The sequence below is a fragment of the Acidobacteriota bacterium genome, assembly GCA_018268895.1.
GTDB lineage: Bacteria > Acidobacteriota > Terriglobia > Terriglobales > Acidobacteriaceae > Edaphobacter.
In genome coordinates, this window is sequence record JAFDVP010000009.1 from 173,014 (window position 1) to 230,684 (window position 57,671).

The 57,671-nt window shown below is 58.9% G+C and carries 47 protein-coding genes (1 of these 47 running past the window's edge); 28 read left to right on the top strand and 19 right to left on the bottom strand.

All coding sequences use genetic code 11. The features are described 5' to 3' along the window. A protein-coding gene (locus JSS95_12585; protein MBS1800648.1) for an amidase crosses the window boundary here: on the bottom strand, nucleotides 1-1,113 show its 5' portion. Its footprint begins 747 nt before the window's first position; the window shows 1,113 of its 1,860 coding nt (coding positions 1-1,113); it begins with the start codon at nucleotides 1,111-1,113; its stop codon lies beyond the left edge, outside the window. 348 nt (nucleotides 1,114-1,461) lie between these two features. Between JSS95_12585 and JSS95_12590 the strand changes: the two genes are divergently transcribed. Beyond that, on the top strand, nucleotides 1,462-2,061 hold the full coding sequence (locus JSS95_12590) for a PEP-CTERM sorting domain-containing protein (GenBank protein ID MBS1800649.1): 600 nt from the start codon (nucleotides 1,462-1,464) through the stop codon (nucleotides 2,059-2,061). Between the two features lie 129 nt (nucleotides 2,062-2,190). On the opposite strand, the gene gyrB is transcribed toward JSS95_12590, so the two are convergent. Beyond that, nucleotides 2,191-4,836, bottom strand: coding sequence for a DNA topoisomerase (ATP-hydrolyzing) subunit B (gene gyrB / locus JSS95_12595; GenBank protein MBS1800650.1), 2,646 nt, complete (start codon nucleotides 4,834-4,836; stop codon nucleotides 2,191-2,193). Nucleotides 4,837-5,207: 371 nt separating this feature from the next. On the opposite strand from gyrB, the gene JSS95_12600 reads away from it, so the two are divergent. From JSS95_12600 to rplT, 3 genes are all read left to right on the top strand, one after another. Then, nucleotides 5,208-5,522, top strand: a complete 315-nt coding sequence (locus JSS95_12600) for a hypothetical protein (protein MBS1800651.1) — start codon at nucleotides 5,208-5,210, stop codon at nucleotides 5,520-5,522. A 315-nt stretch (nucleotides 5,523-5,837) separates the two neighbouring features. Then, the gene (gene rpmI, locus JSS95_12605; protein ID MBS1800652.1) at nucleotides 5,838-6,035 is read left to right on the top strand and encodes a 50S ribosomal protein L35; all 198 of its coding nucleotides are present in this window, start codon (nucleotides 5,838-5,840) and stop codon (nucleotides 6,033-6,035) included. 186 nt (nucleotides 6,036-6,221) lie between these two features. After that, on the top strand, nucleotides 6,222-6,605 hold the full coding sequence (gene rplT, locus JSS95_12610; GenBank protein ID MBS1800653.1) for a 50S ribosomal protein L20: 384 nt from the start codon (nucleotides 6,222-6,224) through the stop codon (nucleotides 6,603-6,605). A 95-nt stretch (nucleotides 6,606-6,700) separates the two neighbouring features. Here the strand turns inward: rplT and JSS95_12615 are convergent, their stop codons facing one another. Then, nucleotides 6,701-7,921 (bottom strand): metallophosphoesterase family protein, encoded by a 1,221-nt coding sequence (locus JSS95_12615; protein ID MBS1800654.1) that lies wholly within the window; start codon nucleotides 7,919-7,921, stop codon nucleotides 6,701-6,703. Between the two features lie 163 nt (nucleotides 7,922-8,084). On the opposite strand from JSS95_12615, the gene JSS95_12620 reads away from it, so the two are divergent. Genes JSS95_12620 through JSS95_12630 form a run of 3 tightly spaced genes read left to right on the top strand, consistent with a single transcriptional unit; the run spans nucleotide 8,085 to nucleotide 11,196 of the window. After that, nucleotides 8,085-9,002, top strand: a complete 918-nt coding sequence (locus JSS95_12620; protein ID MBS1800655.1) for a polysaccharide deacetylase family protein — start codon at nucleotides 8,085-8,087, stop codon at nucleotides 9,000-9,002. Nucleotides 9,003-9,049: 47 nt separating this feature from the next. Further along, a complete protein-coding gene (locus JSS95_12625; GenBank protein MBS1800656.1) occupies nucleotides 9,050-10,438 on the top strand; it encodes an FAD-binding oxidoreductase in 1,389 nt (462 codons plus the stop codon). Then, nucleotides 10,435-11,196, top strand: a complete 762-nt coding sequence (locus JSS95_12630; protein MBS1800657.1) for an SDR family oxidoreductase — start codon at nucleotides 10,435-10,437, stop codon at nucleotides 11,194-11,196. The genes JSS95_12625 and JSS95_12630 overlap by 4 nt, the downstream gene beginning before the upstream one ends. A gap of 18 nt (nucleotides 11,197-11,214) precedes the next feature. Here JSS95_12630 and JSS95_12635 read toward each other — a convergent pair whose 3' ends face one another. Beyond that, nucleotides 11,215-11,850: a cysteine dioxygenase family protein gene (locus tag JSS95_12635; GenBank protein ID MBS1800658.1), complete on the bottom strand. Its 636-nt coding sequence runs from the start codon at nucleotides 11,848-11,850 to the stop codon at nucleotides 11,215-11,217. 208 nt (nucleotides 11,851-12,058) lie between these two features. On the opposite strand from JSS95_12635, the gene typA reads away from it, so the two are divergent. Further along, the gene (gene typA / locus JSS95_12640; protein MBS1800659.1) at nucleotides 12,059-13,870 is read left to right on the top strand and encodes a translational GTPase TypA; all 1,812 of its coding nucleotides are present in this window, start codon (nucleotides 12,059-12,061) and stop codon (nucleotides 13,868-13,870) included. Here typA and JSS95_12645 read toward each other — a convergent pair. Next, nucleotides 13,794-14,324, bottom strand: a complete 531-nt coding sequence (locus tag JSS95_12645; protein MBS1800660.1) for a hypothetical protein — start codon at nucleotides 14,322-14,324, stop codon at nucleotides 13,794-13,796. The genes typA and JSS95_12645 overlap by 77 nt on opposite strands. A gap of 264 nt (nucleotides 14,325-14,588) precedes the next feature. Between JSS95_12645 and JSS95_12650 the strand changes: the two genes are divergently transcribed. Then, nucleotides 14,589-15,908: an acetylxylan esterase gene (locus JSS95_12650; protein MBS1800661.1), complete on the top strand. Its 1,320-nt coding sequence runs from the start codon at nucleotides 14,589-14,591 to the stop codon at nucleotides 15,906-15,908. A gap of 687 nt (nucleotides 15,909-16,595) precedes the next feature. Here the strand turns inward: JSS95_12650 and JSS95_12655 are convergent. Next, the gene (locus tag JSS95_12655) at nucleotides 16,596-17,213 is read right to left on the bottom strand and encodes a superoxide dismutase (GenBank protein MBS1800662.1); all 618 of its coding nucleotides are present in this window, start codon (nucleotides 17,211-17,213) and stop codon (nucleotides 16,596-16,598) included. A 223-nt stretch (nucleotides 17,214-17,436) separates the two neighbouring features. Between JSS95_12655 and JSS95_12660 the strand changes: the two genes are divergently transcribed. From JSS95_12660 to JSS95_12720, 13 genes are all read left to right on the top strand, one after another. Continuing rightward, nucleotides 17,437-19,875 carry a glucan 1,4-alpha-glucosidase gene (locus tag JSS95_12660; GenBank protein ID MBS1800663.1) on the top strand — a complete coding sequence of 813 codons (2,439 nt, stop codon included), beginning with the start codon at nucleotides 17,437-17,439 and terminating at the stop codon, nucleotides 19,873-19,875. A gap of 153 nt (nucleotides 19,876-20,028) precedes the next feature. Continuing rightward, a complete protein-coding gene (gene tkt / locus JSS95_12665) occupies nucleotides 20,029-22,032 on the top strand; it encodes a transketolase (protein MBS1800664.1) in 2,004 nt (667 codons plus the stop codon). 24 nt (nucleotides 22,033-22,056) lie between these two features. Then, nucleotides 22,057-22,734 carry a ribose-5-phosphate isomerase RpiA gene (gene rpiA / locus JSS95_12670; GenBank protein ID MBS1800665.1) on the top strand — a complete coding sequence of 226 codons (678 nt, stop codon included), beginning with the start codon at nucleotides 22,057-22,059 and terminating at the stop codon, nucleotides 22,732-22,734. A 70-nt stretch (nucleotides 22,735-22,804) separates the two neighbouring features. After that, nucleotides 22,805-23,677: an SDR family NAD(P)-dependent oxidoreductase gene (locus JSS95_12675; GenBank protein MBS1800666.1), complete on the top strand. Its 873-nt coding sequence runs from the start codon at nucleotides 22,805-22,807 to the stop codon at nucleotides 23,675-23,677. A 91-nt stretch (nucleotides 23,678-23,768) separates the two neighbouring features. Continuing rightward, nucleotides 23,769-24,677, top strand: coding sequence for a decarboxylating 6-phosphogluconate dehydrogenase (gene gnd / locus JSS95_12680; protein MBS1800667.1), 909 nt, complete (start codon nucleotides 23,769-23,771; stop codon nucleotides 24,675-24,677). A gap of 41 nt (nucleotides 24,678-24,718) precedes the next feature. After that, nucleotides 24,719-26,272, top strand: coding sequence for a glucose-6-phosphate dehydrogenase (gene zwf, locus JSS95_12685; GenBank protein ID MBS1800668.1), 1,554 nt, complete (start codon nucleotides 24,719-24,721; stop codon nucleotides 26,270-26,272). A 112-nt stretch (nucleotides 26,273-26,384) separates the two neighbouring features. Continuing rightward, nucleotides 26,385-27,173: a 6-phosphogluconolactonase gene (gene pgl, locus JSS95_12690; GenBank protein MBS1800669.1), complete on the top strand. Its 789-nt coding sequence runs from the start codon at nucleotides 26,385-26,387 to the stop codon at nucleotides 27,171-27,173. Beyond that, nucleotides 27,170-28,213, top strand: coding sequence for a glucokinase (gene glk / locus JSS95_12695; protein MBS1800670.1), 1,044 nt, complete (start codon nucleotides 27,170-27,172; stop codon nucleotides 28,211-28,213). Before pgl ends, glk begins: the two co-directional genes overlap by 4 nt. An 84-nt stretch (nucleotides 28,214-28,297) precedes the next feature. After that, a complete protein-coding gene (locus tag JSS95_12700) occupies nucleotides 28,298-30,907 on the top strand; it encodes a M1 family metallopeptidase (protein ID MBS1800671.1) in 2,610 nt (869 codons plus the stop codon). Then, nucleotides 30,904-32,175 (top strand): MFS transporter, encoded by a 1,272-nt coding sequence (locus JSS95_12705; protein ID MBS1800672.1) that lies wholly within the window; start codon nucleotides 30,904-30,906, stop codon nucleotides 32,173-32,175. The genes JSS95_12700 and JSS95_12705 overlap by 4 nt, the downstream gene beginning before the upstream one ends. Before the next feature lie 154 nt (nucleotides 32,176-32,329). Beyond that, nucleotides 32,330-32,554: a PExPT-CTERM protein gene (locus tag JSS95_12710; GenBank protein MBS1800673.1), complete on the top strand. Its 225-nt coding sequence runs from the start codon at nucleotides 32,330-32,332 to the stop codon at nucleotides 32,552-32,554. Between the two features lie 42 nt (nucleotides 32,555-32,596). Beyond that, nucleotides 32,597-34,249, top strand: a complete 1,653-nt coding sequence (gene xrtJ / locus JSS95_12715) for an exosortase J (protein ID MBS1800674.1) — start codon at nucleotides 32,597-32,599, stop codon at nucleotides 34,247-34,249. Nucleotides 34,250-34,281: 32 nt separating this feature from the next. Then, a complete protein-coding gene (locus JSS95_12720) occupies nucleotides 34,282-36,183 on the top strand; it encodes an NHL repeat-containing protein (protein MBS1800675.1) in 1,902 nt (633 codons plus the stop codon). Between the two features lies 1 nt (nucleotide 36,184). Here JSS95_12720 and JSS95_12725 read toward each other — a convergent pair whose 3' ends face one another. From JSS95_12725 to nadC, 7 genes are all read right to left on the bottom strand, one after another. Continuing rightward, a complete protein-coding gene (locus tag JSS95_12725; protein MBS1800676.1) occupies nucleotides 36,185-36,472 on the bottom strand; it encodes a hypothetical protein in 288 nt (95 codons plus the stop codon). A gap of 109 nt (nucleotides 36,473-36,581) precedes the next feature. Further along, nucleotides 36,582-39,224 (bottom strand): ComEC/Rec2 family competence protein, encoded by a 2,643-nt coding sequence (locus JSS95_12730; protein ID MBS1800677.1) that lies wholly within the window; start codon nucleotides 39,222-39,224, stop codon nucleotides 36,582-36,584. An 81-nt stretch (nucleotides 39,225-39,305) separates the two neighbouring features. After that, a complete protein-coding gene (rlmD, locus tag JSS95_12735; protein MBS1800678.1) occupies nucleotides 39,306-40,607 on the bottom strand; it encodes a 23S rRNA (uracil(1939)-C(5))-methyltransferase RlmD in 1,302 nt (433 codons plus the stop codon). A gap of 10 nt (nucleotides 40,608-40,617) precedes the next feature. Beyond that, nucleotides 40,618-41,334: a hypothetical protein gene (locus JSS95_12740; GenBank protein MBS1800679.1), complete on the bottom strand. Its 717-nt coding sequence runs from the start codon at nucleotides 41,332-41,334 to the stop codon at nucleotides 40,618-40,620. 8 nt (nucleotides 41,335-41,342) lie between these two features. Then, a complete protein-coding gene (locus JSS95_12745) occupies nucleotides 41,343-42,149 on the bottom strand; it encodes a type III pantothenate kinase (GenBank protein ID MBS1800680.1) in 807 nt (268 codons plus the stop codon). A 25-nt stretch (nucleotides 42,150-42,174) separates the two neighbouring features. After that, nucleotides 42,175-42,978: a biotin--[acetyl-CoA-carboxylase] ligase gene (locus JSS95_12750; GenBank protein MBS1800681.1), complete on the bottom strand. Its 804-nt coding sequence runs from the start codon at nucleotides 42,976-42,978 to the stop codon at nucleotides 42,175-42,177. Between the two features lie 5 nt (nucleotides 42,979-42,983). Then, nucleotides 42,984-43,868 carry a carboxylating nicotinate-nucleotide diphosphorylase gene (nadC, locus tag JSS95_12755; protein MBS1800682.1) on the bottom strand — a complete coding sequence of 295 codons (885 nt, stop codon included), beginning with the start codon at nucleotides 43,866-43,868 and terminating at the stop codon, nucleotides 42,984-42,986. 117 nt (nucleotides 43,869-43,985) lie between these two features. Here nadC and JSS95_12760 point away from each other — a divergent pair, with 117 nt between their 5' ends. After that, the gene (locus tag JSS95_12760; GenBank protein ID MBS1800683.1) at nucleotides 43,986-44,441 is read left to right on the top strand and encodes an ester cyclase; all 456 of its coding nucleotides are present in this window, start codon (nucleotides 43,986-43,988) and stop codon (nucleotides 44,439-44,441) included. Nucleotides 44,442-44,488: 47 nt separating this feature from the next. Here the strand turns inward: JSS95_12760 and JSS95_12765 are convergent, their stop codons facing one another. Continuing rightward, on the bottom strand, nucleotides 44,489-47,281 hold the full coding sequence (locus JSS95_12765) for a valine--tRNA ligase (protein ID MBS1800684.1): 2,793 nt from the start codon (nucleotides 47,279-47,281) through the stop codon (nucleotides 44,489-44,491). 102 nt (nucleotides 47,282-47,383) lie between these two features. On the opposite strand from JSS95_12765, the gene JSS95_12770 reads away from it, so the two are divergent. Continuing rightward, nucleotides 47,384-47,926, top strand: coding sequence for a hypothetical protein (locus JSS95_12770; GenBank protein MBS1800685.1), 543 nt, complete (start codon nucleotides 47,384-47,386; stop codon nucleotides 47,924-47,926). A 125-nt stretch (nucleotides 47,927-48,051) separates the two neighbouring features. Continuing rightward, nucleotides 48,052-48,567, top strand: coding sequence for a hypothetical protein (locus JSS95_12775; GenBank protein MBS1800686.1), 516 nt, complete (start codon nucleotides 48,052-48,054; stop codon nucleotides 48,565-48,567). A gap of 64 nt (nucleotides 48,568-48,631) precedes the next feature. Here the strand turns inward: JSS95_12775 and bamD are convergent, their stop codons facing one another. From bamD to JSS95_12795, 4 genes are read right to left on the bottom strand one after another with little or no spacing between them, the layout of a single operon-like run. Beyond that, nucleotides 48,632-50,410, bottom strand: coding sequence for an outer membrane protein assembly factor BamD (bamD, locus tag JSS95_12780; protein ID MBS1800687.1), 1,779 nt, complete (start codon nucleotides 50,408-50,410; stop codon nucleotides 48,632-48,634). Between the two features lie 57 nt (nucleotides 50,411-50,467). Continuing rightward, nucleotides 50,468-51,151 carry a ribulose-phosphate 3-epimerase gene (locus JSS95_12785; GenBank protein ID MBS1800688.1) on the bottom strand — a complete coding sequence of 228 codons (684 nt, stop codon included), beginning with the start codon at nucleotides 51,149-51,151 and terminating at the stop codon, nucleotides 50,468-50,470. Nucleotides 51,152-51,203: 52 nt separating this feature from the next. Next, the gene (locus tag JSS95_12790) at nucleotides 51,204-52,583 is read right to left on the bottom strand and encodes an excinuclease ABC subunit C (GenBank protein ID MBS1800689.1); all 1,380 of its coding nucleotides are present in this window, start codon (nucleotides 52,581-52,583) and stop codon (nucleotides 51,204-51,206) included. Between the two features lie 42 nt (nucleotides 52,584-52,625). Continuing rightward, entirely contained in the window at nucleotides 52,626-54,008 is a 1,383-nt protein-coding gene (locus JSS95_12795; GenBank protein MBS1800690.1) for a TldD/PmbA family protein, read from the bottom strand. Between the two features lie 73 nt (nucleotides 54,009-54,081). Here JSS95_12795 and JSS95_12800 point away from each other — a divergent pair, with 73 nt between their 5' ends. The 3 genes from JSS95_12800 to JSS95_12810 all read left to right on the top strand — a co-directional run bounded on the left by JSS95_12800 (nucleotide 54,082) and on the right by JSS95_12810 (nucleotide 56,420). Next, nucleotides 54,082-54,654, top strand: a complete 573-nt coding sequence (locus JSS95_12800; GenBank protein ID MBS1800691.1) for a dihydrofolate reductase family protein — start codon at nucleotides 54,082-54,084, stop codon at nucleotides 54,652-54,654. Between the two features lie 253 nt (nucleotides 54,655-54,907). Continuing rightward, on the top strand, nucleotides 54,908-56,074 hold the full coding sequence (locus tag JSS95_12805; protein MBS1800692.1) for a sulfite oxidase: 1,167 nt from the start codon (nucleotides 54,908-54,910) through the stop codon (nucleotides 56,072-56,074). Then, complete coding sequence (locus tag JSS95_12810) at nucleotides 56,061-56,420, top strand: hypothetical protein (protein ID MBS1800693.1); 360 nt, start codon at nucleotides 56,061-56,063, stop codon at nucleotides 56,418-56,420. The genes JSS95_12805 and JSS95_12810 overlap by 14 nt, the downstream gene beginning before the upstream one ends. Before the next feature lie 131 nt (nucleotides 56,421-56,551). On the opposite strand, the gene JSS95_12815 is transcribed toward JSS95_12810, so the two are convergent. After that, complete coding sequence (locus JSS95_12815) at nucleotides 56,552-57,394, bottom strand: hypothetical protein (protein ID MBS1800694.1); 843 nt, start codon at nucleotides 57,392-57,394, stop codon at nucleotides 56,552-56,554. Nucleotides 57,395-57,671 lie beyond the last annotated feature (277 nt).

The window sequence follows — 57,671 nt, forward strand, 5'->3', positions numbered from 1 at the left end:
GATGGCGTTCATCACAAGAGCGCAATCTTCTACGCTCCGGCAGATCGGCCCGATCTTGTCCATCGTCCAGCTCAGCGCCATCGCACCTGTGCGCGGTACAAAACCAAACGTCGGCCGCAGCCCCGTCGTCCCGCACCGCGTGCTCGGCGACGAGATAGACCCCAGCGTCTCCGTCCCGATCGCAAACCCGACGCATCCCGCGCTTACGGCGCTCGCGCTCCCTGCCGAAGACCCGCTCGACCCCTGTTTTGGGTTCCACGGGTTCCGTGTCCTGCCTCCAAACCAGAGGTCGCCTTGTGCCAGCGCCCCCATCGTCAGCTTGGCGACGAGCACGGCTCCGGCTGCATCCAGCCTCTCGACCACGGTCGCGTCGTAATCGAAGCTCTGCTTCTCGAACCCCGCCGCCCCCCAGGTCGTGGGGTATCCCTTCACCGCCAGCAGGTCCTTCGCCCCCCACGGAATCCCATGCAGCGGCCCTCTATATTTACCTCCGGCTATCTCCTTGTCAGCCTCAGCCGCCTGTTTCAGGGCGCGCTCCTCGGTCAGCGTGATCGCAAAGTGCAGTTGGGGATCGTACCTCTTCAAACGAGCGAGATACATCTTCGTCAACTCCAGCGAGCCGACTTTTCTGGTCTTTACAAGCTCAGCCAGCACTCTCACGGAGCCGAAAGCAAGCCCTGCCTCTCCTCCTGCTACGAGTCCGTTTACTTCTGGCGATTTGCTCATCCGCATCGGCTTGCGTACCGTATCCAGCTTCATTCCCGCCGGCACCGGGTCGAAGACGAACGCCGGAGCCACACTGTTCGGGATCTTCATGCTGCGGATCACCAGCACCGAGTCGCGCTGCTGCCGGAGATCCTCCAGCACCATGGTCTTCTGCTCGGCCGTCAATTTAATAGCTGCAATCGCTGCCGCGGCATCGATCATCTCCGGGGTAATCTTCGCCAGATGATCGCGATCAACCCCAGCGCCTTCTATATTGGTTGTTGGATTCGACGAAGCCTGCGCCGCCATTCCCCACAAAACGCCTGGTAGTAGAGTCTGACCCAGCCCCGCAGCAGAACACACGCCAAGAAACCACCGCCGGTTCAACACCATAGACTGTTCGCTCATCCCGGCATTATTGCATCGGTTTGCTTACAAGCTTTCGCCCTTAAGCGGTTTTGTGACCATTTGCCCTCTCTTCAGAGGGGGTGAACTCAGCTTTGGGTTGAGGTTCCAGTGTGGCTAAATGAGCGCAGATCAACCGTTAGCCCGAAAAGAGAAATTCATTTCCCCTGGCAGGGGAAATTAGTTTCCCTGAATTTCCCTGCTGCCTGCATGGATTTGCACATACGTCTCGGGGTTATCAGGTAAGTACAAGAAAACACGCACCGTAATTTTATTTGGAGTTTGGAGCGCAAGGTGCATATAGGGAAGGCGTACCGCAAGTTTTGTAGGCCAAACACTTAAAGGAGTTCTATGCGTCGTCTATCTGTAGTCCTGGCTTTAGCGACCTTGGCGGGAGGGGCACCGGCGCTGCTGGCTGACTCCATCCCGTACGCGAACGTCGGCACCCCGGCCCCCTCTTCAACCTTGGTTGCACAAAGCACCGGAAGCGTCACAGGATACTTCCTCGGACAAAGTGCCGCCGACAATTCGGTCGTTCGGATGATTGATGTCACCAGCGGATATACCAGCGTTTATTTATTCCCGAACCACAGCACTGCGGTTGGAGCTTCCGCAGACTTTGGTCCAGTCAACGCTGGAGATATCCTGATCTTTGAGTTGTTGGATCTCAGCAGTGGGTTCACGCTTTCTACCGATGCAGCAACCAACATTGACGGAGTCAACCATGGCTACGCCACCCTCTTCGCTGGCGGTCTGCTCGGAACCGAGACTTATCCGGCGGGGACCTACATCGGAATGGAAGATACTCCGTGGGGCGACTACGACTACAACGACAACCAGTTCCTCTTTACCAACGTAGCTCCTGCTCCTGAGCCCGGAACGCTTCTGCTCCTCGGCACCGGAATCCTTGGCGCTGCTGGAACCCTGCGTCGCAAGATGTTCGCACGCTAACCTGCTTCACTCACCAAATAAATGGCCTGGTCATCGACCGGGCCATTTCCTTTTAACCACTTTAGTCTTCAGAGATAGATGCCGTCATTCTGAGCGTAGCGAAGAATCCCAGTATGGCCAGCCCTGCGCTTAGATGTCGAGGTTCTTCACATCCAGAGCGTTCTCTTCGATGAACTTGCGCCGGCTTTCGACATCCTCGCCCATCAGCGTGGTGAAGATCTCTTCGCAGGCAGCAATGTCTTCCAGCTTCACCTGCAACAGCGTCCTCCGCTCCGGATCCATGGTCGTCTCCCAAAGCTGAGGAGCCGTCATCTCGCCCAGACCCTTGTACCGTTGCACCTGGTACTCCTTGCGGCCCTGCTCGATGACGTACTCGAAGACCTCGCGCGCCGTCTTCTTCTCTACCGGATCCTGTGAAGCCTTGCTCTGCCGCTTTCCGGCCTTTGCCTCAAGCGCCGTTCCCGGAGCTGCCGCCGTCTCAGCTACGCCTTCATCTGATGCAGCTTCTTCTGCCTCTTCCGCAGCCTCCGCTTTGGAGCCCTTCGCAGCGTACTCGATCACGAACGGCCCCGTAAGCTGCTCGCGAATCTGGGCATGCTTGCCCAGCATCTGCCTGCTCTCGGGAGCGGAGGCCAGCGTCCAGTCGATCGTCCGCACCGCACCCTGCGCATCGGTAAAGTTCACCGAGTACATCTTGTGCTCTTCGTCGAACTCCACTTCTCCGACATGCTTGAACTGGTAGGTCTTCGCCACCGCTTCCAGCTTCGCCTTCATCGCTTTCAGCTTGTCGGGGGACTCGAAGTCTGCACGCTTGGCCGGCTCCTTGCCCTCGTGGGCAAACAGGTCGGCGAACTCGCGCGTGACCTCTTCGTTCCGCAGCCGCTTCTCCACCTTGTCGAAGAAGCCGAGGTAGTCGTTCAGCTGCCCCATGAACTTCGTCAGCGCCGCGCCTTCCAGCTTCGCGCCGCCCTCGCCGTAGCGGATCACCATGCCATCCGAGGCACGCTTGACCATGACGGAGACGTACTCGCGGTCGTCCTTGATGTACTGCTCGAACTTGCCCTTCTTGATGCGGTACAGCGGCGGCTGTGCGATGTACACATGTCCGCGCTTGATCAGCTCTGTCATGTGACGGAAGAAGAACGTCAGCAGCAGCGTGCGGATGTGCGATCCGTCGACGTCGGCATCGGTCATCAGGATCAGCTTGCCGTAGCGCAGCTTGGTTGTGTCGAAGTCGTCCTTGCCGATGCCCGTGCCCAACGCCGTAATCATGGCGCGAATTTCTTCGTGGCCCAGCATCTTGTCGTAACGGGCCTTCTCCACGTTGAGGATCTTACCTTTGAGCGGCAGAATCGCCTGGAACTTGCGGTCACGCCCCTGCTTCGCGGTTCCGCCTGCGCTCTCGCCCTCGACCAGATACAGTTCGCAGCGATCCGGCTCGCGCTCCGAGCAGTCGGCCAGCTTGCCCGGCAGTCCGCCGCCATCCAGCGCGCCCTTGCGGCGAGTCAGATCGCGTGCCTTGCGAGCGGCCTCGCGTGCGCGGGCAGCGTCGATCGCCTTGTTGATGATCTTCTTTGCAACCGAAGGGTTCTGCTCGAGGAAGGCGCCGAGACGCTCGTTGATGAACGCCTGGACAGTTCCTGCGATGTCGGAGTTCAGCTTGCCCTTCGTCTGTCCTTCAAACTGCGGCTGCGACAGCTTCACGCTGATCACGGCCACAAGGCCCTCGCGAACGTCGTCGCCCGACAGGTTCTCCTTCACGTCCTTGAACAGGCCCATCTGCTGGCCTGCCCAGTTGATCGTGCGCGTCAGTGCCGCGCGGAAGCCCTGAAGGTGCGTTCCGCCGTCGACCGTGTTGATATTGTTGGCGAAGGTGAAGATCGTTTCGGAGTACGCGTCGTTGTACTGGAGCGCAATCTCCATGGCGACGTTGTCGCGCTCGGCCTCCATGTAGATCGGCTTGTCGTGCAGCACCTGCTTGCCCTTGTTCAGGTGCTTGATGAACTCCGCGATGCCGCCGACGTACTTGAACTCCTGGTGCTTCGCCTCACCCGTCTTGGCGTCGGCGGTGCGCTCGTCCGTCAGGTGAATCTCAAGGCCCTTGTTCAGGAAGGCCAGCTCGCGCAGGCGCTGGGCCAGCGTGTCGTAGTTGTACTCGGTGACGGTGAAGATACTCTTGTCGGGAAGGAAGTGAATCTTCGTCCCCAGCTTCTTCGACGGACCCATCTGCCGCAGCTTGCTGATGGGGTCGCCCTTGGAGTAGTCCTGCGTCCAGGCAAACCCGTCGCGCCAAATCTCAACGTCAAACTCTTCCGAGAGCGCGTTCACGCAGCTCACACCAACGCCGTGCAGACCGCCCGAGACCTTGTAGTTCGACGCGTCGAACTTGCCGCCCGCGTGCAGCATGGTCAGGACAACCTGTACGCCCGGCATCGTCTTGCCGTTGACGGTCTTGTTATCCACGGGAATGCCGCGTCCGTCGTCGGTCACGGTGATGGAGTTGTCGACGTGGATGGTGACGTCGATCCGTGAGGCATGGCCGGCCAGCGCCTCGTCCACCGAGTTGTCGACGACCTCATAAACCAGGTGGTGCAACCCCTGCTCGCCGGTCGAGCCGATATACATCGCAGGGCGCTTTCGGACTGCGGCAAGACCCTCGAGAACGGTAATGTTCTCCGCCGAATAGCCGCCTGAGGCCGGCTTTGCCTGACCAGTTTTCTGGTCGCTGCTCTCTTCCAAAAGTTCCGTTCCAGTCGGGACTGCGGTCGTTGCCATGTAACTCCTGAAATTGCTGGGATTGACCCTCCGGGAAACTGTAGTCTCAATCCGCTGAAGCCCGCGTAAATCAAGCACTTAAGACTAATTTCAACCGGGATTTTCCGTAACTTAAGTATAACACGCGCAGGGGAGGAAAAGCCGGGTTTGGAGCGCTTCACGAGGGCACGTACCCACCCCGATTCCACCTGGCCCGCAGCTAACTTCAACACCCGCCTATCTCGTTCTGCGAAAGCAATTTATCAGCCAAAAGCAGGCGTTCCACAGACGCAACTTCACGTCCAACAGGTAACCGAAGGGGTTGCACCCAAAGTTGTACTGCCCAATCCCCCGACGATTGCTATTGTCATTCCCCAGAGGTGAAACATTTCATGAAACTGAATCGCTTGTTGATGGCATCTGCCCTCTGTCTTACTTTGTCGGCCTCCTCCTCCGCTTTTGCTTGTGAGCATGGCAATGGATGGCTCTTTTCCTACTTCCACCACTGCGACCGCGACAACGACAACAATCGTGATCATGATCGCAACAGTAAACGTCAGTGCGACCAGAACGGCCAGGACTCCGGTCGAGGCAATAACTGTGACCGAGGCAAGGGCAACGGTGGAGGCTACTGCGGCACCGGCGGCGGAACCTCGACCGGTGGCGGCGGCAATACCGGCGGCGGTGGCACCCCTATCGGTAAGTAGATCAGTAATAGCCATTAGCCAAAAAAACGCCAGACAAGCGCCCACTGGCACACCTCTAAATCCCCATCTTCAGGAAAGGTGGGAAACCTTTTAGCGGCTCCGGTCCTCACAGGCCGGGGCCGTTTTGTCTTCGCGCTCTCTCGACTCCACATTAAGTGACAGAAAACAAAACATATATGGCTTCTAACAAAGAAGCCCCTACCGAAATATAGGGGGAGGGGATGCTTTGATGTCAGGCTCTCGTAGATTTCGGATATACTCGATAGGTTGCCGAAAAAGCAGCAAATCCAGAATCACTAAGTTCTAGGATCACTAATGCCAAAGTTGAAGACACACTCAGGCGCGGCCAAGCGCTTCAAGAAGACCGGCACGGGCAAGTTCAAGCGCGGCCAGTCCAAGATGCGCCACATCCTCACCTCGAAGAAGACCAAGACCAAGCGTCACCTGCGCTCGATCACCCTGGTCTCCGAGGCGGATTCGGCCAAGGTCGCCCGCATGATTCCTTACGCCTGAGATTTGGGCGAAGGAATCGAGAGAGTTTTTCAGATCGAGCCGCTGAAATCAGCAAAGGGCCGGTAAAAGCGTAAAGGCCCCTGGAGAATCGCAAGCGAACTCCACCGAGATCTGAAGTTGCAAAGCGAGTGAAGAGGCCACCTTGCCTCCAGCCGCTAAAACGAAGTACGCAAAAGGAGACGCACCATGCCCCGTGTAAAACGGAGTACAAAACGCAGCGACCGCCGCAAAAAGATCCTCAAGCGCGCGAGTGGCTACTTCCTCACAAAGTCCAAGCTCTATCAGGCAGCACAGGAGGCCGTCGAGCGCTCCCTGATGTTTGCCTACACCGGCCGCAAGCAGAAGAAGCGTCAGTTCCGCTCCCTCTGGATCGTCCGCATCGGCGCTGCCGCCAAGCTGAACGGCATGAGCTACTCGACCTTCATCGACGGCCTCAAGAAGGCGGGCAACGGTCTCGATCGCAAGATCCTCGCCGACATCGCCGCCAACGACGCAGCCGGCTTCACCGCGCTCGCCGAGCAGGCCAAGGCCGCTCTCGCAGCCGCGAAGTCCGAGAAGAAGGCCGCCTAAGCCCGAATCGAAGAAATACGAAAAGAGGCACCGCGCCAAAGCGGTGCCTCTTTTCATTGCACGAATTATTGCCCGAAAGTCTCTGCGTATCGAAGCTAGTGTGTCCGCCGCATTACATCGAAGGTGTCAACCACGGTTCCGTCGGTTGCTGTTACGGTGACGTGGAGTTTGTCTTTGCTCGCATCGACATGGGCGACCTGGTCCTGGCCCACAACGAGCACGGGGTAGTTGTTGCCTGCCTCTCCTGCGTTGAAGTGAACGAAGCGGTGATAGTGACCGGCAATGACGAGGTCGACCTTTGCCGCGTTGGCGACTGCGGTCCAGTCGGTGTTATGCCCGTCGAGCCAGCCCCAGTCCGGCTGGTGCATGAGCACGACCCGGAACGGAGCCGCAGCCAGTTCGGGATCACTCTTTACCTGTTCACGGAACCATTGCAGCTCCTGTGCCCGATAAGGGGCCTGGCGGTTCAGGCCTGCGTAGACAGGCGTCGCGTCCGGCTTGTCCTCACCGGAGTCCATGATCAATAGATGGACCGGACCCGTGCTGCGCGCATAGAAGTAGCGGCCCTCGCCGGCTGGAGTCAGGTAGTTCGCCATGCTTCGCGCAAAGGGCCCGCGCCACTCATGGTTGCCACGGGCTATCAGCAGAGGCTTGCCGTTCAGAGCTTTGCCGAGAGGGTCCAACCAGTGATCGAAGACCTGGTCTTCGTCGGTTGCATAATCCAGGCCGTCGCCGAGATGGACGAGAAAGTCGGTTGAGGACCACGGGATGCTGCTCATCAGGGAGCTGATCCGTGGCAGGCTCTCATGGGTGTCTGTAATCAGGCTGAAGGAGATGTCCTGTCCGCTGGGGGGAAGCGTGGTCAGACTGTAGACGGCGCTTTGTGTGGGGGTTCCATCCACCGGCCAGTAAGGCTTCAATCGAACGACGGGGGTGGCCACAATGCGGTACTGGTATCGCTGCCCGGCCTTGAGTCCGGTGAGCTCGATGCGGTGCAGGGTGGTCACCGGCAGTTGGCCGAATTGATTGGCCTCTGCGGTCTGCTGGAAGTTGCCAGGACCGTATTCGATGCGCGTGATCGCAGGGACGTTCGTCGTCCACTCGATGGTGGCCGAAGTCTGGGAGGCGGCAACGGCGATGGGGCCATGCACGATGACAGCGTTGGCTTCCACCACAGGCGCTGGACGGTTGGCAGCATCGTTGGCTGCCGGTGCGGGGTGGTTTGCGAGCGAGGGCCTGTGTGGCGTGACTTGAGCTGCGACCGAGCAGGTGGCGGTCGTGACAACAGCCAGAACCATACCAAGACGATGAAGCATTGTCTGTCTCCGTGGGTATTTCGAAATGTTGCTTTGTCTTATTAATTACCACTATCGGAGAGAGAATAAATTTATTTAAGTAAGGAAAGAGAATGCCTTCAGGAGGGGAAGGGGTCCCTTACCCCATCTGCCGCCGTCGTATGCTAAGGAGGGAATTCGATTTATGTCCTTGTTACGGAAGAAGCTGCTACTGGCAATCGGAGTACTGTGTTGCGCGGCCCCGCTCTGCGCGCAGCAGATCGCCCTCACCTTCGACGACCTGCCGGAGAATGGCGAGCTGCCGCCGCACGTCACCCGGTTGCAGATCGCGCGTTCGATCCTGGCAACGCTCAAGCGCGAGAGGATGCCCCCGATCTATGGCTTCGTCAACGCAATCTCATTTAAAGACGCGCCGGAAGAGATCTCGTTCCTGAAGGCGTGGCGGGCCGCCGGGCAACCGCTCGGCAATCACACCTACTCGCATGCCTCGCTGACGGCCGATACAGTCGCGCAGTACGAGACGGAGATCGCGAAGGACGAGCCGGTCCTCAAGCGGTTCATGGGCAGCCAGGACTGGCGCTGGTTCCGCTACCCCTATCTCAGCGAGGGCGAGACGCCCGAAAAGCGCGATGCGATCCGAAGCTATCTCGACCAGAAGGGGTACAAGATCGCGCAGGTCTCGCTCGACTTCAAGGACTACCTCTGGACCGACGCCTACGTCCGCTGTGCCCAGCAGCACAACGCGAAAGAAATGCAGGCGATGGAGCAGGGGTATCTTGCCGCGGCCGATCAGTCGATCACGGTCTTTCGCCAGGGGACGCAGGCTCTTTATGGCCACGAGATTCCCTACGTTCTGCTGCTGCACGTGGGCGCGCTCGATGCAAAGATGTTGCCGCGACTTATCGCCTTGCTGCGCCAGCGTGGCTTTACCTTCGTCACGCTCCCCGAGGCCATGAGCGATCCGGCCTACAAGGAGAACCCCAACGTCGCGCTCGCCGATGGGGTACCGTTTCAGGAGCAGGTTGCCATCGCGCGTCACCTCACCTTCCCGCACATCGAAGACCGTGCCAAATATCTGGACTCCGTCTGCCCGGAGCATTGATCAGTTTTCATCATGTCAACCAGCACGTGTCCGATATGATTTAGGAGATGCCTGAGATCGAGACCCAGCAGCGCCTCACCTACAAGCAGGGAAGCGCCCGGAAGAGCGCCCCGGGCGAGGCATCTTTTGAATCGTGGGGCCGCTATCCCTCGTACAAGGCCAACATCATTCCGCTGCATTGGCAGAGTGACTTTCCCGCGGCGGTCCGTGGAATCCATGATGCCGTCCTGCCGGTTGGCCTGGGACGCAGCTATGGCGATGTTTGTCTGCTCGATCAGGGAAATCTGTTACCCACGCCGGCGATGAACCGCCTGATCTCCTTCGATCCCGAGACTGGTTTACTGACTGCCGAAGCAGGCATCTCGCTGGCGCAGATCCTCGACTTCTCCGTGCCGCGCGGGTTCTTCCTGCCCGTCACTCCGGGAACGAAGTACGTCACGCTCGGCGGCGCGATCGCCAATGACATTCATGGCAAGAACCATCACGTCGCCGGGACCTTCGGCCGTCACGTCACGGAGTTCGAGCTTGTCCGCTCCGACGGAACGGTTCTGCGCTGCTCGCCGAACGAGAACCCCGAGTTCTACGCGATGACCATCGGCGGGCTCGGCCTCACGGGGCTCATCCGCTGGGCGACGCTCAGGCTCAAGCCGATCGTCTCGCGCAAGATCGACTACGAGGGAATCCAGTTCCACGGCATCGACGAGTTTCTTTACCTCACCGAGGCGAGCAAGGAGATCGAGTACACGGTCAGTTGGGTCGATTGCACCTCGACCGGAAAAAACTTCTGCCGCGGCATCTTCATGCAGGGCGATCACTCGACCCGCCGCGATGAACTGAAGCCATCGCCCGAGCCGAAGCTGGTGTTTCCCTTCAACGCTCCCGGTTTTGCGTTGAATCATGTTTCGGTCAGCGCATTCAACACGCTCTTCTTCCACAAGCAGATGGGCAAGCGCCAGGTTGCATTGCAGGACTACGAGCCGTTCTTTTATCCGCTCGACAAGGTGCTGCACTGGAACCGCATGTACGGCAAGAGCGGCCTGTTGCAGTTCCAGTACGTCATTCCTTGGAACAACGCGCGCGAGGGAACGGTAGCGATCCTCAAGGAGGTCGCGAAGTCTGGCCTCGCCAGCTTCCTGGCCGTGCTCAAGGCGTTTGGCGATGTTCCTTCGCCGGGAGTGATGAGCTTTCCGCGCCCTGGCATCACGCTCGCTCTCGACTTTCCCATCAAGCCGGGCAAGAGCTTTCCGCTGTTTGAACGCCTCGCCGACATGACGCTTGAGTTCGGCGGCCGCCTCTATCCGGCGAAGGACGCCGCGATGACCGCCGCGCAGTTTCAGGCCTTCTACCCGGAGTGGCGGCAACTGGCACGCTTCCGCGATCCGCTCATCACGTCGAGCTTCTGGGAGCGCGTCACTGGAGAACAACCGAATCTATGAGCAGCAACGCAAATCATTCGTCACGCAAGATACTCGTTCTGGGAGCTACATCCGGTATCGCCGAGGCCACCTGCCGCATCTGGGCCTCGCAGGGAGCGAGCCTGTTTCTCGTAGCGCGCAATGCCGAGAAGCTTGCGGCCGTGGCAACCGACCTTCGCACGCGCGGCGCGAGCTTTGTCGATACGGCCGTCGCCGATCTCGACGACACGGAGCAGCACCCAGCGCTGCTGGCCCACGCGGTCAATGCGCTCACCGGCCTCGACGTTGCCTATCTCGCGCACGGCGTTCTGGGAGACCAGACACAGGCGGAGCAGGATTTCAACACTGCCGCTCACATCCTTCATACCAACCTGATGGCTCCGGTCTCGTTGCTGACGTGGCTGGCAAACTTTTTTGTGCAGCGCCGTGCGGGAACGATTGCTGTGCTGTCGTCAGTCGCGGGCGATCGCGGGCGTAAATCGAACTACGTCTACGGATCGTCGAAGGCGGGGCTGTCGGCGTTTCTTGCCGGGCTGCGCAATCGCGTCGACCGCGAAGGCGTGACCGTGCTGACGATCAAGCCGGGACCGACGAAGACGGCGATGACCGCCGGCATGAAGGGCGCGGAGAAGTTTGCCGACGTCGACAAGGTTGCGGCAAGCATCGTGAAGGCGGTCGATGGACGTGCAGACTCGCTCTACGTGCCTTTCCAGTGGCAGCCGATCATGTTTGTGATCCGGCACATCCCGGAGAGGGTCTTCAAGAAGCTGAATCTCTGAGCACCCCACGCTGCGTTGCTACTCTTCGACGCGGTGGCCGTCCTTGCTGAAGAAGCTGAGTTGTCGCCGGTAGCAGCGCTGTTTTTCCAGGTCGAAGGCGATGCAGGAGTCGAAGGGCTTGGAGTAGACGTGCAGGCTGACGCAGCCTGTCGTTCCGGCGTTCTCGATCTGGTGGATGGTCTGGAGCTTGTCGACGGTGACGATGCCGGTTCCTTCGGAGCAGGTGATGGTGCGCACCTTGTCGAGCTGGAGTTCGGTCGCGCCTCCAATGCAGTCGATGTTGACGACGTTCTGGTTCTCGGGGGTGTTGCAGCGGGTGTGGTGGTACTCGTGGGTGAGGACCTCGCCCTGCGAGATGGTCATCCATCCGAGCTGGCCGTTGTGGGTGTGGATGGCGGTCTTCTGCCCCGGCGACCAGCAGATGGCCATGACCTCGAAGAGCTCGTCGCGGTAGATGAGGTTGCGGGTGTAGAAGCTGTCGCGCCACCAGACGTAGTCGTGGAGGGCCTCGGGCCGCAGCGTGGTGGCGGCCATGTAGCTGGCGATCTTGTTCTTGGTGATCAGTCCCCGCTCCAGTTCGCGTAGTCCGGCGATGAAGTCCGCTACGCTGGTCCGGAGCGGGTGGGTACAGGCTGCGATCTCTGGAATGGGCATGGGTAAAGGTTCCTTCCGCTGAACTTTCTTCATTATCTCGCGGATGCAGCGCGCGTTCAGCAAGGATTTACATCATCTTCTTCGATTTGCGGCCTGCCATGGCGTCTGAAGACGCGCGGGTACGGTAAACTAGAACAACACGCGCATTTTCAGATTTTTTCCATCCTTAAATCATTCGACACGCGCGCAGACAGGACATCCAAACGCAGTGAGCCAGCAGATTCGCAATATCGCTATCATCGCCCACGTCGACCACGGCAAGACCACGCTCGTCGACGCCATGCTCCGCCAGTCCGGCACCTTCCGCGCCAACGAGGCCGTCGCCGATCGCGTCATGGACTCGAACGACCTTGAAAGAGAGCGCGGCATCACGATCCTGGCCAAGAACACCGCCATTCACTACATGGATTCGAAGATCAACATCGTCGACACGCCGGGCCACGCGGACTTCGGCGGCGAGGTGGAGCGCGCGCTGAAGATGGTCGACGGCGTGGTGCTGCTGGTCGACGCTTCGGAGGGGCCGCTGCCGCAGACGCGCTATGTGCTCTCGAAGGCGCTTGAGGCGAAGCTGACGCCGATCCTGGTGATCAACAAGATCGACCGCCCGGACGCGCGTCCGCAGGAGGTGGTCAACGAGGTCTATGACCTGTTCATCGACCTCGATGCCGACGAGAGCGTGCTCGATTTCCCGATCATCTACACGAACGGCAAGCAGGGCACGGCGACGATGGACCTGGCGCAGCCGGGGACAGACCTCAAGCCGCTCTTTGATCTGATCGTGAAGACGATTCCGGCGGCGAAGGGCGATCCCGCGGCATCGCTGCAGATTCTGGTGACGAACCTGGACTACTCGGACTACCTGGGCCGCCTTGCGATCGCGCGCGTCTTCAACGGCACGCTGACGACCGGGCAGGAGGTCGCCGTTTCGAAGACCGATGGATCGCTGCAGAACGTGAAGATCACGAAGCTGTTCAGCTTTGACGGACTGAAGCGTACTGATATTACGCAGACAGAGATCGGCGACATCGTTGCCATCGCCGGAGTTGCGGGCATCACCATCGGCGAGTCGATCACGAACATCGAGAACCCGGCTCCGCTGCCCTTGATCAAGATTGACGAGCCGACGATTGCGATCCAGTTCTCGGTCAACAACTCGCCGTTCGCCGGGCGCGAAGGCCAGTATGTGACCAGCCGCAATTTGAAGGAGCGGCTCGAGAAGGAGCTGCTGACGAACGTCTCGATTCGCGTCGAGGACACGGGCAGCCCGGAGACCTTCAAGGTGCTGGGCCGCGGCGAATTGCAGCTCTCGGTGCTGATCGAGATGATGCGCCGCGAGGGCTTCGAGCTGATGGTCTCGCGTCCTGAGATTGTGACGCGCAGGATCGACGACAAGCTGATGGAGCCGAACGAACACCTGACGGTCGACATTCCGGAGAGCTTCGTCGGTACTGTCATCGAGCGGCTTGGGCCGCGCAAGGGCGAGATGACGAAGATGACGAACCACGGCTCGGGCCGTGTGAGGATGGAGTTCATGATTCCGTCGCGCGGCTTGATCGGCCTGCGTTCGGAGATGCTGACGGAGACGCGCGGCACAATCATCATGAACTCGATCGCCGACGGATACGTGCCGTATCAGGGCGAGATTCCGCAGCGTCCGACGGGCGCGCTGATCTCCGACCGTGCAGGCACGACGACGACCTATGCGCTGAACGGTCTGCAGGACCGCGGCATTCTCTTTGTCGGCGACGGCACCGAGGTCTACGAGGGCATGATCGTCGGCGAGCACTCGCGCGACAACGACCTGGACGTGAACGCAGTCCGCGAGAAGAAGCTGACCAACATGCGCGCATCAGGTTCAGACGATGCGTTGCGCCTGGTTCCTTATAAGCAGCAGACGCTGGAGCAGTCGATTGAGTTCATCGCTGACGATGAGCTGGTCGAGGTCACGCCGAAGTCGCTGCGTCTGCGCAAGAAGGTGTTGCAGGCGAACCGGCGTCCGCGTAAAGGACAACCGGAGTAACCGTAGCCTGGTCAGCCGGAGACTGCGCGCCGTGTGATCGGGCCATCGCTGCGGCTTGCAGCTTCTCTCTGTAGCGAGCGGCGGCGCTGATGTTGCTGCCTGCGGCTGGGGCGATGGTTGCAGACGACGCGGCCGGGTTGCCGTGGATGAAGTGCGGCGGTGGTGTGTCTTCAGGCGCCTGCGTGGCCGTGACGATAGGTGCTTTGGATTGGCTTCCGGGTGCTTCTTCATGCTGCGCCTGCACCTTTGGTTTGCTCTCCTTGGATGTGCTCTCCTCAGCAAGACTGCGAAGGTTGCTCATGGCGAGCTTGAGGGCGGAGAGCAGGATGCGGGCGCGGGTGTTGTCGAGCGTTCCCGCAGCCACGCCCTGGATGATGCGGGAGAGCGCCTGCTGGATGGAGTGGGCGTCGTGGATGGTGGGCAGTGCGATGGTCTCGGTGGGGATGCTGTTCATGATTGCGACTCCTTTGGGTTAAAAGAGGAAGGCCCAGCCGTCGGGCTGGGCCTTCACCGCTTTCGATCTCTATATATATCTATTAGAGCAGGTGGAGCGAAACTAATCGGCACTTTGCGCCGTGTCTATATCGCCCATGGAATGTTTTGGTTACGGAGATTTGCACAGCGCAGGGGGCTTGACAGGAATTTGGCCCACTGCCGGTCACGGGCCGTAAGGTAGTATTCGTGCGAGAGAAAATTGGTCGGACCGGGGGACGCCTCAATGAGGATGAGATGGTTGTGTGCGCTCGTAGTGCTGGGTGGGGGAATAGCTGGAGCGCAGACACCGCGTCCAGAGGCCCCGGCGAGTCTGCCGCGGGTGACGGCGGGGATTCCGGTGAACTACGACGAGGCGAAGGTGGGCACGTACACGCTGCCCGATCCCCTGGTGATGAGCGACGGCAAGCCGGTGAAGGATGCGAAGACGTGGACGACGAAGCGGCGTCCGGAGATTGTGCGCCTGTTTGAGACGCAGCAGTTTGGCGTAGCGCCGGGGCGTCCGAAGGACGAGAGCTTCGAGGTAATTGAAAAAGGGACTCCTGCGTTCGACGGCAAAGCGATTCGCAGACGAGTCGATATTCATCTGTCGAAGGACAAGACGGCTCCGGTGATTCATCTGGTGGAGTATCTGCCGGCAGGTGCGAAGAAGCCGGTCCCTCTGCTATTGAATATCAGTTTTTCGGCGGCTTCAAACTCGGTGGACGATCCGGGCCTGCCTGTAGGAGAGATCTGGGAGGCGAAGACGAAGGTCAAAGTTCCAGCGACGCAGGGCCGAGCGTTTGGCAAGCTGCCTGTGGCCACATTTCTGGATGCAGGGTTCGGCATTGCAACCTTTTATTACGGCGATGTGGAGCCGGACTATGCGGAGGGCTTCAAGGACAGTATTCGCAGGTTCTACCTGAAACCGGGAGAGAGCAGTCGCGGGCCGGAGGACTGGGGTTCGATTGCCGCATGGGCGTGGGGGATGAGCCGCGTTCAGGATTACTTTGAGACGGATAGGCAGGTAGACGCAAAGCGAGTGGCGATTCATGGCATCTCGCGACTGGGCAAGACGGTGATGTGGGCGGGAGCGCACGACCAGCGGTTTGCCGCGGTGATTGCAAGCTGCTCGGGTGAAGGTGGCGCGGCGTTGAGCCATCGCGACTATGGAGAGACTGTCGCCCACCTGACTGCTCCGACACGTTTTCCTTATCAGTTCGCAGAGAACTATGGGAAATGGGCAGGATTTCCGGACAAGGCTCCGATGGATTCGCACATGCTGGTCGCGCTGATTGCGCCGAGGCCGGTGCTGCTGCAGACGGGGACAACGGATTTCTGGTCGGACCCGAAGGGAGAGTTTCTGGCCGCCGTTGCTGCGGAGCCGGTGTACAAGCTGCTGAGCAAGCAGGGTCTGGGATTGGGTGTTGATGGATGGCCTGAGGCGAAGGTGCCGGTGCTGCATGACATCGGGTATTACATGCACGACGGCGGGCATGGCATGGTGCCGGGGGACTGGGATATTTATGTGCAGTTTTTGAAGATGCACCTGGGTGAGGGGAAGTGAGGCATACCCCAGGGGCTGAAGCCCCCATTTCTGTCGAATACATAGAGGGCCAAGCCTGAAGGCTTGGCGTACCAAGAAGCGGTTCTCGCGTTGCGCGAATGCCCCAATCATGCCGCGAAAAACCGCGCTATGATTGGGGCACCCGGCCAGAAATTCGTCTATTTACTTAGCGCTTGAAGCGGCGCTGTCGTTTTTCTTCCTCAGTCAATCCGAACGGGCCACTGGGGTCTAAGGCTTGGCCAAGTCTGAGATATATGAATACCAGCACTATTGATTCTGGTATTAACCCGATCAGCATTGCTAAAGAACTATCAAATGGAAATTTGTGTCTTATCAACACAAGAAATAAAAGGTGAACGAGAACCAACGCGGACGCAATATATCTCTGAATTGGTCTCGTGAGGCTCTCCCGAAGTTGCACGAAAGAAAATGCAAATAAAAAAAAGGTCCAAAGAGCCATCTGCATGGCTGCTCTATTGGATTGCTGAGCGAAGTTGTCGATGTAGATAGCGCCCAGCCCAACTGCGCAACCAAGTAGGATTCGTGTGCCGTGTTTATTTATCTTCACGTCTGCCGATCTATAGCGGGCGCTTTCTCAAATTAGAAGTCTAATCATTCACCTGACGTGGGGCACAAAGAAAAACGGGACTGCGAAAAGCAGTCCCGCGTGATGCAATGTTCGTAAGTTTATTTGTAGCTCTTCGCGGTTTCGAAGCGCTTGTTGATCTCGTCCCAGTTGACGGTGTTCCACCAGGCGGCGAGGTAGTCCGGGCGCCGGTTGTTGTACTTGAGGTAGTAGGCGTGCTCCCAGACGTCGTTGCCGAGGATGGGGTAGTGGCCTTGTGAGAGCGGGTTGTCCTGGTTGGCGGTGGTGACGATCTTGAGCTTGCCGCCCTCGAAGATGAGCCAGCCCCAGCCGGAGCCGAACTGCTTGGCGGTGGTCTCGTTGAAGAGCTTCTTGAAGCTCTCGAAGTCGCCGAAGTCGGCCTTGATCTGGGCTGCGATAGCGCCGTTGGGTTCGCCGCCGCCCTTGGGCTTCATGATCTGCCAGAACATGGTGTGGTTGACGTGTCCGCCGCCGTTGTTCTGCACAACCTTGCGCACATCTTCGGGAATGGCGGCGAGATTCTTGAGGAGGTCTTCGGGGGATTTGCTGCCCAGCTCCGGGTGCTTGTCGATTGCGCCGTTGAGGTTGGTGACATAGGCCTGGTGGTGCTTGTCGTGATGGAGCTTCATGGTCGCTTCGTCGATATGGGGCTCAAGGCCAGCGTAGTCGTAGGGCAAAGGGGGAAGTTCGTAAGCCACTGTCGTCTCCTGTTTCGTCGGTGCTTGGCCGGTAACCGAAAGAGGCTTCGGTACCGGGCGTTCAATATATTGAGATGCCTTAAGAGACCGGCGCGATGCAACGCACCGGAGTTGTAGCAGCGAATGAATTAGAAATCCGTGACCCGGCCATGATAACGCAATCGAATGAGGCGAACGATCTTCGCCCGCGTCTTGCGAAGCGTTTTGGAGTCTAATGGACTGAATGAGCGACCTATCTGTTAGCTACCGTTGGCTGGACGATGATGGCCCGGCGTTTGGCGCGCCTGGCCTGGAACCGCGATGGACTTCGAGCAGAAAAGATGCAGTGGGGACGGCCTACTCTGCTTCGAGTCGCGTCTGGTACACGCTGTCGCATGGAACGCTCAACGAGATTTACTATCCAACGATCGACCGTCCGCAGACGCGCGACATGGAGCTGCTGTTTACCGACGGCGAGACCTTCTGCCATGAGGAAAAGCGCGATCTCGACTACGAGTTCGAGTATGTCGATGGCGACGCTCTGGCGGTTCGCGTGAAGGCGCGCGAGCGGGGAGGCCGCTACCGGGTGACGAAGGTGTTTATCTCGAACCCGCATTTTTCAACCGTGCTGATGCACGTGAAGATCGAGGGCGAAGAGCAGGTCCTGAAGCGGATGAAGTGCTACGCGCTTCTGGCGCCGCATTTGAATGGCGGCGGCGCGGGGAACTCGGCGCGGAGTATTGATGTTGCCGGCAAGCGTTGTCTGCTGGCGTGGAAGGGAAGCACTTCGCTGGCTTTGGGGGCTGACTGCGGATTTACGCGCTCGTCATGCGGGTATGTGGGATCGAGCGACGGTTATCAGGACCTGTTCGGCGACATGCGCATGAAGTGGCAGTTCGGGCAGGCTCTGGATGGAAATATCGCCGTGATGGGTGAGATCGACGTTGCGGTGAACCCGGAGTTCACCATTGCCATTGCCTTCGGAGATGGTCATCATGCGGCCCTGGCGGGGATGATGCAAAGCCTGGCAACTCCATTTGCGGACCATCTGAAGCGATTTCTGTTGCAGTGGGGAAGGGTGCAATCTCCGGAGCGGATTGTGGGAGCCTCTACCGACGACGGATATCTGGCCAGGATCAGCCACAATGTCCTGCTTGCGCATGAAGACAAGACATTCTCGGGCGCGTTTATCGCTTCGGCCTCGATCCCCTGGGGAGCGTCGAAGGGCGATCTCGACCTGGGCGGTTACCACCTGGTGTGGACGCGCGATATGGTGCAGACGGCGACTGCGTTGCTGGCGTGCGATCGCGCGGATACGGCGCTGCGAGCGCTGGTTTATCTGGCGTGTACGCAGCGCGCCGACGGCAGCTTCGCGCAGAACTTCTGGATCGACGGCACGCCGTACTGGCAGGGAATTCAGCTCGATGAAGTTGCGTTCCCGATCATTCTGGCGTGGCGTTTGTGGAAGCAGAAGACGATTGGGTCGTTCCGGGTGTTTCCCTTTGTAGAGCGCGCCGCGGCGTTTCTGGTGAAGTATGCTCCGGTGACGCAGCAGGAGCGGTGGGAGGAGACTTCGGGCTATTCGCCTTCGACGCTGGCGGCCGTGATCTCGGGGCTGGTGTGCGCGGCCGATATTGCGCGCGACCATGCGGCGCTGGAGCTTGCGGAGTATCTGGAAGGATATGCCGACTGGATCGAGGCGCATCTGGATGAGTGGACGACGACGAAGGACGGCGTGCTGCACCCGGAGGTGAAGTACCACTATGTGCGCATTGCTCCGCCTTGTCCGGGCGAGCCGTTTCATGATGCTTCGGTTCCTGTGGGATCGTTCCGCATCTCGAATCGAGGGCCGGAGGAGAGGTCGGTCTTCGAGGCGCGTGAGGTGATCGATGCCGGATTTCTGGAGCTGGTGCGTTATGGGATCAGGAGGCCGGATGACCCGCTGGTTGTCGACTCGTTGAAGGTGGTCGATCGTGTGCTGAAGAGAGACACGCCTTTCGGGCCATGCTGGCGGCGCTACAACCACGATGGCTATGGCCAGAAGAAGGATGGCGGTCCTTATGACGGATGGGGGCAGGGTCGCGCGTGGCCTCTGCTGGGCGGCGAGCGGGCGCACTACGAGCTGGCGTTGGGTAGCAACTGCGACAAGCTGACGCATGCGCTGGAGGCGTTTGCCTCGAAGGGCGGCATGTTGCCGGAGCAGGTGTGGGACTACGCGGACCTTCCTGAGGAGGGGATGTATTTCGGCAAGTCGGCGGGCTCGGCGCAGCCGCTGGTGTGGGCGCACTCGGAGTATCTGAAGCTGCTTCGCTCACTGACGGATGGCAGGGTCTTCGACAGAATCTCCGTGGTGGAGGAGAGATATGCGGTTCCGGCAAATAAGCGAAGGTTCCATAACCATCGCGAGATCTACTCTGCCGGCCGCCCCGTGAAGGCGATCAAGGCCGGGTATACGCTGCGCATCGTCGATTCGGGACACTTCAGGGCGGTATACACGCTCGACGACTGGGCCACGGTCCACGATGCTATATCGAATATGGTCGGGTATTCGGGATCGTATATCGATATACCGACGCAAGCAGGCAGGGCCGGGAAGATCATCTTCACCCAGTGCTGGACGGATGGAAACGGACAGGACCAGTGGCTGGGAAGAAATATCGAAGTTGCGGTTACAGCGGGATGAATCGCCAATCACTGCGATAAGGCAACTGTGGAGGTGCCGTGAGGTCATCTGCGCCTGTACACTGGTATTGGAACGCCTAAACTGAAAAACAGCGAAATCGAGCGCCGTCTATCCCTGCGTGCGCCGAGATGAAAGAGAAGAGGAAAAGGAAGAATGAGCGATCAGCAGACCAACCAGCAGAATGCGCTAGACCAGCTTTCCATCAATGCTCTCCGTTTTCTCGCCGTGGACGCCGTGGAAAAAGCAAAGTCCGGCCACCCCGGCGCCCCGCTTGGTTGTGCCCCGATCGCCTACCTGCTGTATCACAAGCTGATGAAGCATGACCCTTCGGACCCGAAGTGGATCGACCGCGACCGGTTCGTTCTGTCGAATGGACACGCCTCCGCGCTGCTTTATGGCGTGCTTCACCTTGCGGGCTACGACCTGCCGATGTCTCAGTTGGAGAGCTTCCGCCAGTGGGGATCACATACGCCGGGGCATCCCGAGTATGGTGAGGCTCCGGGTGTTGAGGTGACCACCGGTCCGCTGGGACAGGGTTTCGCGATGGCGGTGGGTATTGCTACCGCTGAAAAGCATATGGCCGCGGTCTATAACCGCGACGAGCACGCCGTCATCGACCACTACACGTATGTGCTTTGCGGCGACGGCGACCTGATGGAAGGCATCTCGCACGAGACGGCATCGCTGGCGGGGACCCTGAATCTCGGCAAGCTGATCGTGCTTTATGACGACAACCTGATCTCGCTCGACGGCCCGACGGAATTGAGCTTTACCGAAGACGTGACGGAGCGGTTCCACGGGTATCACTGGCACGTGCAGATGGTGGACGACGGCAACGACCTCGTCGCGCTGGAGGCTGCGATCAAGGCGGCAAAGGCGGAGACGACGAAGCCTTCGCTGATCCGCGTGCGCACGGTGATCGGCTACGGCAGCCCCAAGGCCGGCACGAGCAAGGTGCACGGCGAAGCGCTGGGCGCCGAGGCAGTGAAAGCGACCAAGAAAAACCTCGGCTGGCCTGAGGACAAGAGCTTTTATGTTCCGGAAGAGGCTGCGAAGAACTGGGCCCAGGCAAAGGCGAATGGCAAGAAGGCCCACGCCGAGTGGCAGAAGAACTTCGATGCGTATGCGAAGGCTTACCCTGCGCCTGCGGCTGAGTTTGATCGTGTCGTCAAGGGCAAGCTGCTGGATGGATGGGAGAAGAAGATTCCGACGTTCCCGACCGACAAGGCTGTCGCCACGCGTAACGCAGGTCAGGTGGTGATGAATGCGATCGAGCCGGTTGTGCCGGAGTTGTTTGGCGGCGCGGCTGACCTGACGGCCTCGACCAAGACGATCTTCAAGGACTCGGCGAACTTCCACGTCGACCCGAAGGGACGGAACGTCTTCTTCGGTGTGCGCGAGTTTGGCATGTGCGCCATGGTGAATGGAATGGCGGCGCACGGCGGGTTGATTCCCTTCGGTTCGACGTTCTTCGTCTTCTCGGACTACGCGCGCAATGCGATTCGTCTCGCTGCGCTGATGAGCGTGCATTCGCTGTTCGTGTTTACGCACGACTCTGTCGGTCTGGGTGAGGATGGCCCGACGCACCAGCCGGTGGAGCAGATGATGTCGCTGCGCCTGATTCCGCAGCTTACGGATTTCCGTCCAGCCGATGCGAACGAGACGGCTGCCTGCTGGCAGCTTGCGCTTGAGCGCAAGAGCGCGAGCTTTATGGCGCTTTCGCGGCAGGACCTGCCCGTGCTGGATGCTGCGAAGTACAAGGTGCTTGAAGGCGCGAGGAAGGGTGCTTATGCACTCGACAACTCGGGCAAGGACATTATTCTGATCGCAACCGGCTCCGAGGTCTCGCTGATTCTGAAGGCGGCTGAAGAGTTGAAGGCTGCAGGGATCAACGCAACGGTTGTGTCCATGCCGAGCTTCAGGATATTTGACGAGCAGGATGCAGCTTACAAGTCGAGCCTGCTGCCTGAGAACACACCGAAGCTGGCAGTGGAGGCCGGTGCGACGATGGGCTGGTACAAGTACATTGGCCACAACGGCGCGGTGATCGGGATCGATCGCTTCGGCGCTTCGGCTCCGGGACCAATTGCACTGGAGAAGCTGGGCATCAGCGTTGCAAATGTTGTCGAGCATGCCAAGAAGCTGGTGAAGAAGTAGGGCTTTCCCGAACGCAGGAAACGCATGACACAGGACGAAGCAAAGCGGATGGCAGCCCGGCACGCGCTGGAGTTTGTCGAGGATGGAATGTCGCTGGGGTTGGGCAGCGGCACCACCTCGGCGATCTTTATCAAAGAGCTGGGGGAGCGGGTCAAAGGCGGGCTGAAGGTGCGGGGGATCGCGACTTCAACCGCCAGCCAGACGCTTGCGGAATCGCTGTCGATCCCGATCACCAACTTCGATGAGACGCCGGAGCTGGATCTGGCTGTTGACGGCGCAGATGAAGTTGGGCCGGGACTCGCGTTGATCAAGGGCGGCGGCGGCGCGCTGCTGCGCGAGAAGATTGTAGAGAGCGCGGCGAAGAAGTTCATTGTCATTGCCGATTCAAGCAAGCTGGTGAAGCAGCTTGGCCGGTTCCCGCTTCCCGTTGAAGTGATTCAGATGGCGTTGCCAAACGTAACCCGGAGGCTGGAAGCGCTGGGATTGAATCCAAGGCTGCGCCACCACGCAGATGGTTCCCTGTACATTACGGACGAAAACAACTTTATCCTCGACTGTGCTGCGGGCGAGATTCCCGATCCGGTGAAGACTGCTGCCGACATCCGCGCCATCGTGGGCGTGGTGGAGCATGGGCTGTTTCTGAATATGGCGTCGTTCGCGCTGATTGCGAGCGATCAGGGTGTAACGAAGATCGTTCGATGACGTTGGGGCTGCCCTGTGACCGTTGTTGAGCGTTGCATCGAGAGACAAGTAAAGAGCGTCATATAAAGATATGTCAGCCGCTTCAACCCCCAACTCGACCACAGCTACCCGCACATGGTTTATTACGGGTTCGTCGACTGGTTTCGGACGCCTTCTTGCCGAAGAGGTGTTGAAGTCCGGAGACAAGGTCGTAGCGACGGCGCGCAAGGTTGAGCGGGTCGCCGATCTGGAACAGAAGTATCCCGGGAGGGGCCTCGCGCTGCCTCTCGATGTCACGAGGCAGGACCAGGTTGACGCTGCTGTCGCTGAGGCGCTGAAGCGCTTCGGCCGCGTCGATGTGCTGGTCAATAATGCTGGCTATGGCGTTGCCGGCGCTATCGAGGAAGTCTCCGAGGCAGAGCTCGGGCCGATGTACGAGACCAATGTGTTTGGCCTGCTGCGCGTGACGCGCGCGTTGCTTCCTCAGATGCGGAAACAGCGCAGTGGACATATCTTGAATCTCTCCTCGATTGGGGGGCTCACTGCGAGTCCTGGCTGGGGGCTTTATCACGGCACGAAGTTTGCTGTGGAAGGTCTTTCTGAGGCGCTTGCGCACGAGATTGCGCCGCTCGGCATCAAATTAACGATTGTGGAGCCAGGGCCGTTCCGCACGGATTTTCTCGGGCGTTCGGGAGTAGAGGCTGCAACGAAGATAGATGACTATGACAAGACCGCCGGTAACGCTCGCCGCTATATGGCGGAGCAGGATGGCAAGCAGCCGGGCGATCCGCTGAAGGCTGTCGAAGCCATGATGCAGGTTGTGAAGACAGAGAACCCGCCTCTGCGTCTGTTGCTGGGGGCAAGCGCACTCAAACGCGTGCGAGACAAACTGGCGGCATGGCAGAAGGAACTCGAAACCTGGGAATCAGTGGCGTTAGACGCGGATTTCCCTTCAGGTAGCTGATTTCAAAGTTTGAATCATGCCGTTTTCGAATGGCATGCAACGGAAGAGCGAATTAACACGGCGTTGCCGTACAGCAGGAAAGGAATACGAGATGGAACTTGGACTGATTGGCCTTGGCAAGATGGGATTCAATATGGCGGAGCGCCTGAAGCTGGCGGGCCACAAGGTTGTCGGCTTCGATTTCAACAAGGATGCAACGGCGAAACTGACGGCGACGGGGTCTCTTGGCGTGGATTCGCTGGAAGACCTGGTGAAGAACCTCTCCGCGCCGCGGGCCATCTGGATCATGGTGCCTTCGGGCGACCCAGTGGACCAGACGATTGCGAAGCTCGAGGCTCTGCTCACGCAGGGCGACACGATTATCGACGGCGGCAACTCCAACTACAAGGACACGCAACGTCGCCATGCCGAGGTTAAGGCCAAGGGATTTGAGTATGTCGATTGCGGGACCTCCGGCGGCGTGTGGGGATTGAAAGAGGGCTACAGCCTGATGATTGGCGGCGACATGGGGCCGGTCGATCGTCTGAAGCCGATCTTCGAGGCGCTGGCACCATCGCCTACGGAAGGCTGGGGGCATGTTGGACCTTCCGGTTCAGGACACTTTGTGAAGATGGTGCACAACGGCATCGAGTACGGCCTGATGCAGGCCTATGCCGAAGGCTTTTCCATCTTGAAAGCGAAGCAGGAGCTTGACCTCGACCTGACGCAGATTGCGCATATCTGGCAGAAGGGTTCGGTCGTGCGCTCGTGGCTCCTGGATCTGACAGCCGACGCGCTGGACCAGAACCCGACGCTGGCTGGTCTTGAGGCGTGGGTGCCGGACTCGGGCGAAGGGCGCTGGACCGTCACGGAGGCGATCGACCTGAACATTTCAGCGCCAGTGATTACGGAATCGTTGATACGGCGGTTGCGTTCGCGCGAAGAGAACAACTTTACCGATCGCATGATCTCGATCATGCGCGGTGCTTTTGGCGGCCATGCTGTTAAGAAAGCGGACTGAGAAACCGGACAAGAAAAGTTAAGAGAAGAGGGTAAATCGAAATGGCTACGACACAAGTTCAAGTTTCTCCCGACAAAAAGAAAGCAGCTCAGAACGAGCGCACGCCCGATCCCTGCATCGTGGTTATCTTCGGCGCTTCCGGCGACCTGACAAAGCGCAAGCTGCTGCCGGCGCTCTATCACCTGGAGCAGGCGAACCTGCTGCCCAAGGACTTCGCCGTGGTCGGTGTGGCACGCCGTCCGCTGGAGCAGAGCTTCGCTCCGGACATGAAGGAAGGCATTATTGCGGGCGGCGGTGTGGAAGAGTCTGACCCCAGGCTTGCTCCCTTTATCGACCGTGTGCAGTATCACGCGATGAACTTTGACGATGCAACCGGCTACGATGCTTTGAAGAAGAAGCTCGCAGAGCTGGATGGCAAGTTCAATACGCATGGCAACCGTCTCTTCTATCTGGCGACGGCGCCTGAGTATTTCTCGGACATCATCAACTATCTGGGCCAGCATGGCATGGCACAGCCTGAAGCAGGCAAAGACGGGACGGCTCCCTGGGTCCGTACCATCATCGAAAAGCCGTTTGGTCACGATCTTGAGTCGGCACGTGCGTTGAACGATGAGGTCAACAAGGTCTTCCATGAGGACCAGATCTTCCGCATTGATCACTATCTCGGCAAGGAGACAGTGCAGAACATCCTCGTTTTTCGTTTTGCCAACGGCATCTTCGAGAACGTATGGAACCGCAACTATATCGACCACGTTGAGATCACTGCGGCGGAATCGATCGGTATCGAAGGCCGCGGTCCGTTCTATGAACAGGCCGGCGCTCTGCGTGACGTGATGCAGAACCATGTGATGGAGCTGTTGAGCTTCGTTGCGATGGAGCCGCCTGTATCGTTCCAGGCGGATGCCGTTCGCGCCGAGAAGGTGAAGGTGTGGAAGGCGATCTCGCCGATTCATCCGGCTGATACGGTTCGCGGACAGTATGGGCCGGGCATGGTCGATGGCAAGGCTGTTCCCGGGTATCGCCAGGAAGACCGCGTACATCCGCGTTCGCAGACTGAGACATATGCCGCGGTGCGGGTGGAGATCGAAAACTGGCGCTGGGCGGGTGTGCCGTTCTATCTGCGCGCCGGTAAGCGATTGGCGAAGCGTGTCACGGAGATCACCATCCAGTTCAAGCAGCCTCCGATGCTTCTGTTCAAAGGCGGCGAGTGTCACGACAGCGACGCCATCAAGCCAAACCTGATCTCGATGCGCATCCAGCCTGATGAAGGGATCTCGCTGCGGTTTGGCGCGAAGCTGCCGGGGCCGAGCATGGACATTGCGCCGGTGCAGATGAACTTCAGCTATGCCGATGCGTTCGGCAAGTCCTCAGCGAATGGCTACGAGCGTTTATTGCTCGACGCGATGCTGGGCGATGGCACCTTGTTCGCGCATCGCGATGGCGTCGAGGCGACGTGGGCGTTGATGACGCCGATTCTGAAGGCATGGGCGGAGACGCCGGTGAAGGACTTCCCGAACTATGCCGCCGGAACGTGGGGTCCATCTGCTGCCGACGCGCTGCTGGAGTCCGAAGGACGTAAGTGGCGTAAGCTCTAGCTCGATTCGATTTGAGGCCTCGTGTGGTTTGGCGCTGCTATTGTCAGCGGCGACCGCCGGGGCCTCCATCGTTGAACTCCTGGAAGTGCATCAAATTTAGAAGAGGAAGATCATGCCGCGTCCGACTGCAGTTACCTATCGCGTGTTTGCCAACCCGGAAGATGTTGCTGGGGCGGCTGCTGAACTTTTCACATCGTCGATTGCATCGGCAGCAAAGGCACGCGGCATCGCCCGCGTGGCAATCTCAGGCGGTACGACACCGAAGGCAATGTTTTCGCTACTGGCTTCAGAGCCGTTCGCCAGCCAGGTGCCATGGGACAAGCTGGACCTGTACTGGGTCGACGAGCGTTGCGTTCCACCCGAGGATGCCGAGTCGAACTACCGCATGACGCGCGAGGCGTTGTTATCGAAGGTGCCGTTGCCCGCCGACCGCATCCATCGTATGGAAGGCGAGCTGGAGCCTGAGGTCGCAGCGGCGCGGTATGAAGCTGCTATCCGCAACGGGTTCAAGCTGGAGGGCGCGCAAACCCCGACGTTCGATCTTGTGCTGTTGGGAATGGGCGATGACGGTCATACCGCTTCGCTGTTCCCGCATACCGAAGCGCTGAATGACATGACTCACATTGTTGTTGCGAACCATGTTCCGCAAAAGGACACGTGGCGCATTACGTTGACCTGGCCGGTGATCAACCAAGGCAGGGAGGTCGCTTTCCTGATTGAGGGTGACAAGAAGGCACAGGTGTTGCACGAAGTCTTTCAGGGGCCGTATCAACCGGAGACCTACCCGTCGCAGATTATTCGTCCGGCGAGCGGAAAGTTGACGCTCTTGCTCGATGCCGCCGCAGCGGCTAAGCTGCCAGAACCAGAAAATGGGACCGGAACTCTGGAGCTGAATAGATGATTCTTGCTGGTGATGTTGGCGGAACGAAGGTCCACCTTGCACTCTACGATTTCACCGGCGGTCAACTTCATCCGCTGCGAGACCAGAAATTTCCGGCTCACCAGTTCAATTCACTGGATGAGATCGTCAATAAATTTCTTAGCGGCGACGCAAACACGCCGGCGACGCAGCGAGATGCAATTCTTTCGGCGTGCTTCGGTCTCCCCGGGCCTGTGCGCGATGGGCGGCTTAAGCTGACCAACCTGCCATGGACGCTCGACGTGCGCGACCTGTCACGCTCGCTGTCGATCCAGCACGTCTTCCTGATCAACGACCTCGAGGCGAACGGCTACGGAATTCCGGAGCTTGCTGCGGACAGGATCTACACGCTTCACGAAGGCGATGCGAATGCGACAGGTCATCGCGGACTCGTGTCGGCTGGCACAGGTCTTGGTGAAGCTCTGTTGATATGGGATGGCAAGAAGCATAACCCGATCCCATCGGAGGGCGGTCACTGCGACTTTGCGGCGCGTTCCAATCGAGAGATTGCGATGCTCGAATACCTGCGCAGCAAATTGAAGGGGCGTGTGAGCTTCGAGCGAGTGGTTTCGGGTCTTGGGATCAAGAACATTTACGAGTTTCTACGCGACGTTGAGAAGATCAACGAGCCGAAGTGGCTGTGCGACCGCATGGCTGCGGAAGATCCGAATGTCGTTATTGGAGAGTGCGCGGAGGATGGCTCCAGCTCTCTCTGCTTCGAGACGATGAAGAGCTTCGCTTCGGCATACGGCGCGGAGGCGGGCAATCTGGCCCTGAAGGCCCTGGCTGTTGGGGGAATCTACCTCGGCGGAGGCATCGCTCCGAAGCGATTGAAGACGATGCAGAACGGCTTCTTCATGCAGGCGTTTCTCGATAAAGGCCGGATGTCGCCGCTGCTTCAGTCGATACCGGTCCGAATCATCCTGGACGATTCGTGCGCTCTGCTTGGCGCTGCGGCCTACGCCGAGGCGCGCGCCGCCGAGATATGCGGCGTGTCGGAACGGGCGGCTTCACTGTGCTAGGCCGCGCGGCATGTCACAAATCTCCAGCGAATATGCGGTCTTTTGCATGTAAGGCCACTGGGATTTGGATATTCTAGGTTGGATATGTTTCTGAAGAACCGTCGTTGCCGCCTCCTGTTTGCTCTAACTGCATTCATATTTACTGAAGGCTCAAACCTTCATGCTCAGCGCTTGCCTGAAGGCATTCATCCCGAACACTACTCTCTGACGCTTACACCCGATCTGGCGAAGGCGACGTTTGCGGGCGAAGAGATAATCGATGTCGTGCTGGACCAGCCTGCCAGGGCGGTCACCTTGAATGCGGCCGAGATCGAATTTCTTTCGGTGAACGCGGGGTCTCAGCGGGCGGAGGTTTCGCTCGATAAGGACAAGGAGCAGGCGACGTTCATCTTTGCCAAACCATTGGCTGCGGGAAGGGTCAGGCTCGCAATCAGCTATACGGGCATTCTGAACGACAAGCTGCGCGGGTTCTATCTTTCGAAGACAAAGAAGCGCAACTACGCTGTCACTCAGTTTGAGCCTACCGATGCGCGCCGCGCCTTTCCGAGCTTCGACGAGCCTGCCTTGAAGGCAACCTATGACATCACGCTGGTCGTCGATGCGGGAGATACAGCGATCTCGAATACGGAGATCGTCTCCGACAAGCCCGGTCCTGTTGCGGGAAAGCATACGATCAGTTTTGCGACAACGCCAAAGATGTCGACCTACCTTGTAGCGTTTCTTGTGGGTGACTTCAAATGCACGACAGGCAAGGCCGATGGCGTGCCGATACGAGGGTGCGCCACGCCTGACAAAGTGGATATGACGAGGTTCGCTGTGGAGAGCGCAGAATACATCCTGCCTTACTACAACAAGTACTTCGGCATTAAGTATCCGATGCCAAAGCTCGACATGGTTGCGCTGCCCGATTTCGAAGCCGGCGCGATGGAGAACTTCGGGTGCATTACCTATCGCGAAACCGACCTTCTGGTTGATGCGAAGACCGGGGCCATTCCCGCGAAAAAACGGGTTGCTGTCGTTGTTGCGCATGAGATGGCGCACCAGTGGTTCGGAGACATGGTGACGATGCAGTGGTGGGACAACCTCTGGCTCAACGAGGGGTTTGCGTCATGGATGGAGACCAAGCCGGTTGCGAAATGGAAGCCGGAGTGGAACTTCCCACAAGACGATGCGCGCGACCTGGATGCAACGCTGAACCTCGATTCGCAGCCGACGACACGCACGATCCGGGCTCGTGCAGAGACACCGGACGAGATCAACGAGATGTTCGACGGCATCGCTTATGGCAAGGCGGGGGCAGTGCTGGGTATGGTGGAGAATTACCTGGGCGAAGAGGTCTTTCGCCAGGGAGTGCACAATTATCTCGCTGCCCACCTTTACGCCAATGCGACGGCAGAGGATTTCTGGAATGCGCAGACTGCAACCTCGCATCAGCCTGTCGATCGCATCATGCAGAGCTTCGTCACGCAGCCCGGCGTTCCCTTGCTGACATTTTCACAACATGATTCAAACGGGACACCGCTGACTCAAAGCCGGTTCTTCCTGTCGAACGCAGGCAAGAGCGGCACGGCGCAGCAGTGGACGCTTCCAGTATGCGTGAAGACGGCAGGCAAACCTCTTTGCCAGGTCGTTGCGTCGGGCGAGACGATGCTTCCTTTACCGGTGGGCACGTCGATGCCGTTCTTCTATGCAAACGCCGGAGCGAAAGGTTACTACCGCACGGTCTACACCTCAGACCAGCTTGCGGCGATTACAGCAAGAGTTGAAACGGGTCTTTCGGCGCCGGAGCGTATCAGCCTGATCGGCGACAGGTGGGCGCTGATCCGTTCGGGTCAGGGAACAGCAGGCCAGTTCCTCGACCTTGTGCTTGCGCTTAAGAACGATTCAAGCGGCATGGTGATGGAAACGGCGCTCGACAAAGTGAAGTCGATCTATGCGCGCATTGCGACATCGAGCGACCGCGAACGGCTCGCAGAAGTGCTGCGCAGAGAGTTCGCGCCGGGCTATGCTGCGCTCGGTAAACCGTCGAAGAGTGAATCGTACGATCGTCAGCAGCTACGTGCCGAGTTGATGAGTCTTCTCGGACTCGCGAAAGATCCTGATGTTCTTGCCGAAGCGAAGGAACTGGCGAACCGCGCCTATGGTCCCGGGGCAAAGAAGGACCGTGGACTCGATCCTATCCTGGCCAATGAAGCCATTGCCATTACCGCGGCCAACGGCGATGCGGAGTTCTATGAGAAGGTCATGGCGGCGAGTAAAGACCAGAGCGATCCAGGCGCGCAGGCCGATGCCTTGCGTACTCTTGCGCTCTTCCGCGAACCGTCTTTGGTGACGAGGACGCTCGACTATGCAGTCTCAGGCCAGGTGCGCAACCAGGATAGCTGGATACCTATGACGATGCTCCTGACCGGTCTCAATACCCGTGAGCAGACGTGGACATATATCCAGAAGAACTGGGACAAGGTGCATGCCCAGTTCACAACAAACTCCGGCGGGCGGATTGTTGGAGCAGCGGGCAGCTTCTGCTCCGCTGAGAAGCGCGACGAGGTTGCATCCTTCTTCGCAACGCACAAGGTAGATGCAGCAGAACGCACGCTGGCCAAGGCGCTCGACAATATCAACGACTGCGTGCATCTCCGCTCTGCTCAGGAACCCAGCCTGCATCAGTGGCTCGCGGTGCAGGCAAAGCGGTGAGTTCGCAGACGGAAGTAACGGCCGCACGTCCGTCGGCGGTGCGATTGTGGGCGCCTGCAATCTCAATGACGCTGCTGGGCCTGCTGAGCTACGTCGATCGTAGCGTGCTTGCGATCCTGAGCCCGACGATCCTTGCCGATCTTCATCTTTCTGCGACGCAGTACGGCTACGCCATTCTGGTCTTCAGCCTCTGCTATATGGTCTCCAATCCCATCTGGGGGCTTTGGATGGACCGTGCGGGCCTCTGGGTCACAACGCTGATTGCCGTGCTGGTGTGGTCGCTTGCTTCAGGTAGCCATGGGCTGATGATGGGCTTCGCTGGAATGTGTCTTGCGCGCGGCGTGCTTGGCTTTGGCGAGGGCGCGACCTTTCCGGCGGGCCTGAAGACGGTTACCGAGACACTGCCCGCGGAGAAGCGTTCCTTTGGGTTGGGCATTGCTTATAGCGGCAGTTCGCTTGGCGCGGCGATCACGCCGCTGATCATCACGCCGATAGCCATGCGCTGGGGCTGGCGCGCGGCATTTGCGGTCACCTCGTTGTTTGGGCTTGCGTGGATATGCCTGTGGTTCGCATTGAAGAGGAGTGGATTGTACGCAACACCGGCGGCGAGTCCCAGGGGCGGAGCAATCCTGGAAGATCGGCCGCCTTCATCGCGTTGGAGCCGCGATCTCTTCGCAGCGGCAGCCGCGTACGGCCTGGGAGCCGCGCCGCTGGCGTTTGGCTTGTATGCGGCGCCGCTGTATCTCACACATGTTCTTCATCTCAGCCAGGCATCGCTAGGGCATCTGCTATGGCTGCCACCGGCTGGGTGGGAGGCCGGCTATCTGATCTTTGGCCGTCTGGCAGACCGCAGGCGCGGGTCTGCCACATTGCAGGGTATGCCTCTCAAGCGTCCGGGTATCGTCTTTCTGATGCTGTCTGCGGCCAGCCTACCCATTGTGTCTGCTCCTGCTCTCGCGAGAACAGCCTACCCCGTTGCAGGCATCGTGGCCCTCTTCTTCTTCGAGATGTTCATCGCTGGCGGCTTTGTGGTCTTCGCCCTTTCTGACGGCATGGCAGTCCTTCCGAAACGGAACTCCGCGTTTCTAGCGGGCATCTGTATCTCGGCCTGGGCACTGGTTACCGGTGTCCTGATGCCGGCAATCGGTTACCTCTTTGATCATCTTCGCTATGCAATGGCGTTTTGGATGGTGGGTTGCATGCCGCTGGTAGGGATGTCCCTTTGGCGGCTTCTCCGAACGAACGCGCCGGACGCTTCAAATGTTTGATTCCCATTGAGTTCCATGTGCCGGAAGAAGCTGTCTTATAAGAGAACTGCATGCAATCAGGCGGCGAAACACCCCACAAAAGTGTTAACTACCTGCACGGATGGTGCGTTGACTTTGATTTCCGGTGCCCGTAACTTTCCCAAAAGAGGACACCATGAAGAAACTATTCCTGCTTCTCGGCTTCACTATCTTCCTTTCGGCAGCCCTCCCGCTCCATGCCCAGGGTGGAGAGATCACTAGTGGGACCTGCGACAACTCCCCGGAAAACCCAACGATTGTTCTTGCTGTTGTCGGTTCGGCTGGCGCCTTCCTCGCTTCGGCGCGTGCACGCATGAAGGCTCGCCGCAACATGAGCACCACTAACGAAACGAACGGGTAGTTTTTCTCCTCCCCGTCTTGCCATCTGTTCAAAGAGATTCGCATGTCAACCATTCCGGCGACCGACCTTCGCCCACATCTATCTCCATGGGCCCGGCGGCTTTCGCCGCCTCAGACCGCGTGGCTCGCAGCGGGCCTCGCGGTCCTCGGTCTATGCAGTCTGCGATCGACAATAGGTTTGCTGTGGTACATCTGGACCACGGACGCGCTCAAGTCGATCGGTATGCTCATCCCCGTGGTCAGCTTTGTGCTGATCATGAGGGCGTGGCGGACGCTTGAGTGGGAGATGGAAGGAAGCTGGTGGGGGCTGGCAATCCTGGTTGCGGCGGTTGGCGCGGTTCAATTCCGCGAGCGGGCGATTCTGATCCTTGTGCTCAGTCCGCAATGGAACATTTACCTTCCTCCGCACTCGCTTGTTGCCTTCGGCTACACCGCAGGTGTTGTGCTCTTGTTTGGAGGGACCCGTCTTTTTCGAGCGGCGCTCTTCCCCATCGCGTTGATGTGGTTCGTCAACCCGATCCCTCATATCTTTAACGTCCTTGTCGATCTGCCGTTGCAGCGCGTCTCCGCGCATGTAGCGCGCGCCTTTGCCATGGCATTAGGTCAACCGCTTTCGCCCGATCAGATGCGCCTGATGTTCACGCCGAGCTACGGAATGTTTATCGCTCCGGGCTGCAACGGGATTCGCGGCGCCGTTACGATGGGCTTCGTTGCGCTGGTTGCCGGCTACGTCTGCCGTTTTCGCTGGAAGTCCCATGCGGCCGTGGTTGCCGGCGCTGTGCTGCTTGGGTATGTCTTCAACTTCGCGCGGCTCTGCCTGCTTGTCATCTACTACATCATTGGGCTTCATCTCCCACGACTACAAAACAAGGCGAAGCTGGCGGACTACATCATTGGGGCGTGCCTGTTTCTGCTTGCCACGCAGATTCTGTTTTTCGTCATCCAGAAACTGGGCAGCAAAGCCAAGCAGCCTGACCCGCAACCCGGCGCAGCGGTTGCGGCCACTGCAAACTCCGCGTTCTTCCTGCGCTTTCGCCTGGCGGTGATGGCGGTTATCGCGTTCTTCGGCTGCTACGGCACCGCGCGCGCGGTGATCCACGATATCGCCACAGACCCTTCGCAGACACGTACGAGCGCGACTTCGCAAGGCGTCTTCCCGGAACACATCGGCACCTACACCCTGGTGCGGACGTGGAATGAGAACCTGGTGACCGGTCCGCTACTGTTTCATTGGGCAGAGTATGCGGCCGCAGGTGAAGGAACGCACATATCTGTTGGCGTCTCGCCAGAGATTGGTTCGCACGATACGCTGATCTGCCACTCTGCACGCGGCGAAGACCCTTTGTGGAAAGACCAGCTCAACATCTCAATGGCAAATAAACAGGCCGTGAGCTTCAGTGCATCTCTCTATAACAACGGGGCCATTCAGTATCTTGAGGCAACGACAATATGCAGTGGATCTCATTGTGGCGAGTATTCGAGCGACCGTCGCAGCTTTGGGCTGGTCTACAGCAAGCCTGATACGCATGCCCTTCTGTCGCAAGATCCGCAACGCTCTATCCCCATTCTTCTGAAGGCAGAAACCCTCGACACAAGATCGCTTCCAGAGGACGCTCAAAAGCAGTTGAGTGCTGACATAAAGAACTTTTTGGGTCAGACTGACCTGGATGTGCTTGTCGGTCCTTACAGACGCTAGTTGCAACCTGTATCATTGATATACCTCTCCAGATGAAGTCCACACAGCGCACACTGGCTCTTTTTGTCCCCTTCACCTTAAGCAGCATCCTGTTTCTTACCGGGTGTGGCGCAGGGGTGATCTCCGATCCTCCCGTAACGCCGCCGCCTGTAACCACGGTCTCGGTGCTTGTTTCGGGGAAGGTGCTGGCCGGGACACAGCCTGTTGCCGGAGCGAGCGTGCAGATTTACTCCGCAGGAGCTTCTGGAAACGGGGCGGGGGCCAGCGCTCTGCTTGCAACACCTGTCACAACAGATGCAACTGGCGCTTTTGCGATTACTTCAGGTCTCACCTGTTCTTCTGCTACGCCGATGGTCTATCTGGTTGCTCGCGGAGGAAAGGTGGGTGTGGGCGCCACGAACGATGCCATCGCTCTTGCCGCAGCCGTGGGCGATTGTACGAAGCTCTCGACGACGACAACAACGGCCTTCACGGTGAATGAAGTCACGACCGTCGCGTTTACCTGGGCCTTGTCGCAGTTTCTTTCGACAGGCGGCAATGTTGGCGCAAGTTCTACGAACGCTCTCGGTCTTGCGAACGCGTTTGCGACTGCCGCGAATCTGGTCGATGCGTCGCAAGGAAAGGCTCCTGGCGCCACGTTCCCATCCACTAGTAAATCGCCTGCTCCGAAGATCAATTCGCTGGCCAATATGTTCAACGGCTGTGTTGCGGCAACTGGGGCCAGCGCCTGCAACTCTTTGTTCGGTGCCATGACGGGAAGCTCGCCGGCTCCATCGAACACGCTGGACGCAGCGTTCTGGATGGCTCGCAATCCCGGCGTCAATGTTGCGGGGCTCTATTCTCTGTCGGTTTCCAGTACGGCATTCACTCCTGTGCTTTCTTTCGCACCTTATGACTGGACCATTGCAATCAATTTCACAGGCGGAGGGATGAATGCTCCGACAGGTATCGGTGTCGACAGCCAGGGCAACATATGGGTTGCGAGCTATTGGGGAGGAGCTTCAAAGTTTACTCCAACAGGATCGCCAGTCTTTGCTTCGGGAATTACCGGTAACGGACTGCAATCGTCGTTTGGCCTGGCCATAGATAGTCAGAACAATGTCTGGATCCCAAATGGCGATAGCGCTGCTGGGATCAATGGCAAGCTTGGTTCTGTAACCGTATTGAACTCGAATGGGCAGGCGATCTCGGGCCCAAATGGTTATATCTCCGGCGGCTTGAACTTTCCCGTTGCCGTTGCGCTGGATACAAATGGTACGGCGTCGGTTCTCAACTTCCGCAACTCTCGGGTCACGCAGCTGTCCAGTGCAGGCACTCCACTTTCAGGCGCAACGGGCTATGGTGCACAGTCAATGGCATTCATTGTTTCGATCGCAATCGATTCCAACCACAATGCCTGGATCGGCAACCAGAATGACGAAACGGTGACTCGTCTCTCTGCCGATGGGACTCAATCGCTGGGTGTCTCCTGTTGTAGTGGCCCACAAGGACTCGCAATCGATCAGCGTGGCTATATTTGGGCTTCAAACTTTTACGCCGATAGCGTTAGCCAGATCTCCAGCGCCGGGACAGTTGTTTCTCCCGGTTATACCGGCGGAGGCCTCACGAAGCCGCAGGGCATTGCTGTCGATGGCTCGGGTTCGGTCTGGGTTGCAAGCCGTACGAACGTCGCTGGAATCGCATACCCTGCCCTGACGCAGTTTGCAGGCTCCGCAACAACATCTCCCGGCAAGGTCCTCTCGCCGGCTTCCGGCTGGCTGCTCGATGGCGGCATGTTACAGCCCTACTCGATTGCGATCGATGCCAGCGGCAATGTGTGGGTGACGAACTTCACCAACGATGCGAAGTATGCCAACAGCAACTCGATCGTCGAGCTGGTGGGAATGGCTGCTCCGGTAAAGACGCCCGTGATCGGGCCTCCGCAGGCTCCCTAGCCTACATCATTCGAAACCGCTCGCGCATCAGCCGCTGAAAGCGCGGACGCCAGATCAGGTCGTAAGCCAGTTCTTTGCCCGGGAACATCGCCAGCGCCGCCCGGCGCGAATCGGCGATCATCTGAGAAGCTTCATCGATGCTGAGCGTGGAGTCCTGTGCGATGACCTGCATCACCATGTTCATCATCATCTGTAGACGCCGAATCAGTTTTCGTTCTTCTGCCTGCTCTTCTGCTGTCGGCGTTACAACCGCGTTGCCGGCCTGATCGACATTCTGCTGTTGCTCCATGGATAATTCAGCCTCCACGGTTCCACATTACTCCTATCGCTGTGATTCGGTACTGAGGCGCTGACACAAGGAGAATCTGCTTGTGCACTCTCTCGCACATGGCTCAAATTTATTGAGCGCCAAGCACCTCGTGAATCGTGCCATCGCGATCAAGCAAAAAAGTCGTCAACCCAAACTCATCTGTGCGGAAGAGTCTTGTCCCGTCTGAAGCGACACGCTGGATGATCTCTTCGCGAGGATGGCCGAAGGTATTGCTCTTGCCGACAGAGACGATGGCGTCCTTCGGAGCGAGCGCTGCAAAAAAATCAGGCGTTGTCGACGATCTGCTGCCGTGATGCCCGATCTTGAGCAAAGTTACAGGTGCGAGTCCGTGCATCACCATCGTTTGTTCGCTCTGAGCCTCGGCATCGCCTTCCAGAAGCACCGAGGCATCTCCGTACTCCATGCGGAGAACGAGCGAGTCGTTATTCGAGGGCTGCCCCCAATTCGCATAGTTCGAATCAGGCGCGAGCACCCGAATGTGTGTGCCTGCCCATTCGGAGTTGTTGCCTGTCCTTAGATGCCGCACCTTCACACCAAGCTCGCCTGCTTCGGCGATGAGCGCGCGGTACGCATCGGAATCGGGATCTATGGCAACCCATAGCTCGCGGGGAAGAAAATTCCTCATCACGGCAGCCATCCCACCCATGTGGTCGCTGTGCGCGTGGCTCAGTACCATTACATCAAGCCTTCTGATCCTGCGGGACCAGAGGTATGGCGAAACAACTTCCTCGCCGATGTCAAAGGTTCCTGTGGCAGCAGTTGCCTCATTCAGGCCGCCAACCGGGCCGCCCGCATCGACCAGCATGGCACTGCCTTCAGGGCTTACGATCAGTAACGAGTCACCTTGGCTGACATCGATTGCAGTGACTTCGAGCTTGCCGTGGAGCACCGCTGCGGGCTGAGGCCACAGCACAGCCAATGTTCCCAGCGGCAATGCGATTAGCGCAACCAAGGCCCACCGGTTGGAGCGACGGACGGCCCAGATACAGAAAGCCCATACCGCAATCGCCAGCAGCGCAATCAAGAGCGTTGGCCCGGGAACTCTAAGATCCGCTGCCTGCACACGGCTGACACGCGCGATGGCCTGGCCGATCCCGTGCAGCAACAATGCAGTTGCTGCCGCGGGCATGACCGCCAGCCAAGGCGAAACCAGCGATGCTGCAAATGCAATAACAGCTAGCGGAGCCAACAAGCCGATGATCGGCACTGTCAGCATATTTGCGGGGAGAGCGAAGATCGTCGCTCGATGAAAATAGAGCGCCATGGGGAGCGCCATCACCAACTCTGCGACGAGGCCAATCAATGCCAGCTCTGCCATCCACAGAACGATGCGCAGGACAAGCGCGGGAAGGGCATAGGTCCATCGACCGAAGACGCCAGACATCTCTTCGCCCCACAGACGCAGCATCACACGAAGCTGCGCAATTCCTGGCGCCAGCACTGGGTCCTGCCATAGCTCATTGAGGCGTCTTGTGGCTCGCGCAAACGGCATAAAGCTGCGCTCACCCAGAGGCACTGCAATTCCTGCGATCGCAAAGATGGCAAGAAACGTCATCTGAAAACTGGCTTCGAACAGACTTGCCGGAGACCAGACCAACTCGGCAAGCGCTGCTGCGCCCAACGCATTCAGCACGCTACGTTCGCGAGAGAGAAGCCGGGCAATCAGAAAAACCGTCGTCATAAACAGGGCCCGTTGTACCGGCGCCCCAAAGCCCGTCAGCAAAGCATAGGAGGTCATCAGCGGAATAGTCACGGCCGTCGCGAGCCACTCCCGAATACGCAACCTGCGAAGCAGCCAGAGAATGATGCCGGCGAGAAGCGCTACGTGCATTCCCGAGACGACGAAGAGGTGAAACGAGCCTGTTCTCTCGAAGCCAAGTCGTAGCGAGTGATTCAAGCGCGTTCGATCGCCGAAGAGCATGGCGTTCAACATTCCCGCATCGTCTTCTGTAAGTGAAAGCAGCGATGGAAGTCCCCGATTGACCTTCGACCGCATATAAGCAAGCATCCGGTTCGATGCCCAGTTTTGCACGGCGAACACCCTGCATCGCATGTCTGCCTGGCCGCTTGCAAGAATGTGAACCTTTGCAGCGCGTGCAGTGGCATGAGCGCCAATGCCCTGTGCCAGCAGATAGTCTGCATATTGCCATGCTCCTGGATCGCGATAGCGCTGCGGCTCTTTAATCCGCAAAGGCATCTCGACAACATCGCCGCAATGCAAAGCAGGAAGAGGATGGTCATGCGCGATAACGGTGGTTCTGACTCCGCCGGTCATCGGGACCATCTTCGAGATGTCAGGCGTGACCTCTTCGATGGCATTCACTGCAATGTCTACCGAGACTGCGTCCGACGCATCAGGCTCGCGTTCGATCCACCAAGCAGGATCGTTGTCGCGGTCGGCCACCATGTTTCGCGCAGGCAGTTCACGCACGCGGACTATGCGGCCGCGAACAGTGCGGCTCAGGCCGTCGGCATATTGAAGCAGATCGTGTTGCGTGGCAGGTACAGGCCTTAGTTGCCAGCACCATACTCCGGCCGCTATCCACAAGGCGGCTAGAGGAAGAGTGGCAATCCGCAACGATCGGCGTAGAGCGATCGTTGTGATCATGGTGAGCGATACAACGGCGACAACGATCAAGGGAGCCGCAATCCAGTTGCGCGCCACCGCTATGCCCGCTGCAAACCAGCAGGCTGCCGCAAGCAGCGGCATCCTGCGAAACCGCAGTGGTTCTATCGTCGTGGCCCAATACCGCTCCGCGTGGCCCGTCAGAACTTCGCTCCCTGTAACGAATTACCCTGCTTGTTTCTCAGGTCTTAGTACGGCGACGGTTTCCTGGTGAAACGTCTGGGGGAACATGTCCACCATGTGCAGTTCGTGCAGCTTGTAGCCGGAGTCTACCATCTGTTTCAGGTCGCGACCCAGTGTTGCAGGGTCGCAGGAGACGTAGACGATCTCATGGGGCTTCACTCGCATGAGCAGGCTACAAGCTTCTTGCCCGATACCGGCGCGCGGTGGATCGACGACAACCAACTCAGGCCGATCTCGTTCGAGAGCGGCTTGCCTCAAGAATTCGACGGTCGTTGCTTGCACCGCCCTTCGGCCCGGGCCGCGAAAGCTGCGGACAAGGTCGGATGCCGCTGCTTCCACGGCTACGACCCCTGTAAAACTTTCTGCCAGTCGCTGCGAGAACAACCCCACGCCTGCGTATAAGTCCCACGCGAGCTTTCCCGCTCTGTTTGCCGTAACCAGTGCGGCAAACGGCTCCAGCAGCGCGCGATTCACCTGAAAGAAGCTGCCGCGGGTTACCCAATAGCTTTTTCCACCTACGGGATAGCTCAATCCATCTGCTCCCCAATGAGACAGCGGTTTGATGCGCTGGGTCTTTCGGCTACGGCCGTTGCCCTCGATCAGTGCAACGCCAGCGCCTGTCAGTTCAGGAAGGGCGGAATGCAGGGCTTCACAGAGGCCACTGAAATCCGCTGCCGGTTCTTTGCGCAGAAGCAAGGTCAACTGCAGCCTGCTTTGATCGCGATCAGTGAACAGCTCCACCTCTTCTGCCAGCCGCACCCATTGCAGAGCCGCTCCTTTGAGTGTCAGCAGCGCCTCTATGGCGCGCCATAGAATTGGTGAGGCAATCGGGCACATGTGTACGGGTAGAAATTCAGTGGATGCGCGCCGCAGGTAACCTGCGCGCAACCTGCCGTCGATCTCCGCGACGCGCAGCCTTATGCGGTTTCTGTACTCCCACGGTTCGCTCGCCAGCAAGTGAACGTGCGGCAATGATGTGAGGCCAGCGCGTTCAAGCGTCTCCATGAGTATTCCGCGTTTGATCTCCAGTTGTGCAGGATACTCTGCGTGCTGGTACTGACATCCGCCGCAAGCGCCAAAGTGAGCACACTTTGGCGAAACGCGATCTGTCGATGGTTCCTGAACAGCATCGAGGGATGCTTCTGCGAATCCACCTTTTTCGCTATCGAGACTGGCTTCGACAACCTCTCCGGGCAAAGTGAATGGTACAAAGACGGCCTTGCCCTCTGTCGAATGGGCGAATCCGCTGCCGCCATACACGATTTTTTGAATTTGCAGTTGCATCGCGTGTGGGTTATCCCAGCCTCATATAGAAAAGGCTCAGCCGCGGCAGACCGTGAGCTTCGAGCAGCCTCTTTTGCAAAAACTGCTGCTGCACCTGTTTGATCTGCACAGCCTGCATCTTTCCGCGATACGGTGACAACTCATGTGCTGCCTGTTCGCGCAACTGGGTCAACTGTTCTTCACTGGTTGCAGTCAGCAGGCCAGCGAAGAGCTTTTCTTCGAGGACCGTTAGCGTCCGGTCCATCTCTTCAAGATGCGGTGAGGGTCCGGTTCGCGCGTTCGTGGCCAATGCGCGCAATCTCGCGACGATCTCCTGAGCGACGGCATCCGCAGGCGCTCTCAGCTTCACAGCTTCGATGATCCCCGCGTTGTCTTCAAGGTAGGCTGCGATTCGCTCAGCTTCAAAACCGCTCTCAGGCCCTGATGAATCCTCAACGGAGGATGCTCCGATCGCCGCTTCCATCGCCTGTTCGGTAGATTCCATGACACTCTGCGCGCACCATGCCAGGCCGTTGATCTTGCGCGTTCTTCCGCTTGCGCGTCTCAGCTTTTCGTCGTGTTTGTCGAAGGCATTGTCGATACCGCGCAGCACGGCCTCAAGCGGTATGCCGCCTTCACGCCACGTCTCGATTAAAGCCCAGTCCAGCGTCGAGAGCATGAGCAGCGAGCCGCGCCGCTGCTGGAAACGTTCTTCGATCTCCGTGAAGTAATTGAAGTAGTTGCGCATTGCTGTAACTACGCTCCGCGCTTCCTGTTCCTGTCCAGGCTGCGTTCGTAGATGATGCGCAGGCCATTCAGGGTCAGCATCTCGTCGACGACACCGATGTACTTTGAGCCGCCGGCGATGAGTTTCGCGAGGCCGCCGGTGGCCACAGTCTTTGTCTCCGGTCCAAGCTCAGCGATCATGCGCTCCAGAATGCCGTCGACGAGTCCGATGTAGCCGTAGTAAAGACCGATCTGCATGTGGTCGACTGTGTTTGTTCCGATCACCTTCGCGGGCTTTTTAATGTCGATGCGAGGCAATCGCGCTGCTCGCGCAAACAACGCATTGGCAGAGATACCGAGTCCTGGGGCAATCGCGCCGCCAATGAACTCGCCTTTTCTGGAGATCACATCGAACGTGGTAGCAGTGCCCATGTCGACAACGATGGCCGGGCCGCCATATTGCTCGTAGGCTGCCGCACAGTTGACAATGCGGTCCGCGCCTACCTCTGAAGGATTGTCCGTCAGGACTGGAATTCCGGTTTTTACTCCAGGCTCGATGAACAAAGGTTTCACGCCGAAATAAACCTCGCATGCTTTCCTCATCATCGAATCGAGTGGCGGCACGACAGAAGAGATTGCTACGCCTGTTACGACATCCGTCTTCAGGCCACGCAACTCGAACATCTGTCGCAGCAGCATCCCGAACTCATCAACCGTCTGTTCCCTGGGGGTTGTGATTCGCCAGTTCGTGACAACCTCAGCTTTGCCGCCGTCACAGCCAAGCTGAAATAGTCCAATCACAGCATTGGTATTGCCTACATCGAGTGCCAGTAGCATCTTCGCTCTCCCGCCTCGTTATTGCTTATTCAATTTCGCGCACGCCGCCTGAAAGCACCGTACGTTTCACGCCATCATCGCTATCTACCTTCAGAAATCCTTGTTCGTCGAGACCGGCCGTTACGCCAGTATATCCCCCCATCTCATCAACTCTTACTCGCTTTCCGCGTACCCAGGTCGAGGCCTCGGTGAAACGCTCAAGCAAATCGCTTGTCCTATGTGAATCGCGCGCAAGCCGCAGTACCTCTTCATCTAAATCACACAGCAACGACGCCAGCAGTTGTTCACGGGATATCGTGTGCCCGCAGGCTATCCGCAGGGATGTGGCCAGTGCCGCGAGATCTAAAGGAAAACTCTCATGGTTCAGGTTGATGCCTATGCCAATCACGGCATACTTCAGTGAAGCCGGCTTGTTGCGTTGCGAGGGAGAGACGGCAGTCTCTACCAGAATTCCACCACATTTTTTGCGGTGGATCAGCAGATCGTTGGGCCAACGAATGTCAACGGTGAGGTTTGTTGTTCTTTCTATGGCGCTTCTCACCGCCAGCGCGGTCGAGAGCGATAACCTGAGCGCATCGTTTGCAGGCAGTTCAGGCGCAACCAGCGCACTCACATACAGCCCGTCATCCGGCGACGAGTGCCATTGATGTCCACCGCGCCCGCGCCCGGCAGTCTGTTCATCGGCCACCCATACTCCGCTTCGCGCTCCATTCTGTGCAGCCTCAAGAGCAAGCGTATTCGTCGAGCTGACGGAAGAGTAGTGCTGCACCTGCGCGGCAAACTGTGTTCCAGCTATGCTCGCGCGCACCGATTCAAGGTCGAGTTGCATCGCGGTCAGTAGACATCCGCCGTGATGCGCATGCTGAGGTCCACGGCAATCGCCGAATGCGTGAGCGCGCCAACCGAGATGAAGTCGACACCCGTCAGCGCATACTTGCGCACCGTCTTCAGGTTCATGTTGCCGGATGCCTCGACTGGCACGCCGGGCAGCGCGCTGCGAATCTGCTTGACGGCTTTTTTTACCTGCGTCGGCGTCATGTTATCCAGCAGAATCGATTCGGCCCCTCCGGCAATCGCCTGTTCAAGCTCAGTCTGATTGCGGACCTCCACCTGCACCACCTGACCAGTCTTACGGGCCTTCAGCGTTTTCTCAAGCACGAGAGGAAGCCCGCCTCCGAGCGAGATGTGATTGTTTTTGATCAGGATGCCGTCTTGCAGATCGAGGCGATGATTCGTGCCTCCGCCACAGGACACGGCATATTTGTCGAGCACTCTCAGCCCAGGAATCGTCTTGCGAGTATCAAGAACCTTCGTCTTTGTCCTTGCCACAGCCGTGACGAACTGATTGGTCAGCGTTGCAATGCCACACATGCGCTGCATCAGGTTCAGAATCACGCGCTCGGTCGAAAGCAGCGCCGCGGCATTATGCCTGATTACCGCGAGCGGCTGGCCAGCGCGTACTTTGACACCGTCAAAGATCTCCGGGTGACTGATGACCTCGAACCTCCCCACGGGCTGGCTGTGCATCTTCGCAAAGATATCCAGAAATACGGGGATGCATCCCAGACCCGAGACCACGCATGGTTGTTTGGCGATGATCGTCCCCGAAGCGCGCAGCTTCGGATCGATCGTCAGCGAGGTGGTGATGTCATTGGCGGCCTTGTCTTCGGCCAGCGCTGCTTCGAGGATCGCCCGTATCCGTTTGCTCTTCCAATCCATGCACTTAATCCTAAACCTGCCGGCGCGTATCCTGCTCACAATCAATAGCAAAGCCTGCCCGGTTCAATGTTCTTCCAGGACAGGTCTATAATCCCCGCTTCATAGGGAGGTTCCGATATGCCAATTGATCGCAATCCAATCGCCGACAACAAGGAGATTGCACACCGCTTCATGGACGAGTGCTGGAACCTTGGCAAGATGGACTCGTTACGCGAGATGGTCGCAACCGGCTGCCGTATTCACGATCCGGTCTTTCCTGCGCTTACCTCTGGCGCAGGCAATTTTGCGCGTCATATCTCGATGTGCCGGAACGGCTTTCCCGACCTGAACTTCACAATTGACGACACGATCGCAGAACGCAACGAGGTCGTGCTTCACTGGACTGCTCGCGGAACGCATCGCGGCGTCTTCCTCGGCATGCAACCGACGAACCGCAGCGCTACTGTTTCCGGAACCAGCATCTTTCGTATCGACGACTGCATGATCGTCGAGATGTGGGCCGACTGGAACCTGATGACGCTCATGAACCAGTTAGGCGCCGCCGTTCCGCAAAGAGTCGAAGCGAAGGTTTGACTCCGTTCCACCAAAACGGATGGGGCGTGTGGCTCTGCTCTCCGCAATCACGCAGAGGGCAGAGCGTTCAACGCAGTCCTTGCCTTCTCATAAAGCATTGTTGTCTCAGCAGACTGCTTCCGCAGCCCTTCGACGATGTGTGCCGGGGCCTTCGCCATAAAGGCCTCGTTGCCAAGCTGCTTTTCGGCAGCAGCCAGGCCCTTTTCGAGCTTGGCCATCTCCTTCGTCAGCCGTTCGCGCTCGGCCGCTACGTCGATCTGCCGCTCGTAGACAACGGCAACGTCGAAACTCGCTGTGGCTCGGGCGGTGCTGCCTGAAAGCGTCTCAGCGGAAAAACCAAGCTCCGACACGCGGGCCATCCTTGCCAGCATGTCGCGGTTTGCATCGGCCAGCGCAAGGATACGATTCTCTGCGTGCAGTTTGATAGGCGTGGCTTCCTTCTCCGGAACGCCAAGTTCCTTGCGCAGCGCGCGTACGGTTGTGATCAACTCCTGGAGCGTTGCCATCGCGGCAACAGACGCGGGATCGGCGGCGAAATCATCTGCCTGTGGGTAGCGTGTCAGAGCAATCGACTTTGCAGGAGGATTGCCTTCGTACAGGGCATGCCAAAGCTCTTCAGTCAGAAATGGCATGAACGGGCTCAGCAGTCTCAGCGCCGCTTCAAACGCTGCGACCAACGATGCCAACGTCAATGCCGTCGTTGCATTCTTCTCCGTGCCTTCGCCAAACTCCAGCCGCAGCTTGACCAGCTCCAGATACCAGTCGCAGAACTCACCCCAGAAGAACTGATAGACAGCGGCGGCGGCCTCGTCGAAGCGGTAATCGGTGAGCGCCTTATCGACCTCGCTCGTTACGGCGCTGAGGCGGCCAAAGATCCATCGCGTCTCCAGCGGTGTGTCAGATGGAAGCTCAGGCACAGTCCCGCTGGCGAGCATGGAGACCTTGTAGCCCGCTTCCTTCGCGCGGTCGATCTGCACAAACAGAAACCGCGCCGCGTTCCATATCTTGTTCGCGAACGCGCGATACCCTTCGGTCCGCGATTCGCTGAAGGCGATGTCTGTACCAGGCGAGGCCATGCTTGCCAGCGTGAAGCGCACGGCGTCGGTGCCATACTTTGTGACGACCTCGATGGGGTCGATCACGTTGCCCTTGGTCTTCGACATCTTCTGCCGGTCCGCATCGCGCACCAGGGCATGAATGTAGACCTCGCGGAACGGCACAGCGTCTTTCAGCGTGCGCGGCTGGAATCCGCCAGCACCGTCGGGCATCGGAACGTCGAGCATGAAGTGGCAGCCCAGCATCACCATCCTCGCCACCCAGAAAAACAGGATGTCGAAGCCTGTGACCAGAACGTCAGTCGGATAGAACGCTGCCAGATCCGGCGTTAACCCATTCGATCCCGGCTCGCCCGGCCAGCCGAACGCGGTGAAGGGAAGCAGGCCGCTCGAGAACCATGTGTCGAGAACGTCCGTCTCCTGCGTTAGATCGCTCGATCCGCATTTGCCGCAGGCTTTTGGCGTTTCACGAGCGACAGCAATCTCCGCGCACTTCGCGCAGTGCCATGCAGGAATGCGGTGGCCCCACCATAGCTGCCGCGAGATGCACCAGTCGTGGATGTTCTTCATCCACTCCTCGTAGGTCTTGCGGTACTGGTCGGGAGTGAACCGTATATAGCCTTTATCGACGGCCTCGATGGCCTTGTCGGCGAGTGGCTGAATCTTAATGAACCACTGCTGCGAGAGCCGAGGTTCGATCACCACTCCAGTGCGCTGGCTCAGGCCGATCGAAAGCGTGTGGTCTTTTACATCAACCAGCAAGCCTTGTGAGCGAAGGTCTTCAACGATCTTCTCGCGTGCAGCATATCGCTCCATGCCGTCATACGGCGATCCCGGCAGGGCTACGTGTGCTGTCTCATTCAGGATCGACAGGTTCGGCAGTCCATGCCGCTGCCCGATGGCAAAGTCATTCGGGTCATGTGCAGGAGTCACCTTGACCGCGCCGGTGCCGAACTCAGGCTTCGCCCAGTCGTCTGCAAGAATCGGGATCTCACGCTCAGGGCTGCCGTTGACGCTGCTTAGCGGCAGCTTCACCAGTTTGCCGACGAGCGCCTTGTAGCGGTCGTCCTCGGGATTCACAGCGACAGCCACGTCGCCGAGCATCGTCTCCGGGCGCGTTGTCGCAACAACGATGGAACCCGTGCCGTCGGCCAGCGGATAACGCACATGATAGATCTTGCCTACGCGCTCTTCGTGCTCCACTTCGAGATCGGAGACGGCGGTCTGAATCGCGGGGTCCCAGTTCACGATGTAGGCGCCGCGATAAATCAGCCCCTGCTCCCACAGGCGGACGAAGCACTCCTTCACGGCGACGCTCAACCGATCGTCCATCGTGAAGTACTCGCGGCTCCAGTCGACGCTGGCACCAAGCCGCCGCATCTGGTCGAGAATTGCGCCGCCGTAGACGCCTTTCCACTCCCAAACACGTTTGATGAAGGCGTCTCGTCCGAGCTCGCGACGGTTCTTTCCTTCGCTGGCCAGTTGACGCTCCACCATCATCTGCGTGGCAATACCCGCGTGGTCGGTGCCGGGGACCCAGACCGCGGTCTCGCCGCGCATCCTGTGCCACCGCGTCAGGATGTCCATCTCCGTCTGGTTCAGCATGTGGCCCATGTGCAGGCGGCCCGTCACGTTGGGCGGGGGCAGCAGCATGGTGAACTTCTTCGACGCATCGCTCGTACTCTCTGGTGTGGCGACGTCGAACAGGCGTTCGTGGACCCAGTATTCGGCCCAGCGTTCTTCAATAACGGACGGATCGTATGCCTTTGGCAACTCGTAACTCATGTCTTTTAAGCGTAGCATCTGAGCGGTAAGTCTTTGTCCTGTGCCTTGGTGGAAGAGCTTGTCGCGTCTTGCCGCTGCCATACATTCCACTACGAGGTTCCAATGCCCGGAAGATCAGGAAAACTGATGCGCCCCATCCTCTCCCTTGTCCTGCTACCCGCGCTCGTTGCGTTACCGGCCTTGGCCAAAGGCTCCCATGGTAACGATCGTGCGAGCTTCGGCAACGCGATTGAAGTGCCCGAAGGAGAGTCCGTTGGTGACATCGCCTGCGCCTTCTGCTCTGTACACGTCCGTGGCGAGGTGACCGGCGATGTCGCCGTCTTCATGGGGTCCGTCGATGTGGAGCCAGGCCATTCGATCGCCGGAGACACTGCAATTGCCGCCGGCGATCTCCACCTCGGTGAGGGCTCAGCCGTCAATGGCGATGTGGCCATCGTCGGAGGCGATGCGAAACTTGCGGAAGGCGCCTCCATCCATGGCTCCCGCGCCATCCTGCCTCCTCCTCTGGGAACGATCATTCTTCTCTCGCCGTTGCTGATTCTTGCGGGGATCATCTGGCTGATCGTCTATCTGGTCCGGCGCAGCCGCTACCGCTTTCCCGCCTACCCCCAGGGGGGTGGAATGCAACCACCCCGTATCCGCTAAAGCTTTTGTCGTGAGCGTCTATCGTTCAATGGAACCTGATGGGGGCGGCTAGCGTATCTGACGATTGCCGCGGGTTGCTCAGGCCGCAACCGCGCATGTCTTTGAACCTCTTCGGGAGCAGAGCTGTGCTATCAAAAGCAATCCGGTTCCTCGGCCTCGTCCTTCTCGCCTCTCTACCGGCGACTCACGCCCAGGCGCAGGGTGGCTCCCGCACCTACTTCAACCAGGACATCTTCATCGCCCAGGGACAACAGGTCCATAACGCAACCTGCATCTTCTGCTCCGTTCAGGTGGAAGGCGACCTCACCGGACGAGTGCTCGTTCTGTTCGGGAATCTCAATGTTATTGGTCGCGTCGATGGCCGGGCAACGGTCATCGGAGGGAACGCCGTCATCGACTCGCAGGCCCGCATTGGCGGCAATGCTCTTGTAGTCGGCGGCAACGCCGTCTATGAGACCGACGAGTCGATTTCAGGCAATGCCTGGGTCATCGGCGGACATCTGTCGCCCGTAGGCGGAGTTCGGCCACGCACATCGCATCGCGCCTCGTTCAGCCCGTATGTCTTTTCTGGCGCTGCTATCGCGGCCTTCCTTCTTCTGTCGATGCTGTTCATTCCCCGGCGACGCTCTGAAGAGGCCTGACCCATATCGGAAAAGACGAAAGCCCCGGAGCATTCCGGGGCTTCAGCCGCTAACGGGGATCTGTTTAGAAAGGGTTGATCTTTCCCAGGCCCTTCTTTTTCTTGTGCTTGCTTGAGGACTCCTCGTCCTTGTCATAGGTTGGCTTCGGCGCCTTCTTCCCATTGGCCGCAGTCGCAGGCTGTCCAGGAGCCTGGGCACCGGGAACCACATCGTTGATCGCATCTGGAGCCGCGGCAGGCTTTTCAATCGGAGGAGCGGCCACGTTGTTCACCGGTCCAACCGGTTTCAGGCCTCCCATCGGGTCGGCTGCCGGAGTTCTATTTGCTCCCGGTGTCAGGACTTCAACCCCCATCGCATTGGCTCCGCCGGAGGCAGGGGCCGCCGTCGTGGTTGCGCTCGGCACGTTCGTCATTACAGCGCCGCTTGCACCATCTCCCGTTCCTGCGCTCGGAATATCCTGCAATGCCAGGGGAGCGGCAGGGGCTGCGGGCTGGGCAGGAGCAGAGGGCTGGGCAGCAGCAGCCGTAGCAGGCGCCGCGCCTTCAGCGGGCTGCGTGCCGGACGTGGTTGCGGCCCCGGGATTCTGAGCATTCTTATAGTCCTCGATGATCTGCTTGGTCACCGACGGCGCCAGGGTAGGTTTGGGGTCGATCATCGCAGGCTCGCCGGAGTGGGCGGCCATCACAACGTCCGGACGGCGAAGGATCATCAACATCGCACGGCTTTGCAGGCTGTACTGTCCGCGGCTGTTTTCCAGCGCGGCGCTGGCTGCTGCCTGTTCCGGCGTCGGTGTCGGAATCGGAAGGTTCATCGCCGCAAGACGGTCGCGTGCATCCTCGACGTGCGGCGCGGCAGAGTGTTCGAGCGCTACCTTGCGGTAAGCATCCGCAGCCCGTCCCTCGTAGATACTTACCAGCCTGCCCTTTGCATCTTCGCTCAACTGCTTTTGCGCACGGATGATCCGCGCCTCGGCTTCATAAGCATCGCCCAGAGCTACCAGCGTATCGTCCATGTGGCTGTACTGCGGGTACGTGTCGGCAACCGTCTGGTAGCGCGCGATCGTCGCGGGCCAGTTCTCGCGCGACGCGTAGTAGGAAGCGATGTCGGCCTCGCGTGTGGCAAGAACCTCCTGCACCTCACGCAGACGCTGCTTGGCCTGCGGCACCAGCGTCGAATCCGGGAACTGCTGCAGCATCAGGCGATACTCCTCCTGCGCGTGCAGGGCCTTGGAGTAGTCGCGGTCAGGCTTGTCCATCTGCCTGAAGTAGATGTCGCCCACGCGCATCTGGGCCTCGGCAGCCTCGGGGGCGTTGGGGAAGAAGGTGATGAAGTCCTTGTATTCCTGCTCGGCCTGCGTCAGGGCAGCCGTTCCGCCTTCGCGATACCAGCTGTCCGCGATAGCAAGCTTTGCCTTCATCTGGTACTGCGAATCGGGATAGGTGTTCAACAGCGTCTGCAGGTCGAGACGCGCAACGTCGAAGTGCCCCTTCTTTGTAGCTACAAGGGCCTTGTCGTAAAGCTGGCGGTCTGGCAGCTTGGCGTCGGCAGCCGCAACGGCATCGGTCTTTTTCTCCGCTGCCAGGCGCTTCTTGGTGTCCTTCGACTGAACGACCTTTTCCTCTTTCTTCTCTTCCTTCTTGCTCTTTTTAGAAGGCGATGCCGATAGCGTTACCGACTGCTGCTGCTGTCCGTTGGCATCGGTCGTCGTCTGGGTTGAGCCCGTCACCTGCGCGAAGGCGCTCGACGTTACGATAAGCGCGGCAACAGCGATACCGGCGACCATGCCAGCCCTGAGGCTCGGGAAAAACGAGACGCCTGGGAAGAAAGAAGAGCGACGATTCATCAGCTAAGACCTCACATCCGCCTCGCACCCTTGGGGGCGCTCAGGCTCGCTTCTATTCTAGTCTTTCCTGGCCTTGTCCGGTTCGGCAGCGCGGGCTAATTTCAACAGCCTCTTGGCGTTCTGCTCGGTTTTGCCCTTGCTGAAGACAGCCGATCCCGCAACCAGCATCTCGGCTCCTGCTTCGACGACTGAGGCCACCGTATCGTGAGCGATGCCGCCGTCCACTTCAATGCGAAAATTCAGCCCCATCTCCTTGCGTAAAGCGGCGAGGTAGGTGATCTTTTCCACCGCAAGAGGCAGAAACCGCTGCCCGCCGAAGCCCGGATTGACGCTCATGATCAGCACATAGTGAACCATCGGAAGGACTTCAATCAGCGTGTCCACCGGCGTCGCGGGGTTGAGGACCACCCCGGGGAGCATTCCATGGTCAGAGATCAGTTGCAGCGTCCGGTGCAGGTGGCGGCAGACCTCCTGGTGGACGCTCAGGAGATCGGCGCCTGCTTCGGCAAAGGCGGGGATGAACTCGTCCGGGTTCTCCACCATCAGGTGGCAGTCCAGGGGCAGGTTCGTCACGGGCCGCAGGGCCTGCACCATCGGTGGCCCAAAGGTGATGTTCGGCACAAAGTGGCCATCCATCACATCGACGTGAACGATGCTTCCCCCGCCGCGCTCTGCGGCCTTAACTTCGTCGGCAAGATGCGCGAAGTCCGAGGCCAATATGGAAAATGCCAGTTCGATCAAGTGAATGCTCCTGTGTCCGAGTCTACCAGCCGGGGACGGGCAGAGAGCGGGATCAATCGGCGTCGTTATTCTGCCGGGGAACGATGGGCACTACCCGTTCCACATCGGGGCGCCCTTCGTGTAAAACGCGGGTCTTCACATCCGTCGCGATCTTCTTTGCTGCCTCGCGTTGCACATCGGGAAGAGGCTTCGGATCGCCAAGCACAGCTCGTGCCGCCCCGCGCAAGATACGGCGCATGGGCCATGCCCCATCGGCATTCGGGAAAAAGATCTCGCCAACGCGCTGCTTCTCTGGCCGATAGTACCAGCGACGCAGCAGCGAGAGATGGTCACTGAGCAGCGCAATGTCGCTGGAAGGCTTTGCCTGCGCCTCCAGCCTGCCGAGAACTTCTCTTGTGCGGTCCTCCGGCGAGTCGCTCTTATCGCCGGCCTCTCCCTCCAGAGGCACCGCCTGAAGCATCAGCGGCTGGGCGAAGAGCGAGCTGCCGACGCTGGTCTGCTCCTTAACCGCACGAACACCCAGGGTGGAGAGACGCTCCGGCCCGACGATGCAGCCCGCTGCAAGCAGGAAGACTGCCGCATCGGGTGAGTCGTCTTCCACAGAAGCCCGTTGCACGATCACGGCGCGCAGATTTGGAATTGACCGAACAAGTTCATCGGCAAGCTGTGCAGCGGCTTTTACTTTTTGATGTTGCTCGTGCAACTGCGCCGCCTGCTCAAACTCCATCTCCTCCGAAGCCCGCTCGCGTTCGGCGGCGATCGGCGAGAGCATACTCTCGCCGCGCGTGTCGAAGAAGGCTTTTACTGCGGCAGCTTCATTGGCATATTGCTCCGTCGTACAGGCCTGTTTGCACGGCTCGATGCACTTCTTCATCTCGCCATAGACGCAGCCTGGATGCTCTGGATAAGGATGCAGGTCTTCGTGGCAGCGGCGGAGCTTGAAGAGATCGAGCACAGCATCGCAGTAACGTTCGGCGGCAGCGCGCGAAGCGAAAGGGCCATACATCTGTGCGAGGCCGCGCTTTGAGAGCCGGTTGGTTGCATAGACGCGAGGGAAGGCGTTCTCCATCGTCATGCGTAGGACGGTCGGCGTGTGCAGCCGCAGCCTTCTGCGCGCTTCTGCGTAACCGAAGATGCTGGCCGCCGCGCGATACAGCGTAAGCGTCGATTCAAACTCGGAGCCTGCAACCGTGTATTCGATGCGGACAACGCGGTCGCGCAGATTCAGGCGCTTCGATTGCGATTCAGGCGGGGCCAGCAGCCGCTTCATGCGGCGGCGAAGATTGGCAGTGCGCGTCAGGTAAGGCTCGGAGTTTTTCTGCTCGCCGTAGAGAGCGAAGACGCCGGGCAGCGCTGGAACCGTGCGGAGAATCTCCTCGGCTTGTTGCGACGAGAAGTCGACTGCCGTTGCGAATTGGAAGTTCGACGCCACGACACAATCTTATCCGCGAACAAGAGTCAGGCGTTGAGCCGGCTAAGCGCCGGCGACCGTCATGCCCTCGACGCGGATGGTCGGTGCGGCGGCTGCGCTGCGGAAGACAAGGTCGTTGCCGATGGCGACGATGTTGCGATACATGTCCTTCAGGTTCCCGGCGATGGTGATCTCCTCGACCGGGTAGGCGATCTCGCCGTTCTCGATCCAGAGGCCTGCGGCACCCTGCGAGTAGTCGCCGGTGACGAGGTTCACGCCGAAGCCCATCGTCTCGGTGACGTAGAGACCGCTCTTGACGTCGCCGATGAGTTGCTCGGGGCTGCATTCGCCGGGCTCGAGGTAGAAGTTGTGTGCGCCGATGCCGGGGTTTCCGGCGAGGCCGCGCGAGGCGCTGCCGGTGGAGCGCATGTTGAGCTTGCGCGCCGTGTAGCTGTTGTTGACGTAGGTCTGGAGCACGCCTTTTTCGACCAGCACGGTGCGCCGCGTAGGCAGACCCTCGCCGTCGAAGGGAGCAGTGCCGAAGCCGCCGATGCCATCGAGCATCATGGTGCCGTCGTCGACGATGGTGATGTTCTCGCCCGCGACCTGCTTGCCGAGCATCTCGTCGAAGAAGGTGGCGTGGCGATAGATGGCGTCGCCGTTGGCGGCGTCGAAGATGTTGCCGACGATCCCGCGCGCGATCTCCGGCGAGAAGACCACAGACGCCTTCTGCGTGGGAACGCGGCGGGCGCCGAGGCGTCGCAGCGTGCGCTCTGCGGCGATGCGGCCGATCTCTTCCGGAGATTCGAGCTTCGACGTTGTGCGCGAGCTCGAGTACCAGTAGTTGCGCTGCATCCCGCCCTTCTCGTCGATCGCGATGGGAGAGACGGAGAAGCCACAGTAGCTGCGGCGGTACTCGCCGGTGAAGCCGCGGGAGTTGGTGAGGACCTTGTAGGAGGTTCCGGTGTCGAAGTCGGCGCCGGAGGAGTTCTGGATGCGGGTGTCGAAGGCCATCGCGGCGGCCTCAGCCCGGCGGGCGATCTCGATGCGCTCGGCGGGAGGCTGCTGGTTGACGTCGTCGAAGTAGAGCTTGAGGTCGCCCTGAAGCTGGCCGAACTCTTCGCGCTCGGGCAGACCGGCGAAGGGGTCAACGCTGGTGATCTTTGCCAGGGTGATGGCGCCGTCGACCAGCCGGGCGATGCTCTCGTCGGAGAAGTCGGAGGACGAGGTGGTTGCTGTGCGCTGGCCGAGAAAGACGCGGAGGCCAACGGCGCGCGAGCCGGATTCTTTGAGAGTCTCGACCTGGCCGAGGCGAACGCGAACCTCAAACTCATCGCCCTCGGCGACGACGGCTTCTGCATCGGTGGCTCCGGCCTTGAGGGCGCGGGCGAGGACGTCGGAGGCTAGCTGGCGGAGGTCGGTCTTCTTTTCGGTCTGGGATGTCATGTCTGGTCTGAGAATAAATCGGGAACCACCGGCGAACCTACCCCCCGACTGTTTTTCGCAGTATTCTTGCGGCATGCGACCCCTTCGGTATTCCATCAACGTTACATTGGACGGGTGCTGCGATCATCGAGCTGGCATCGCGGACGAAGAGTTGCATCGTCACGCGGTCGAGAACATCGAGCAGGCCGATGCGCTCCTGTTTGGCCGGGTCACTTACGAGATGATGGAGTCGGCGTGGCGGCAGCCGGCGGAGACGGGTGTGCGGCCGGATTGGATGGCCGATTGGGGGGAACCCTTCGCCCGGACGATCCACGCGGCAAAGAAGTACGTCGTGTCGAGCACGCTGGAGCGGGTCGATTGGAACGCGGAGCTTGTGCGCCCAGGTACCGGGAAAGATCTGGAGAAGGCCGTTCGGCAGCTCAAGCAGCAGCCGGGTAAGGGGCTGTTCACGGGAGGCGTGACACTTCCGCAGGCGCTGGCGGAGATGGGGTTGATCGATGAGTACGAGTTCGTGGTGCACCCCAGGGTAGCGGGTCACGGACCGACGTTGTTCGCGGGGCTGTCGAAGTATGTCGACTTGAGGCTTGTGGGGCGGGTTGAGTTTGGTTCGGGGGTGGTGGCTATGCGGTATGAGCCTAGAGCTTGAGCTGCGAATGAATCAGTCGCTACGTCCTTCGGACTTCGCTCCGGCCTTCGGCAGAGCGGTACGCCGCCTTGCGGCGGTTTTGCGGCACGGCTGAAGCCGTGCCCTTAAGCGAGGCGGATCGCGCTTCGCGCGATGGCCACATCTGGCGATGAGGCCGCCAGATATGGGGTGTTAAAACAGGTGTATAGTTAGTGCCGTTTTTGAAGTCAAGAAGGAGATTCCTAGTAACCTTGATGCCACTGTGGGGTGAACCGTGACGTCCCGTCGTGATTTTCTTAGAGTCATGTCTGCGGCCTCGCTGTCCGCTGGAACCGTAGATCCGCTGCTCGCCTGGGCCGCTGATACAGAGCCCATTTCCGTGCCCGGCAAGGATGGAATGATCGTCCGATCCTTCCGTTTTCTCGACTTGGAAATGCCTGTCGAGTTCATGACGGAATGGATCACGCCTGTGAGTCATTTCTACGTCCGCAATCACATGTTCGCGCCGGCCAACGTAGATGCAGCGGCGTGGAAGCTGACCATTAGCGGAGAGGTCGAAAAGCCATTAACCCTCACATTGGCTGATCTGGCGAAGATTCCCGTGCACTCGATCACCAATGCGATGGAATGCGCTGGCAACGGGCGGTCGCTGCAAAGCCCGAAAGTTCCCGGGATCCAATGGGGAAAGGGAGCAGTGGGGAATGCCAGGTTCTCGGGGCCCAGCCTGAAGTCGCTACTGGACAAAGCCGTCCTGAAGGACACGGCGAAACACGTGCAGTTCCGCGGGGTGGATTTGGTGCCCGGCAAAGTGCCTCCTTTTATTCGCAGCATCCCCATCGAGAAGGCGATGGATGGCGACACGCTGGTGGCGACCCACATGAACGGCGAGCCGCTACCCGCGCATCATGGATTCCCAGCGCGGGCGATGACTCCAGGCTGGGTGGGTGCTGCTTCGTGCAAGTGGCTGACCGAGATCACGGTGCTCGACAAGCCAGCTGAGGGAAACTTCATGAGTCCCGGCTATCGTTTTCCGAACACTCCCGGGAAGCCCGGGGAACCGGTAAAGCCCGAAGATACCCACGCGCTCACGGCGCTCACGGTGAAGTCGGTGATCGCGGCGCCGAGCGACGGGGCAAAGCTGAAACCGGGGGCGCAAACCATTCAGGGTGTAGCCTGGGCAGGAGAAGCTGACATCACGAAGGTCGAGATCTCCACCGATGGCGGTTCGAGCTGGAGCACCGCGCAGCTTGGGAAAGATCAGGCGAAGTACGCCTGGCGGCTGTGGAGCTACCTGTGGAAGCCGGCGAAGAGTGGTGACTATGTCATTCTCTTGCGCGCCACCGACAGCCAGGGGCGGACCCAGCCCGAGGCGGCGGTTTGGAACCCAAGCGGCTATCTCTACAACGCTTACGATCAGGTGAAGGTCTATGTCCAGGCTTAAAGCGACTGTTTTGATTGCGGCATTGGGTGCGCCTCTAATGATGGGGCAATCTTCGCCCAACGCGGAGCTGCCCGCAGGCGCAGCGAAACAGAAAGCCGAAGGCGCCTGTCTCACCTGCCACGATGCGCGCATTATTGTGCAGCAACGTCTCCCCAAAGGTGCCTGGGTCAAAGAGCTGGACAAAATGACCAATTGGGGGGCTCCGGTCGATCCGAAAGATCGCGACGCGCTGGTGGATTATTTCAGTGCAAATTTCGGCCCGGACCAACCTGCATACGATGCTCCGCGCACTGCGGCCGACAAAAAAACCGAAGCAAAGATTAAGCGCAGTACCCACGGACAATGACAGGCAATCCCGGAGTTTCCTGTTAACATTTGCATCCCGCCAGCCACAATGTTTGAACAGTCACTATCGTTGGACTTTTGATCAACGTTAGGCGCCCGATTTCGGTCTGGTTAGATGTGGCCACCTAGTCTTTAGTTCTGATCGGGAAAGCCTCCTAGAAGGGTGATGGTAATCACGCCGTCCTCAATGGATTCATTACGATTGAGACTTGTTTGCAAACCGGAAATTTTTATGATCTCGCCAACGTAATAAAGTGCGTCAGCAGGAGTGGCTGTTACGCCCGCGGGACCAACAGGTTCTCCTTTCATAGAAACTTCGGCGCCCTGAAATCTTCTCCCTGGCTGGGGGAAGGCCATGAAACGGTTTACGCCATTTTCTTTCATTTGCCATCCGGCAGCCTTAAATGCGTCATATAAATCGTCTGGGAATTGACTTGCCCCACTGAATTGATCTGCAAGGATTATTATTGTCGCCTTGTTTGGAGCTTTGGCTAAGAATTGCACTATCTTAGGCATATCCTCTGGCGCGATCCTTTTGGGGATATTTCCAACGGTAATGGGACTGTTGACGATTGGACTGTTTGCACCCGTGGTGCCTTGTTGGATGTTTATTCCGCCGGAATTGCTCTGAGTTTGTGCCGCTTTGATCGCCGCAATCTCATCCAGTTTCTTCATCACAGAGTCAGGGTCTAACTGATTGGCCAGAACCTTATTAAGCATGGCTGGAATTTGCCTTAGTAGTCGATCTTGCTCGGGAGTAAGTTTCGAGCAATCAACTTTGACGTTTCCTGCCAACGCAATGATGTTGCTACAGGTGCTTCGGGTCGAGCGTTGTCGGATAGTTGGCGTCTGACCATGTGTTAACGTGGTCAACATTGCTGCTGCAAGAAGACTCTTAGCGTTTTTTTTCACGTTCTTGCCTCGGTGGACAATTAACATTTGCATCCCGCCCAGCCACAATGTTTGAACAGTCACTATCCTTGGACTTTTGATCAACGTTAGGTATCTGAGGGCTTGGCTGAGCAACAGGAGGTTTCAATGGTGGGTCCGTTTGTTTTGTTGGCCAGACGAGCCACCCAAACAATCCAATGACCGTCCATGAGGCGAGAAAGATCAGCACACGCGTTTTCCATCTAATAAAAAAGTGGAGAACCGGATAAACAACTAGTAGAGCCATAGCTCCGATAGTTGCGCTAGCCCATATGGATGTCTTTTCCCCCCAGAGCAACGCTAGAGCCAACACACCCGCGAG

What these genes read in the sequence shown, in the direction of transcription:
- JSS95_12590 (MBS1800649.1), top strand. Translation starts at nt 1,462, where the DNA reads ATGCGTCGTCTATCTGTAGTCCTGGCTTTAGCGACCTTGGCGGGAGGG.
- gyrB (MBS1800650.1), bottom strand. Translation starts at nt 4,836, where the DNA reads ATGGCAACGACCGCAGTCCCGACTGGAACGGAACTTTTGGAAGAGAGC.
- JSS95_12600 (MBS1800651.1), top strand. Translation starts at nt 5,208, where the DNA reads ATGAAACTGAATCGCTTGTTGATGGCATCTGCCCTCTGTCTTACTTTG.
- rpmI (MBS1800652.1), top strand. Translation starts at nt 5,838, where the DNA reads ATGCCAAAGTTGAAGACACACTCAGGCGCGGCCAAGCGCTTCAAGAAG.
- rplT (MBS1800653.1), top strand. Translation starts at nt 6,222, where the DNA reads ATGCCCCGTGTAAAACGGAGTACAAAACGCAGCGACCGCCGCAAAAAG.
- JSS95_12615 (MBS1800654.1), bottom strand. Translation starts at nt 7,921, where the DNA reads ATGCTTCATCGTCTTGGTATGGTTCTGGCTGTTGTCACGACCGCCACC.
- JSS95_12620 (MBS1800655.1), top strand. Translation starts at nt 8,085, where the DNA reads ATGTCCTTGTTACGGAAGAAGCTGCTACTGGCAATCGGAGTACTGTGT.
- JSS95_12625 (MBS1800656.1), top strand. Translation starts at nt 9,050, where the DNA reads ATGCCTGAGATCGAGACCCAGCAGCGCCTCACCTACAAGCAGGGAAGC.
- JSS95_12630 (MBS1800657.1), top strand. Translation starts at nt 10,435, where the DNA reads ATGAGCAGCAACGCAAATCATTCGTCACGCAAGATACTCGTTCTGGGA.
- JSS95_12635 (MBS1800658.1), bottom strand. Translation starts at nt 11,850, where the DNA reads ATGCCCATTCCAGAGATCGCAGCCTGTACCCACCCGCTCCGGACCAGC.
- JSS95_12645 (MBS1800660.1), bottom strand. Translation starts at nt 14,324, where the DNA reads ATGAACAGCATCCCCACCGAGACCATCGCACTGCCCACCATCCACGAC.
- JSS95_12650 (MBS1800661.1), top strand. Translation starts at nt 14,589, where the DNA reads ATGAGGATGAGATGGTTGTGTGCGCTCGTAGTGCTGGGTGGGGGAATA.
- JSS95_12660 (MBS1800663.1), top strand. Translation starts at nt 17,437, where the DNA reads ATGAGCGACCTATCTGTTAGCTACCGTTGGCTGGACGATGATGGCCCG.
- tkt (MBS1800664.1), top strand. Translation starts at nt 20,029, where the DNA reads ATGAGCGATCAGCAGACCAACCAGCAGAATGCGCTAGACCAGCTTTCC.
- rpiA (MBS1800665.1), top strand. Translation starts at nt 22,057, where the DNA reads ATGACACAGGACGAAGCAAAGCGGATGGCAGCCCGGCACGCGCTGGAG.
- JSS95_12675 (MBS1800666.1), top strand. Translation starts at nt 22,805, where the DNA reads ATGTCAGCCGCTTCAACCCCCAACTCGACCACAGCTACCCGCACATGG.
- gnd (MBS1800667.1), top strand. Translation starts at nt 23,769, where the DNA reads ATGGAACTTGGACTGATTGGCCTTGGCAAGATGGGATTCAATATGGCG.
- zwf (MBS1800668.1), top strand. Translation starts at nt 24,719, where the DNA reads ATGGCTACGACACAAGTTCAAGTTTCTCCCGACAAAAAGAAAGCAGCT.
- pgl (MBS1800669.1), top strand. Translation starts at nt 26,385, where the DNA reads ATGCCGCGTCCGACTGCAGTTACCTATCGCGTGTTTGCCAACCCGGAA.
- glk (MBS1800670.1), top strand. Translation starts at nt 27,170, where the DNA reads ATGATTCTTGCTGGTGATGTTGGCGGAACGAAGGTCCACCTTGCACTC.
- JSS95_12700 (MBS1800671.1), top strand. Translation starts at nt 28,298, where the DNA reads ATGTTTCTGAAGAACCGTCGTTGCCGCCTCCTGTTTGCTCTAACTGCA.
- JSS95_12710 (MBS1800673.1), top strand. Translation starts at nt 32,330, where the DNA reads ATGAAGAAACTATTCCTGCTTCTCGGCTTCACTATCTTCCTTTCGGCA.
- xrtJ (MBS1800674.1), top strand. Translation starts at nt 32,597, where the DNA reads ATGTCAACCATTCCGGCGACCGACCTTCGCCCACATCTATCTCCATGG.
- JSS95_12720 (MBS1800675.1), top strand. Translation starts at nt 34,282, where the DNA reads ATGAAGTCCACACAGCGCACACTGGCTCTTTTTGTCCCCTTCACCTTA.
- JSS95_12725 (MBS1800676.1), bottom strand. Translation starts at nt 36,472, where the DNA reads ATGGAGCAACAGCAGAATGTCGATCAGGCCGGCAACGCGGTTGTAACG.
- JSS95_12730 (MBS1800677.1), bottom strand. Translation starts at nt 39,224, where the DNA reads ATGCCGCTGCTTGCGGCAGCCTGCTGGTTTGCAGCGGGCATAGCGGTG.
- rlmD (MBS1800678.1), bottom strand. Translation starts at nt 40,607, where the DNA reads ATGCAACTGCAAATTCAAAAAATCGTGTATGGCGGCAGCGGATTCGCC.
- JSS95_12740 (MBS1800679.1), bottom strand. Translation starts at nt 41,334, where the DNA reads ATGCGCAACTACTTCAATTACTTCACGGAGATCGAAGAACGTTTCCAG.
- JSS95_12745 (MBS1800680.1), bottom strand. Translation starts at nt 42,149, where the DNA reads ATGCTACTGGCACTCGATGTAGGCAATACCAATGCTGTGATTGGACTA.
- JSS95_12750 (MBS1800681.1), bottom strand. Translation starts at nt 42,978, where the DNA reads ATGCAACTCGACCTTGAATCGGTGCGCGCGAGCATAGCTGGAACACAG.
- nadC (MBS1800682.1), bottom strand. Translation starts at nt 43,868, where the DNA reads ATGGATTGGAAGAGCAAACGGATACGGGCGATCCTCGAAGCAGCGCTG.
- JSS95_12760 (MBS1800683.1), top strand. Translation starts at nt 43,986, where the DNA reads ATGCCAATTGATCGCAATCCAATCGCCGACAACAAGGAGATTGCACAC.
- JSS95_12765 (MBS1800684.1), bottom strand. Translation starts at nt 47,281, where the DNA reads ATGAGTTACGAGTTGCCAAAGGCATACGATCCGTCCGTTATTGAAGAA.
- JSS95_12770 (MBS1800685.1), top strand. Translation starts at nt 47,384, where the DNA reads ATGCCCGGAAGATCAGGAAAACTGATGCGCCCCATCCTCTCCCTTGTC.
- bamD (MBS1800687.1), bottom strand. Translation starts at nt 50,410, where the DNA reads ATGAATCGTCGCTCTTCTTTCTTCCCAGGCGTCTCGTTTTTCCCGAGC.
- JSS95_12795 (MBS1800690.1), bottom strand. Translation starts at nt 54,008, where the DNA reads ATGACATCCCAGACCGAAAAGAAGACCGACCTCCGCCAGCTAGCCTCC.
- JSS95_12800 (MBS1800691.1), top strand. Translation starts at nt 54,082, where the DNA reads ATGCGACCCCTTCGGTATTCCATCAACGTTACATTGGACGGGTGCTGC.
- JSS95_12810 (MBS1800693.1), top strand. Translation starts at nt 56,061, where the DNA reads ATGTCCAGGCTTAAAGCGACTGTTTTGATTGCGGCATTGGGTGCGCCT.